At 71.8% G+C, this 57,671-nt stretch carries 50 protein-coding genes and 1 riboswitch (1 of these 51 only partly in view); of the genes, 31 read left to right on the top strand and 19 right to left on the bottom strand.

The window, feature by feature from the left end; genetic code table 11:
• Window positions 1-266, top strand: partial view of a 6-phosphofructokinase gene (locus ACIRPT_RS36195; protein ID WP_403835247.1) — the 3' portion only. 763 nt of this gene lie to the left of the window's left edge; only the last 266 of its 1,029 coding nucleotides appear in the window; its start codon lies beyond the left edge, outside the window; its stop codon occupies window positions 264-266.
• 401 nt (window positions 267-667) lie between these two features.
• Window positions 668-1,684 carry a 2-hydroxyacid dehydrogenase gene (locus ACIRPT_RS36190; RefSeq protein ID WP_403835244.1) on the top strand — a complete coding sequence of 339 codons (1,017 nt, stop codon included), beginning with the start codon at window positions 668-670 and terminating at the stop codon, window positions 1,682-1,684.
• Here ACIRPT_RS36190 and ACIRPT_RS36185 read toward each other — a convergent pair.
• Both ACIRPT_RS36185 and ACIRPT_RS36180 read right to left on the bottom strand, forming a co-directional pair.
• Window positions 1,650-3,596 (bottom strand): anthranilate synthase family protein, encoded by a 1,947-nt coding sequence (locus ACIRPT_RS36185; RefSeq protein WP_403835241.1) that lies wholly within the window; start codon window positions 3,594-3,596, stop codon window positions 1,650-1,652. The two genes, ACIRPT_RS36190 and ACIRPT_RS36185, sit on opposite strands and share 35 nt — an antisense overlap.
• A gap of 109 nt (window positions 3,597-3,705) precedes the next feature.
• Window positions 3,706-3,768 carry a trp operon leader peptide gene (locus ACIRPT_RS36180; RefSeq protein ID WP_403507462.1) on the bottom strand — a complete coding sequence of 21 codons (63 nt, stop codon included), beginning with the start codon at window positions 3,766-3,768 and terminating at the stop codon, window positions 3,706-3,708.
• Window positions 3,769-4,358: 590 nt separating this feature from the next.
• Here ACIRPT_RS36180 and ACIRPT_RS36175 point away from each other — a divergent pair.
• Window positions 4,359-5,702: a class II 3-deoxy-7-phosphoheptulonate synthase gene (locus tag ACIRPT_RS36175; protein ID WP_403507464.1), complete on the top strand. Its 1,344-nt coding sequence runs from the start codon at window positions 4,359-4,361 to the stop codon at window positions 5,700-5,702.
• 181 nt (window positions 5,703-5,883) lie between these two features.
• The gene (locus ACIRPT_RS36170; protein ID WP_403506940.1) at window positions 5,884-6,162 is read left to right on the top strand and encodes a bacterioferritin-associated ferredoxin; all 279 of its coding nucleotides are present in this window, start codon (window positions 5,884-5,886) and stop codon (window positions 6,160-6,162) included.
• A 36-nt stretch (window positions 6,163-6,198) separates the two neighbouring features.
• Here ACIRPT_RS36170 and bfr read toward each other — a convergent pair whose 3' ends face one another.
• Window positions 6,199-6,675 carry a bacterioferritin gene (gene bfr / locus ACIRPT_RS36165; RefSeq protein WP_403506942.1) on the bottom strand — a complete coding sequence of 159 codons (477 nt, stop codon included), beginning with the start codon at window positions 6,673-6,675 and terminating at the stop codon, window positions 6,199-6,201.
• A gap of 154 nt (window positions 6,676-6,829) precedes the next feature.
• Between bfr and ACIRPT_RS36160 the strand changes: the two genes are divergently transcribed.
• Entirely contained in the window at window positions 6,830-7,453 is a 624-nt protein-coding gene (locus ACIRPT_RS36160) for a sulfite oxidase-like oxidoreductase (protein ID WP_403835236.1), read from the top strand.
• A gap of 31 nt (window positions 7,454-7,484) precedes the next feature.
• On the opposite strand, the gene ACIRPT_RS36155 is transcribed toward ACIRPT_RS36160, so the two are convergent.
• From ACIRPT_RS36155 to thiO, 6 genes are all read right to left on the bottom strand, one after another.
• Window positions 7,485-8,036, bottom strand: coding sequence for a DUF4396 domain-containing protein (locus ACIRPT_RS36155; protein ID WP_403835234.1), 552 nt, complete (start codon window positions 8,034-8,036; stop codon window positions 7,485-7,487).
• Between the two features lie 66 nt (window positions 8,037-8,102).
• Window positions 8,103-9,014, bottom strand: coding sequence for a deoxyribonuclease IV (locus tag ACIRPT_RS36150; RefSeq protein ID WP_403835231.1), 912 nt, complete (start codon window positions 9,012-9,014; stop codon window positions 8,103-8,105).
• Window positions 9,015-9,077: 63 nt separating this feature from the next.
• Window positions 9,078-11,036 (bottom strand): Stk1 family PASTA domain-containing Ser/Thr kinase, encoded by a 1,959-nt coding sequence (pknB, locus tag ACIRPT_RS36145; RefSeq protein WP_403835229.1) that lies wholly within the window; start codon window positions 11,034-11,036, stop codon window positions 9,078-9,080.
• 467 nt (window positions 11,037-11,503) lie between these two features.
• Window positions 11,504-12,298 (bottom strand): thiazole synthase, encoded by a 795-nt coding sequence (locus tag ACIRPT_RS36140; RefSeq protein WP_403835226.1) that lies wholly within the window; start codon window positions 12,296-12,298, stop codon window positions 11,504-11,506.
• 9 nt (window positions 12,299-12,307) lie between these two features.
• Window positions 12,308-12,529, bottom strand: coding sequence for a sulfur carrier protein ThiS (gene thiS / locus ACIRPT_RS36135; protein WP_403506954.1), 222 nt, complete (start codon window positions 12,527-12,529; stop codon window positions 12,308-12,310).
• The gene (gene thiO, locus ACIRPT_RS36130) at window positions 12,526-13,743 is read right to left on the bottom strand and encodes a glycine oxidase ThiO (protein ID WP_403835222.1); all 1,218 of its coding nucleotides are present in this window, start codon (window positions 13,741-13,743) and stop codon (window positions 12,526-12,528) included. The genes thiS and thiO overlap by 4 nt, the downstream gene beginning before the upstream one ends.
• Window positions 13,741-13,853: riboswitch (TPP riboswitch) on the bottom strand. It overlaps the preceding gene by 3 nt.
• A gap of 144 nt (window positions 13,854-13,997) precedes the next feature.
• On the opposite strand from thiO, the gene ACIRPT_RS36125 reads away from it, so the two are divergent.
• From ACIRPT_RS36125 to ACIRPT_RS36105, 5 genes are all read left to right on the top strand, one after another.
• Window positions 13,998-15,239 carry an NAD(P)/FAD-dependent oxidoreductase gene (locus ACIRPT_RS36125; RefSeq protein ID WP_403835220.1) on the top strand — a complete coding sequence of 414 codons (1,242 nt, stop codon included), beginning with the start codon at window positions 13,998-14,000 and terminating at the stop codon, window positions 15,237-15,239.
• A 148-nt stretch (window positions 15,240-15,387) separates the two neighbouring features.
• Window positions 15,388-15,753, top strand: a complete 366-nt coding sequence (locus ACIRPT_RS36120; protein WP_403835217.1) for an Rv2175c family DNA-binding protein — start codon at window positions 15,388-15,390, stop codon at window positions 15,751-15,753.
• A gap of 90 nt (window positions 15,754-15,843) precedes the next feature.
• Window positions 15,844-16,494: a thiamine phosphate synthase gene (thiE, locus tag ACIRPT_RS36115; RefSeq protein ID WP_403835214.1), complete on the top strand. Its 651-nt coding sequence runs from the start codon at window positions 15,844-15,846 to the stop codon at window positions 16,492-16,494.
• Window positions 16,495-16,717: 223 nt separating this feature from the next.
• On the top strand, window positions 16,718-17,635 hold the full coding sequence (gene metF / locus ACIRPT_RS36110; protein ID WP_403506963.1) for a methylenetetrahydrofolate reductase [NAD(P)H]: 918 nt from the start codon (window positions 16,718-16,720) through the stop codon (window positions 17,633-17,635).
• A 37-nt stretch (window positions 17,636-17,672) separates the two neighbouring features.
• On the top strand, window positions 17,673-18,869 hold the full coding sequence (locus tag ACIRPT_RS36105; protein ID WP_403835211.1) for a hypothetical protein: 1,197 nt from the start codon (window positions 17,673-17,675) through the stop codon (window positions 18,867-18,869).
• A gap of 49 nt (window positions 18,870-18,918) precedes the next feature.
• Here ACIRPT_RS36105 and ACIRPT_RS36100 read toward each other — a convergent pair whose 3' ends face one another.
• The 5 genes from ACIRPT_RS36100 to ACIRPT_RS36080 all read right to left on the bottom strand — a co-directional run bounded on the left by ACIRPT_RS36100 (window position 18,919) and on the right by ACIRPT_RS36080 (window position 25,342).
• On the bottom strand, window positions 18,919-20,436 hold the full coding sequence (locus ACIRPT_RS36100) for a phytoene desaturase family protein (RefSeq protein ID WP_403835209.1): 1,518 nt from the start codon (window positions 20,434-20,436) through the stop codon (window positions 18,919-18,921).
• Window positions 20,437-20,550: 114 nt separating this feature from the next.
• Window positions 20,551-21,171 carry a DUF4126 domain-containing protein gene (locus tag ACIRPT_RS36095; RefSeq protein WP_403835207.1) on the bottom strand — a complete coding sequence of 207 codons (621 nt, stop codon included), beginning with the start codon at window positions 21,169-21,171 and terminating at the stop codon, window positions 20,551-20,553.
• A gap of 400 nt (window positions 21,172-21,571) precedes the next feature.
• Window positions 21,572-22,186: a TetR/AcrR family transcriptional regulator gene (locus ACIRPT_RS36090; RefSeq protein ID WP_403835204.1), complete on the bottom strand. Its 615-nt coding sequence runs from the start codon at window positions 22,184-22,186 to the stop codon at window positions 21,572-21,574.
• 110 nt (window positions 22,187-22,296) lie between these two features.
• Window positions 22,297-24,504 carry a YhgE/Pip family protein gene (locus ACIRPT_RS36085; protein ID WP_403835202.1) on the bottom strand — a complete coding sequence of 736 codons (2,208 nt, stop codon included), beginning with the start codon at window positions 24,502-24,504 and terminating at the stop codon, window positions 22,297-22,299.
• A complete protein-coding gene (locus ACIRPT_RS36080) occupies window positions 24,476-25,342 on the bottom strand; it encodes an ATP-binding cassette domain-containing protein (protein WP_403835199.1) in 867 nt (288 codons plus the stop codon). The genes ACIRPT_RS36085 and ACIRPT_RS36080 overlap by 29 nt, the downstream gene beginning before the upstream one ends.
• A gap of 250 nt (window positions 25,343-25,592) precedes the next feature.
• Here ACIRPT_RS36080 and ACIRPT_RS36075 point away from each other — a divergent pair, with 250 nt between their 5' ends.
• From ACIRPT_RS36075 to ACIRPT_RS36065, 3 genes are all read left to right on the top strand, one after another.
• Window positions 25,593-26,123: an SAV_6107 family HEPN domain-containing protein gene (locus ACIRPT_RS36075; RefSeq protein WP_403835197.1), complete on the top strand. Its 531-nt coding sequence runs from the start codon at window positions 25,593-25,595 to the stop codon at window positions 26,121-26,123.
• A gap of 175 nt (window positions 26,124-26,298) precedes the next feature.
• On the top strand, window positions 26,299-27,054 hold the full coding sequence (locus tag ACIRPT_RS36070; RefSeq protein WP_403506979.1) for a class I SAM-dependent methyltransferase: 756 nt from the start codon (window positions 26,299-26,301) through the stop codon (window positions 27,052-27,054).
• Window positions 27,055-27,320: 266 nt separating this feature from the next.
• Complete coding sequence (locus tag ACIRPT_RS36065) at window positions 27,321-27,725, top strand: DUF3040 domain-containing protein (protein ID WP_403506981.1); 405 nt, start codon at window positions 27,321-27,323, stop codon at window positions 27,723-27,725.
• Window positions 27,726-27,822: 97 nt separating this feature from the next.
• Here ACIRPT_RS36065 and ACIRPT_RS36060 read toward each other — a convergent pair whose 3' ends face one another.
• The 4 genes from ACIRPT_RS36060 to ACIRPT_RS36045 form a co-directional block, all read right to left on the bottom strand.
• Window positions 27,823-30,237, bottom strand: a complete 2,415-nt coding sequence (locus tag ACIRPT_RS36060) for a transglutaminaseTgpA domain-containing protein (protein WP_403835194.1) — start codon at window positions 30,235-30,237, stop codon at window positions 27,823-27,825.
• Window positions 30,238-30,283: 46 nt separating this feature from the next.
• A complete protein-coding gene (locus ACIRPT_RS36055; protein ID WP_403835192.1) occupies window positions 30,284-31,660 on the bottom strand; it encodes a DUF58 domain-containing protein in 1,377 nt (458 codons plus the stop codon).
• On the bottom strand, window positions 31,660-32,682 hold the full coding sequence (locus ACIRPT_RS36050; protein ID WP_403506988.1) for an AAA family ATPase: 1,023 nt from the start codon (window positions 32,680-32,682) through the stop codon (window positions 31,660-31,662). The genes ACIRPT_RS36055 and ACIRPT_RS36050 overlap by 1 nt, the downstream gene beginning before the upstream one ends.
• 116 nt (window positions 32,683-32,798) lie before the next feature.
• Window positions 32,799-33,344, bottom strand: a complete 546-nt coding sequence (locus tag ACIRPT_RS36045; protein ID WP_403835189.1) for a beta-class carbonic anhydrase — start codon at window positions 33,342-33,344, stop codon at window positions 32,799-32,801.
• 415 nt (window positions 33,345-33,759) lie between these two features.
• Between ACIRPT_RS36045 and rsmH the strand changes: the two genes are divergently transcribed.
• From rsmH to ACIRPT_RS35965, 16 genes are all read left to right on the top strand, one after another.
• The gene (rsmH, locus tag ACIRPT_RS36040) at window positions 33,760-34,725 is read left to right on the top strand and encodes a 16S rRNA (cytosine(1402)-N(4))-methyltransferase RsmH (RefSeq protein WP_403835186.1); all 966 of its coding nucleotides are present in this window, start codon (window positions 33,760-33,762) and stop codon (window positions 34,723-34,725) included.
• Window positions 34,722-35,294 carry a septum formation initiator family protein gene (locus ACIRPT_RS36035; protein WP_403835183.1) on the top strand — a complete coding sequence of 191 codons (573 nt, stop codon included), beginning with the start codon at window positions 34,722-34,724 and terminating at the stop codon, window positions 35,292-35,294. The genes rsmH and ACIRPT_RS36035 overlap by 4 nt, the downstream gene beginning before the upstream one ends.
• A 7-nt stretch (window positions 35,295-35,301) precedes the next feature.
• Window positions 35,302-37,314, top strand: a complete 2,013-nt coding sequence (locus ACIRPT_RS36030) for a peptidoglycan D,D-transpeptidase FtsI family protein (RefSeq protein WP_403835181.1) — start codon at window positions 35,302-35,304, stop codon at window positions 37,312-37,314.
• 18 nt (window positions 37,315-37,332) lie between these two features.
• Complete coding sequence (locus ACIRPT_RS36025) at window positions 37,333-39,072, top strand: UDP-N-acetylmuramoyl-L-alanyl-D-glutamate--2,6-diaminopimelate ligase (protein ID WP_403835178.1); 1,740 nt, start codon at window positions 37,333-37,335, stop codon at window positions 39,070-39,072.
• A 62-nt stretch (window positions 39,073-39,134) separates the two neighbouring features.
• Complete coding sequence (gene murF / locus ACIRPT_RS36020; RefSeq protein ID WP_403835175.1) at window positions 39,135-40,583, top strand: UDP-N-acetylmuramoyl-tripeptide--D-alanyl-D-alanine ligase; 1,449 nt, start codon at window positions 39,135-39,137, stop codon at window positions 40,581-40,583.
• 5 nt (window positions 40,584-40,588) lie between these two features.
• Window positions 40,589-41,653: a phospho-N-acetylmuramoyl-pentapeptide-transferase gene (mraY, locus tag ACIRPT_RS36015; protein WP_403507466.1), complete on the top strand. Its 1,065-nt coding sequence runs from the start codon at window positions 40,589-40,591 to the stop codon at window positions 41,651-41,653.
• Between the two features lie 29 nt (window positions 41,654-41,682).
• On the top strand, window positions 41,683-43,089 hold the full coding sequence (gene murD, locus ACIRPT_RS36010) for a UDP-N-acetylmuramoyl-L-alanine--D-glutamate ligase (RefSeq protein ID WP_403835278.1): 1,407 nt from the start codon (window positions 41,683-41,685) through the stop codon (window positions 43,087-43,089).
• A 56-nt stretch (window positions 43,090-43,145) separates the two neighbouring features.
• Window positions 43,146-44,495, top strand: coding sequence for a putative lipid II flippase FtsW (gene ftsW, locus ACIRPT_RS36005; protein WP_403507002.1), 1,350 nt, complete (start codon window positions 43,146-43,148; stop codon window positions 44,493-44,495).
• A 6-nt stretch (window positions 44,496-44,501) separates the two neighbouring features.
• Window positions 44,502-45,593 carry an undecaprenyldiphospho-muramoylpentapeptide beta-N-acetylglucosaminyltransferase gene (gene murG / locus ACIRPT_RS36000; protein WP_403507004.1) on the top strand — a complete coding sequence of 364 codons (1,092 nt, stop codon included), beginning with the start codon at window positions 44,502-44,504 and terminating at the stop codon, window positions 45,591-45,593.
• Between the two features lie 23 nt (window positions 45,594-45,616).
• Complete coding sequence (locus tag ACIRPT_RS35995) at window positions 45,617-46,426, top strand: cell division protein FtsQ/DivIB (protein ID WP_403835171.1); 810 nt, start codon at window positions 45,617-45,619, stop codon at window positions 46,424-46,426.
• A 282-nt stretch (window positions 46,427-46,708) separates the two neighbouring features.
• The gene (gene ftsZ / locus ACIRPT_RS35990; RefSeq protein WP_403507008.1) at window positions 46,709-47,941 is read left to right on the top strand and encodes a cell division protein FtsZ; all 1,233 of its coding nucleotides are present in this window, start codon (window positions 46,709-46,711) and stop codon (window positions 47,939-47,941) included.
• 13 nt (window positions 47,942-47,954) lie between these two features.
• A complete protein-coding gene (gene pgeF, locus ACIRPT_RS35985) occupies window positions 47,955-48,719 on the top strand; it encodes a peptidoglycan editing factor PgeF (RefSeq protein WP_403507010.1) in 765 nt (254 codons plus the stop codon).
• The gene (locus tag ACIRPT_RS35980) at window positions 48,716-49,438 is read left to right on the top strand and encodes a YggS family pyridoxal phosphate-dependent enzyme (RefSeq protein ID WP_403835168.1); all 723 of its coding nucleotides are present in this window, start codon (window positions 48,716-48,718) and stop codon (window positions 49,436-49,438) included. The genes pgeF and ACIRPT_RS35980 overlap by 4 nt, the downstream gene beginning before the upstream one ends.
• 130 nt (window positions 49,439-49,568) lie before the next feature.
• Entirely contained in the window at window positions 49,569-50,189 is a 621-nt protein-coding gene (locus ACIRPT_RS35975) for a cell division protein SepF (protein ID WP_400067556.1), read from the top strand.
• Between the two features lie 66 nt (window positions 50,190-50,255).
• Window positions 50,256-50,546, top strand: coding sequence for a YggT family protein (locus ACIRPT_RS35970; RefSeq protein WP_362705862.1), 291 nt, complete (start codon window positions 50,256-50,258; stop codon window positions 50,544-50,546).
• Between the two features lie 49 nt (window positions 50,547-50,595).
• Window positions 50,596-51,714 (top strand): DivIVA domain-containing protein, encoded by a 1,119-nt coding sequence (locus ACIRPT_RS35965; RefSeq protein ID WP_403835165.1) that lies wholly within the window; start codon window positions 50,596-50,598, stop codon window positions 51,712-51,714.
• Window positions 51,715-51,937: 223 nt separating this feature from the next.
• Here ACIRPT_RS35965 and ileS read toward each other — a convergent pair whose 3' ends face one another.
• Entirely contained in the window at window positions 51,938-55,075 is a 3,138-nt protein-coding gene (gene ileS / locus ACIRPT_RS35960) for an isoleucine--tRNA ligase (protein WP_403835162.1), read from the bottom strand.
• 552 nt (window positions 55,076-55,627) lie between these two features.
• On the opposite strand from ileS, the gene ACIRPT_RS35955 reads away from it, so the two are divergent.
• On the top strand, window positions 55,628-56,518 hold the full coding sequence (locus tag ACIRPT_RS35955) for a TraR/DksA C4-type zinc finger protein (protein ID WP_403835159.1): 891 nt from the start codon (window positions 55,628-55,630) through the stop codon (window positions 56,516-56,518).
• 123 nt (window positions 56,519-56,641) lie between these two features.
• Window positions 56,642-57,286: a signal peptidase II gene (gene lspA / locus ACIRPT_RS35950; protein ID WP_403835157.1), complete on the top strand. Its 645-nt coding sequence runs from the start codon at window positions 56,642-56,644 to the stop codon at window positions 57,284-57,286.
• Window positions 57,287-57,671 lie beyond the last annotated feature (385 nt).

Genomic DNA, 57,671 nt, shown 5'->3' with positions numbered 1-57,671 from the left:
AGGAGATCGAAGCGCGCACCGGCAAGGAGGCGCGCACGACGGTCCTCGGGCACACCCAGCGCGGTGGCACGCCCAGCGCCTTCGACCGCTGGCTGGCCACCCGCTTCGGGCTGCACGCCATCGACGCGGTACGGGACGGCGACTTCGGGAAGATGGTCGCGCTGCGCGGCACCGACATCGTCCGGGTGCCGATCGCGGAGGCGACCGCGAAGCTGAAGACCGTCGACCCGTCGCTCTACTCCGAGGCGGGCGTCTTCTTCGGCTGAGCTGCCGGGCCCGGTCCTTCGGTCGAGCCCCTCGGCCGAGCCACGCCGCGGCGGCGCGCCCGGGGGCCGCGGTCGTGGGGCCCGGCGCGGCGGGCGTGTCGACGTAACCCCGGGGCCGGACCCCCTGATTCCGGGATCCCCGGATCCCCGGGAATGCCCCGCCCGCCCGCCGCGTTGTGGCCCGCAGGGGGCGCGCGCGACCCTTACGGGATCTGTTCGCCCGCACCCTAAGGGGCCCCGCCCACGCCCTGAGCCCCCGTCCACGCGCGGGCCCCCGCCCCCACTCAGGTCGGCGCCCCCTCAGGTCGGCGCCGCCGGTCGATGGGCCGTATATTCGCCGTACGCGACATATCCGGCCCATTGCGTCTATGCGGGGCGAAAGCGTACCGGCGGGAGAGAACGTGGAGATCGTCGCCTTCGGCGTCCAGGCGGATGAGCGCGCGCTGCTGGAGCGGGCCTTCGAGGGCCGGCACCAGGTCCGTAGCCTCGATGTGTTCATCAACCGCGACACCGCCCCCATCGCGCGCGGCTACGAGGTCGTCAGCTCCGGCGTCAACGCCGATCTGAGCGCCGATGTGCTCCAGGTCCTCTCGGTCGGCGGCACCAAGATGATCGCCCAGCGCTCCACGGGCTTCAACAACGTCGACCTTCAGGCCGCGGCCGACCTCGGCCTGACCATCGGCCGGGTCTCCTCCTACTCCCCCTACGCGGTCGCGGAGTTCGCCTGGGGCCTGGCGCTGGCGCTGAACCGGCGGATCGTCCTCGCCGCCAACCGCACCCGTAACTTCGACTTCCGGCTGGACGGCCTGATGGGCCGCGATCTGCGCGGCCGCACGGCGGGCGTGATCGGCACGGGGAAGATCGGCGAGGCGTTCACCCGGATCGCCCATGGCTTCGGCATGAATCTCCTCGGCTGGGACATCGCCGAGAACCCCAACTGCGCCGCCCTCGGCATGAAGTACGTCGACCGCGAGCAGCTGTTCGCCCAATCGGACCTGGTCACCCTGCACGTCCCGCTGCTGGAGGCCACCCGGCACCTCGTCGACGCCGCCGCGCTGGCCGCGATGAAGGACGATGCGATCCTGATCAACTCCAGCCGGGGCGGGCTCGTCGACACCGCGGCCCTCGTGGAGGCGCTCAAGGCCGGCCGGCTGACCGGTGTCGGCCTGGACGTCTACGAGGAGGAGGCCGGGTTCTTCTTCGTCGACAAGTCCCTGGACGTCATCAACGACGACACCCTCGCCCGCCTGATGACCTTCCCCAATGTGCTGGTCACCTCGCATCAGGCGTACTTCACCAAGGAAGCCGTGGGCCAGATCATCGACGCCACCGTACGCAACGTCGAGGACTATCTGGCCCACCGCACCAACGAGAACATGCTGGTCACACGAGGACAGCTGCCAGCAGCTGAGCGGTGACCGCGGCACCGTCCAGCGTCAGCACCGACTCCGGGTGGAACTGCACGCCCGCGAAGCCGGGCCCGCGCAGCGCATGCACATCGCCGGTCTCCGCGTCCCGGCTCAACTCGACGCGGTGCATGGCCAGTTCGGCGGCCGTGGTGTCGTCGCAGCGGGCCGTGAAGGTGTTGTAGAAGCCGACGGTCTCCTGGCGCCCGAAGAAGTCGATCCGCTCCTGCGCGCCCTGGAAGGGCACCTCCTTGCGGACGATCTCCAACCCCAGCTCGGCGGCGAGAAGTTCATGGCCCAGGCAGACACCGAGGAGACCGTGCCGGTGCTCGCGGACCAGCTCGGCGGTCAGCGCGCGCAGCGTGCGCATCTTGGGGTCGGCGGCGTCGGCCGGGTTGCCGGGACCGGGGCCGAGCACCACCGGCCCTTCGTGCGCGAGCACGGCGGCCCGCAGTCCCGGCTCGTCGTAGCGGCGGACGTCCACCGTCAGGCCCGAGGTGCGCAGCAGATGCGCCAGCATCGCGGTGAAGGTGTCCTCGGCATCGACGACCAGCGCATGACCGCCTAGCGCGGCGGTCGGCGCGGTGGTCTGCATCCGCAGCCAGAAGGGGGCCAGGCCGGCGCGGCGGGTGGCCAGCGCCGCCTGCACCCGCGGGTCGTCGGCCAGCCGGGCCGGCGCGGCGTCCGCGGTGTCCTTCCGGCCGCGGGGGAGAGCGGTCGTGGGGCGGACCCCGAGCGCGGTGAGCACACCCGCCGCCTTGGCGTGGGTCTCGGCCACCTCGCCCGCCGGGTCCGAGCCCCGCACCAGCGTCGCCCCGACCGGCACCCGCAGGCGGCCTCCCCCATTCTCGATGTCCGCCGTACGGATCAGGATCGGCGAATCCAGCGTCTGCGCGCCGCCCGCATCGCGGCCGATCAGGGCCAGCGCGCCGGCGTAGTAGCCGCGGCCGCCGGCCTCGTGCCGTTCGATGACCCGGCACGCGTTCTGAACGGGCGATCCCGTGACGGTCGCCGCGAACATCGTCTCCTTCAGCACCTCCCGCACATCCAGCGACGACCGTCCGCGCAGCTCGTACTCGGTGTGCGCGAGGTGCGCCATCTCCTTCAGCCGCGGCCCGATCACCACGCCGCCCATGTCGCCGACGGTGCACATCATCTTGAGCTCCTCGTCGACGACCATCGACAGCTCCTCGATCTCCTTGCCGTCCGCGAGGAACTCCAGGAGCCCCTCGGCGGTGGGACCGCCGGCCGGGTAGCGGTAGGTCCCGCTGATGGGGTTCATCACGACGGTGCCGCCCACCCGCCGCCCGCCGTCGCCCTCGGCCGGTGGCGCCTCGCCCCCGCCCCGCCCGCCCGTCATCCGCACATGCACCTCGGGGCTGGCGCCGACCAGGGTGCGCCCGTCCGCCCCGTCACCGGTGTGCACCACGAACGTCCAGTACGCGCCCCGCTCGGCCGCCAGCAGCCGCCGGAACAGCGCGAGCGCATCGGCCCTGCCGAACCCCGGGATCTCGCCCTGGTACGTACGCCGGATGACGAAGTTCGCGCCCTCGCCCCGCCCGATCTCCTCGTCCAGCACCCGGCCGACGATCGCCGCGTACTCCTCGTCGGACACATCGAAGCCGCCGTCCCTCACCTGCACCTCATGCGCGGGAAGCTGCGCCAGCGCCTCGGCGAGCGGCAGCTCGTACGTCTCCTCCGGGACCAGCGCCATGAGCGGCGTGCCGTCGTCGCGGACGTCGAAGCCGCGCTCCCTGATCTGCCGGAACGGCACCATCGCCAGCCCCTCGGGCAGGTCGGCGAGACGGTCGTACACCGCGACGGTGCCGATGAGGACCTCCACCGTGTCCAGGTCGCGGCCGGGGGTACGGCGGTGCAGCAGGGCAAAGGGCCGGTCGTCGGCGAGCAGCTCGGGCAGATGCATGATTTCGTCCTTCTCTCTCACGTACTGGGGGGAGAGGGACGACCCGGATCCGGAAACACCGAAGGCCGCCCCTGGGGCGGCCTTCGCGGAGTCTGTGGGTGCGCGCGAATCAGTGGGCCGCCGGATGAGCGGTCCACCACCAGTTCCTGTTCAGGGTCGGCTGCGCGTGCATGGGCGGCACCTTACCGGCTGCGCCTGGCTTTGGCCGCATGTTTCTGGCTGCCCCGCCGTGGGGGGTGTTCGCCGTTGCCCCTCCGCTGCGCTTTGCCTGGGCCGCGTTTTTGGCTTTCCCGCCGTGGGTGGTTGTTCGTCGTTGCGCCTGCGGCGGGCGTGGGTTTGTCGGGTGCGGTGACGGCCCTACACGGCTTCGCCGCTACGGGCCGTCCCCTCCCGTGGGTGGGGGGAAAGGCCTGTGGGGCGAGCGTTCGTTTCCGGCTTGCTGTGACGGGATCCACAAGGCGCGCGTGACCGCCTACGCACGCCCCCACCGGTTTCTCCCACCCCAACGGGGAGGGACCGGGCCGCAGGACGGAGTCCGGAGGCCCGGTCCCGCAGCCGAACAGCCCCGCGCAAGCGGCACCAGCCCGCCGCTGGGGGCCCCTCCCACGCCCTTAAGAGCAGTGGGGGAGCCACGGCGAGACACCCCCACGGCGGGGCAGCCGACAACGTGGGGCCCAGGCAAAGCGCAGCGGACGGCCGTCTCATACTCCGGTCGCCGTGCTGGACCCCCCGTCGGGACCCCGTAATGTGGTGTTCGTGACCGTGAACGCTGAAACCCACGCCGGTGGCAACACCTGGCGAGACCTGCCCGCGGCGCAGCAGCCTGACTGGCCGGACCAAGAGGCTCTGCGCGATGTGATCGCGGAGCTCGAGTCCTATCCCCCGCTCGTCTTCGCGGGCGAGTGTGACCAGTTGCGTGAGCGCCTGGGAGCGGTCGCCCGTGGCGAGGCGTTCCTGCTTCAGGGCGGCGACTGCGCGGAGGCCTTCGACGCCGTCTCCGCCGAGCACATCCGCAACAAGCTCAAGACGCTCCTCCAGATGGGCGCCGTCCTGACCTACGCCGGGTCCGTCCCGGTGGTGAAGGTCGGACGGATCGCCGGCCAGTACAGCAAGCCGCGCTCCAAGCCGACCGAGACCCGCGACGGCGTGACGCTGCCGACCTACCGCGGCGACTCCGTCAACGGCTTCGAGTTCACCGAGGCGGCCCGTATCCCGGACCCGCAGCGGCTCAAGCGGATGTACAACGCGTCCGCCGCGACGCTCAACCTGGTGCGTGCCTTCACCACCGGTGGCTACGCCGACCTGCGCCAGGTGCACGCCTGGAACCAGGACTTCGTGAAGTCCTCGCCCTCCGGGCAGCGCTACGAGGCGCTCGCCCGCGAGATCGACCGCGCGATGAACTTCATGAACGCCTGCGGGGTGGACCCGGAGGAGTTCCGTACCGTCGAGTTCTACGCCTCCCACGAGGCGCTGGTCCTGGACTACGAGTCGGCGCTGACCCGCGTGGACTCGCGCACCGGCAACCTCTACGACGTCTCGGGCCACATGGTCTGGATCGGCGAGCGGACCCGGCAGCTGGACGGCGCGCACATCGAGTTCGCCTCCCGCATCCGTAACCCGATCGGCGTCAAGCTCGGCCCGACCAGCACGGTGGAGGACGCGCTCACCCTCATCGAGCGCCTCGACCCGGAGCGCGAGCCCGGCCGGCTGACCTTCATCACCCGCATGGGGGCGGACAAGGTCCGCGACAAGCTCCCCGAGCTGGTCGAGAAGGTCACCGCCACCGGCGCCCAGGTGGCGTGGATCTGCGACCCGATGCACGGCAACACCTTCGAGGCGGCCTCGGGTCACAAGACCCGTCGCTTCGACGATGTGCTGGACGAGGTCAAGGGCTTCTTCGAGGTCCACAAGGGCCTCGGCACGCACCCGGGCGGCATCCATGTCGAGCTGACCGGCGACGACGTCACGGAGTGCGTGGGCGGCGGTGACGAGATCTTCGTCGACGATCTGCACCAGCGCTACGAGACCGCCTGTGACCCGCGGCTCAACCGCAGCCAGTCGCTCGACCTGGCGTTCCTGGTGGCGGAGATGTACCGCGACCAGTAAGGGCAACCGGTAACGACACGAGTGGGGCGCGGATCCTGTGATCCGCGCCCCATCGCGTTGTCCCTGCATTGTCGCCACCCCGCGGGCCAGGTAAGGTAAGGGTTACCTCACTCAAGATCGGCGGGGTCGACGAGTGCCGCCGGTCGTCCGCGGGTGAGGTTCCCTACGGAGGTGAAACCGCGTGTACGTCTGCTCATGCTTCGGGATCACCGAACAGCAGGTCCGCGAGCACGCGGGCACGGGCGCCTGTACGCCCCGCCAGATCGCCTCCGCCTGTAAGGCCGGCACCGACTGCGGCGGCTGTGTACGCCGTATCCAGCAGCTGCTCGGCCGGGGCGCATGCCCGCGCCGGGAGCTCATCGACAGCGGCGCTCCCGAGCCGCTGGGCACCGCGGCCGAGCCCCCGCCGGTCGCGGAGGTGGCCGCAGTGGCGCCCGTGGCGCTCCAGGAGGCCGCGTAGCCCTGCGGGGCGGTACGGCCCGTGCGGTGAGCGCGCTCAGCTCGGCTGCTCGATCAGCTGGGCGATGTACAGCGCCTCGCCGAGTTTCTCGACCAGCTCCAGCTGGGTGTCGAGATAGTCGATGTGGTGTTCCTCGTCCGCGAGGATGTCCTCGAAGATATTCGCCGAGGTGATGTCGCCCTTGGCGCGCATGATGTCGATACCGCGCCGGAGCCGGTCGATCGCCTCGACCTCGACCTGCCGGTCCGCCTGGAACATCTCGGTGACGGTCTGGCCGACGCGTACGTGGAACAGCCGCTGGTAGTTCGGCAGCCCTTCGAGGAAGAGAATGCGGTCGGTCAGGAGCTCCGCGTGCTTCATTTCGTCGAACGACTCGCTGCGCGTGTACTTGGCGAGCTTCGTCCAGCCGAAGTTCTCCTGCATCTTGGCGTGCAGGAAGTACTGATTGATCGCGGTCAGCTCGGCAGTCAGCTGCTCGTTGAGGAATTCAATGACCTCGGGGTCGCCCTGCATGGCTGCGGGCTCCTTCCGCGCGAGAACTGGGCAGGTGCCGCGCATCCTTGCACCGCCCGGAGCAGACATCCAGTAAGTGCACGCTTAGTACGAGTTGCCCGATTCCCTCCCTCCCTGGTCATCGGCACCCCTTCCGGTCTGACAACATGGAGGCATGGGTCAGCCGCACAGCCGCGACGAGGAGCATCCTCAGCTGCCTCCGGGGCAGCGACTGCAGCGGGGCTGGCCGGTGACGCATTACGGTCCGGTGCCGAAGTTCCGCCCCGAACGCTGGGAGTTCCGTGCCTTCGGCGCCACCGCGGACGGCGGAAAGCACTGCTGGACGCATGAGGAATTCACCGCACTGCCGTATGCGACCGTCGTCTCCGATATGCACTGCGTGACGAAATTCAGCATGCTGAGCGCCGAATGGGGCGGGGTCCGGACGCAGACGATCTTGGAACTCGCGCCGCCCGCGCCGGATGTCACCCATGTGATGGTGTGGGCCGAGTACGGGTTCAGTTCGAATGTGCGGCTGGCGGATTTCGCCGATGAGAACTGCATCTTCGCCACTCACCGGTCCGGTGAACTGCTCACCGCCGAACACGGCTTTCCGGTCCGGCTGATCGTGCCGCATCTGTATGCCTGGAAGGGCCCCAAGTGGGTCCGCGGCATCGAATACATGACGGCCGACCGCCGCGGCTTCTGGGAAGAGCGCGGCTACCACAACCTCGGCGACCCATGGCGCGAGCAGCGCTACTCCTACCAGGAGGAGCCGGGCGAGGGCCCGGAGCTCTGAGCCCCGCGCCCCCGCCCTGGGCCGCTTGCCCTCAGTGGTGGAACCGGTGCACCACCGCATGGCCCTTGCCGCGGCCGATCATCCACTTGTTGACCGGTGTGGTCGCTATGAAGGCGAGCGCCAGTGAGGCCGCCAGGGCGCCCCAGAACAGCAGGTCCGACAGCTGTGCGTCCATGGCGCTGGGCCACAGCGCGATGACGCCGTTGTCGATCAGCTCCATCACGGCGATGGAGAGGGTGTCGGCGGCGAGCGCGATCCGGAACGCCGTACGGAAGTCCACGCCCGACTTCAGGACGCCGCGCAGGGTGAGCGAGTAGCCGAAGACGAAGGCCAGCGCGATCGCCAGGATCATCGTCGGGACGTTGTGCCAGCCCAGCGCGGTGCCGATGATCATGCCGAGGATCTCGCCGATGGCGCAGCCGGTGAGGCAGTGCAGGGTGGCCTTGGCGGCCATCGCCCAGCTGACGGGGCCGTGGCCGTGGTGTCCGGCGTGGTGGTGTCCGGCTGCCTCGTGCCCGGTCGCCTCGTGCTCAACGGCCTGATGCTCGACGGCCTGGTGCTCATGGTGCGCGTGGTGCTGCATGGGAAGCCCCCAACGAGACGTAGCGGTTCCTGCCCGACAGCAGGAACCGTATACCCCCTGGGGGTATCAAGCAAGGGGAGTGAGAGCGATCGGCGACCGCAGCTCCTTCAGCCGTGCCACGTCCGCCGCATGCCCCTCCTTGCCGCCCGGCGTCTCGATGACCAGGGGCACCCCCTCCGTCGCCGGATGCCGGAACAGCTCCCCGAACGGCTCCGCGCCGATGTGCCCGGCGCCGATGTTCGCGTGCCGGTCCTTGTGGGCGCCCACCACGTCCTTGGAGTCATTGGCATGGATCAGCTTCAGCCGGCCCTCGCCGGTCACCTCCACCAGCTCGTCCAGCAGCGCCTTCATCCCGCCCGGCGCCGCCATGTCGTGCCCGGCCGCGAACGCATGACAGGTGTCCAGGCAGACGCCGAGCCTGGGGTGCCGCTCCAGCACGTCGAAATACGGGCCCAGATCCTCGGCCAGCGCACACAGCGAAGAGCCCTGCCCGGCCGTCGGCTCCAGCAGCAGCCAGGGGTCGTCGTCCCGCGTCAGCTCGTCCAGCAGCGGCCGCATCCGCTCCCGCACCTGCGCCAGCGCCTCGGTCCGCGGCCGCCCGCCCGTCGCCGACCCGGTGTGCACGACGACCCCGAGGGCGCCGATCTCGCGGCCGCGCCGCAACGAGTGGCGCAGCGACTCCACCGACTTCTCGACGGTCGCCTCGTTGTGCGACCCGAAATTGATCAGATACGGCGCGTGGACGTACGCCGGAATGTCCTCCTGCGCACAGGCCGCCCGGAACGCCTCGTCCTGTGCGGGGCTGCCGGGCGGCGTCGCCCAGCCGCGCGGATTGGCCACGAAGACCTGTACGGTCTCGCCGCCCATCTCGCGGGCGTACGGAAGGCCGGTCTTCGCCAGGCCGCCGGCCACCGGCACATGGCCGCCGACCGGATTACGTGCGCGGGCGCGCTGCCCGTCGTGCTCTGCGGTACTCACCCTCCCAGGGTGCCAGGTGCCCCACGGCGGCCGTCCGCCGGACGGCCGCCGACCTGCGGGGTCCTACAGGGCGCCCTTGAGCTTGATGGTGATGGTGCTGCCCTTCGGGGCCTGCTCGTCACCTTCGACCGACTGGCTGTCGACCTCGTCCTGCGGGAAGAGCCACGGCTTCTTCACCTCGACCCGGAAGCCGGCGTCCGTCAGCGCCTTCCTGGCGTCCGCCTCGCTGTCGCCCGTGACATCCGGAACGGTGACCATCTGCGGGCCCTTGGAGAGCGTGAGGGTGACCGTGTCGCCCTTGCCCAGCGGCTTCTCCGGGTCGTTCGACTGCCGGGCGACGGTGCCCTTGTCCTCCTCCGAGAAGACCGGCTGGTCCGCGACCTTCACCTTGAAGCCCGCCTCGCGCAGCGTGTCCGTGGCATCGGTGGGGTCGTCCCCGATCACCTCTGGCACATCGATCTCGAGACCCCGGCTGACCGTCAGCGCCACCGCGGTGTCCGGCCGCCGCTTGGTGCCCGCGACCGGATCCGTACGGATCACCGAGCCCTGGGCGACCTCGGTGCTGAAGTCCCGCTTCACGGTGCCCGGAATCAGTCCCCGGTCGCGCAGCTTGCGCTTGGCGTCGGCCAGCGGGGTGCCCGACAGGTCCGGTACGGAGACGATCTCCGGGCCCCGGGAGATGGTGAGGGTGACCGTGCCCGTACCGCGGATCTGCTTGCCGGTCCCCGGGTCGGTCTTCATGACGTGGCCACGCTCCACGTTCGAGCTGAAGCCGCGCTCCACCCTCACGTCCAGCCCCTCGCCGCGCAGCGTCTTGACCGCCTTGGCCTGCGGCATGTCCAGCACGGCGGGGACGGTCGTGAACTGGCCGGCAGTGATGTACCAGACGCCCGTGCCCACGCCGAGGACCAGCAGGACGGCCGCGACGATGGTGAGGATCTTGTGCCGCTGTATCAGGCCCACGCGCGGCGCCGCGGCGGGCACCGGGCGCAGTCGGGTGGTCTGCTCCGCGGGCGGCACCGCGGCCGCCGGCGGGACCTCGAGGCGGCTGGTGCGGTTCAGCTCCGCCTCGCCGGGCATCGGCGCACCGCCGAGCCGCGGCAGCACATCCGTCCGCTCGGCGTCGCTCCCGGGCACCTCGTTCGCCTGCGGCGGCACCACGTCCAGCTGCGTCTCGCTCAGCTCGGCGCGGGACGACCGCGTCCGGGACAGCAGGGCCGCCGCGTCCTGCGGGCGCAGCTGCGGGTCGCGGGCGGTGGCCAGCGCGACCAGATCGTCCAGCTGCGGCGCCAGACCCGGCACGAAAGTGGACGGCGGCGCCACGTCCTCGTGCAGATGCTGGTAGAGGATCTGCGCCGCGGAGCCGCCGGTGTGCGGCTTGCCGCCGGTCAGCATTTCGAAGAGCACCACACCGCAGGCGTAGACATCGACCCGGGCGTCCGCGGTGCCGTGCTCCATCTGCTCGGGCGCGAGATAGGAGACGGTGCCCAGAACGGAGCCGGTGGAGGCGGTGGTGTTGGTGTCCACCGCGCGCACCAGCCCGAAGTCGGCGACCTTGACCCGGCCGTCGTCGCCGATCAGGACGTTCTCCGGCTTCATGTCCCGGTGGACCAGACCCGCGCGGTGCGCGGCGCCCAGGGCGGCGAGGATCGGCTCGAGGATGTCCAGCGCGGCCCGCGGCTGCAGGGCGCCCCGCTCCCGCAGTACGTCGCGCAGCGTGCACCCGGCGACGTACTCCATCGCCAGATAGACGTAGGTGCCGTCCGTGCCCTGGTCGAAGACGCCCACCACGTTGGGGTGGGACAGCCGCGCGACCGACTTCGCCTCGCGGATGAAGCGGTCCACGAACGCCGCGTCCGTGGCCAGGCTCGGGTGCATCACCTTCAGCGCGAGCACACGGTCGAGGCGGGTGTCCAAGGCCCGGTAGACCGTGGCCATCCCGCCTGCGGCGATGCGTGCCTGGACGTGGTAGCGGCCGTCGAGCAGCTGGCCCTCGAGCGGGTCCTGAAGGGTCGTATCCACGGCGCCGATTCTAAAGGTCCGGCGTTGTCGTCCGTCCCACCTGTCCGCTGCGCTTTGCTTGGGCCGATGTTTTTGGCTTGCCCGCCGTGGGTGGTTTGTCGCCGTTGCGCCTGCGGCGGGCTGGTGCCGCTTGCGCGGGGCTATTCGGCTGCGGGACCGGGCCTCCGGACTCCGTCCTGCGGCCCGCCCCCTCCCCGTTAGGGTGGGAGAAAACCGGTGGGGGCGTGCGTCGGTGGTCAGGTGTACCCAGTGGTCACAACCACCGGCACCGGACACATAACGCCCGCCCCCACACGAATCCCCCCACCACGGGAGGGGACGGACCGTAGCGGCGGAGCCGTGTAGGGCCGTCACCGCACCCGACAAACCCACGCCCGCCGCAGGCGCAACGGCGAGAAACCCACCACGGCGGGACAGCCAACAACGTACGGCCCAGGCAAAGCGCAGCGGACCGGCGGAGGGGCCAACTAAAACGCCGGGCGCTCCGGATCGAAGGCCGCCACGCCCGTCTCCGGCGACGACGCCAGCGCGAAATGCCGGCGCGGGATCCGTCCCGCGCCGTACGCCAGGCGGCCCGCCTCGACCGCATGGCGCATCGCCGCGGCCATGCGTTCCGGCTCCTGGGCTCGGGTCACCGCGGAGGCCAGCATCACCGCGGCGCAGCCCAGCTCCATGGCGAGCGCGACGTCCGAGGCGGTGCCCGCGCCGGCGTCCAGGATGACGGGGACGCCCGCCCGCTCCGTGATCAGCTGGAAGTTGTGCGGGTTGCGGATGCCCAGTCCGGAGCCGATCGGCGAGCCCAGCGGCATGATCGCGGCGCAGCCCACGTCCTCCAGCTTGCGGGCCAGCACCGGGTCGTCGTTCGTGTACGGGAGCACCGTGAACCCGTCGTCCACCAGCGTCTCGGCGGCGTCCAGCAGCTCGATCGGGTCGGGCAGCAGGGTGCGCTCGTCGGCGACGACCTCGAGCTTGACCCAGTCGGTACCGAGCGCCTCCCGGGCCAGCCGGGCGGTGAGCACCGCCTCGCCCGCGGTGAAGCAGCCCGCGGTGTTCGGCAGCACCCGGATCGCGTGCCGTTCCAGTACGGACAGCACCGAGCCCTGCACGCTCGGGTCCAGCCGCCGCATGGCGACCGTGGTCAGTTCCGTACCGGAGGCGAGCAGCGCCCGCTCCATGACGTCGAGGCTGGGGGCGCCGCCGGTGCCCATGATGAGCCGGGAGGTGAAGGCGGTGTCGCCGATGGTGAGCAGATCGTCGGCCATGTCTGCGGATCAGCCTCCCTGGACCGCGGTGAGCACCTCGACGCGGTCGCCGTCGCCGAGCGGGGTGGTGGGCCACTGGGTGCGCGGCACCACGGTTTCGTTGAGCGCGGCGGCCACCCCGGAGGGCGCCGCGGTCAGGGTCGCGACCAGGCGGTCGAGGGTCAGGCCCCCGGGGATCTCGCGGGCCTCGCCGTTGACGGACACCGACACGGTGGAAGGGGGCGCGGTCATACGGGCTGCTCCTCTGGGACGCGGGCGCGCTCGGCGCCTTGGGCGGTGAAGCGCGCGGGGGAGAACGGGCGGGCCTCTTCCGGCAGGCGTCCGGTGGCCAGCGCCTCGGCCATCGCGTCGCCGGTCACCGGCGTCAGCAGGACGCCGTTGCGGAAGTGCCCGGTGGCCAGGTGGAGGCCGGGCAGCGCGGACGGGCCGAGCAGCGGGGCGTTGTCGGGGGAGGTGGGGCGCAGCCCCGCGCAGGTCTCGACGAGCGGCAGCTCGGTGATGCCGGGGACCAGCTCGTGCGCGTCCCGCAGCAGCTCGTAGACGCCGCCCGCGGTGACGGTGGTGTCCCAGCCCTGCTCCTCGCTGGTGGCGCCGAGGACCAGCTCGCCGTTTTCGCGCGGCACCAGGTAGAGGGGATTGCCCCGGACGACGGCCCGTACGGTGCGCGACAGGAAGGCGGGGCTGCCGGCCGGCATCCGCGGCAGGCGCAGCCGCAGCACCTGCCCCTTGACCGGCCGCACCGGCGGCAGCACGGCCTCGGGCACCCCGGTCAGCCGCCCGCTCCAGCTGCCCCCGGCCAGCACGACCTGACCGGCCGGCAGCCGCTCGCCGCCGGCGAGTTCGACGCCGGTGGCGCGCCCGCCGTCGACCGTCAGACGCTCCGCCCATTCCCGGTGGAAAGCCACGCCGGCGCGCTCGCAGGCGATCAGCAGGGCGCTCGCCAGGAGGCGCGGATCGACCTGGTGGTCGCCGTCGACCCGGAGGCCGCCGCGTACACCGGGGGCCAGCATCGGCTCCAGGCGGCGGCATTCGCGTCCCGACAGCCACTGGGAGTCCAGCCCGGACCGGGTCTGCAGGGCGTGCAGTTCGCGCAGATGGGCACGGTCGTCGGCGTCCAGCGCCACGGCCAGGGTGCCGCACCGCCGGTATCCGATCCGCTGCCCGCTGGCCTCCTCCAGCTCGGCGGTGAAGTCCGGATACCGCCGCGCGGAGGCCAGGTTGAGGCCGAGCAGGGTCTGTTCGCCGTAGTGGAGTTCGGTGACCGCGGCCAGCATGCCGGCCGCGACCCGGGCGGCGCCGCCACCGGGCGCGGGGTCGACGACCGCGGCCGTCAGTCCCCGGCCGGTCGCCCGCCAGGCGGTGACCAGGCCGATGATGCCGCCCCCGATGACCAGGACATCGGGGTGGCCCCTGGTGGGAACGGGTGATGTGGCAGGTGGATGCATGAGCGTCCAGCCCCTCCCTTCGCCGGCATGACCCGGATCAGGTTCGTACGGTCGGAGGCCGGCCAGCCTCCCTCTCAGCCCGGTACGTCCGGGCTCCCGCGAGTGCGTGTATCCGTCACCCTAATACGGGGCCGCGACGCGCCGTAAGGGAGCGCCCGGGGGCGGCGCCCCGGCGTCACCGTCCGTGACGCTGTGTCAGAGATCTCGTTGCGTGCTGCTGCGAGCGGCCTCCCCCGCCGTCCTACAGTGAGCGGGTGAGCGAGCAGAGCACGTCCTCCCAGGCCCCTGACCACACGCCGCGCGTCGTGATCGCCGGCGCGGGAATCGCGGGGGTGCAGACCGCGGTCGCGCTGCGCGAGGCGGGCTGGCGCGGCGCGATCACCTTGCTCGGCGACGAGCCCCACCAGCCCTACGACCGCCCGCCGCTGTCCAAGGCGCTGCTGCTCGGCAAGGCCGACGGCGCCGCCTTCGACGTCGACTTCGCCGCCCTCGGCATCGAACTGCACCTCAGCCGCCCGGTCACCGCGCTGCGCCCGGACGCCCATGAGGCCGACACGGCCGAGGGCCCGATCGCCTACGACTACGCGGTGCTCGCGACCGGCGCCGAGCCCGTCCTGCTGCCGGGCAGCGAGGGGGTGCCGGGTGTCCATCTGCTGCGCACCCTCGACGACGCCGAGCGGCTGCGGCCGGTGCTCGCCGCCCGGCACGAGATCGTGGTCGTCGGCGCGGGCTGGATCGGCGCCGAATTCGCGACCGCGGCCCGCGAGGCGGGCTGCTCGGTCACCGTCGTCGAGGCCGCCGACCGCCCGCTGGCCGGCGCGCTGCCCGCCGAGGTTGCCGCCCATATGACCGACTGGTACGCGGACGCCGGGGCCGAGCTGCGCACCGGAGCCCGGGTCGCCGCCGTCGAGCCGGGCGCGGTGACGCTAGAGGACGGCAGCACGCTCCCTGCCGACGCCGTGGTCGTCGGCATCGGCGCCCGGCCCGCGACCGGCTGGCTGGCCGGCTCCGGCGTCGCCCTGTCGCCCGAGGACGGCTCCGTACTCGCCGACGAGCAGCTGCGTGCCTCCGTCCCCGATGTGTACGCGGTCGGCGACTGCGCCTCCTTCCCCTCGGCCCGCTACGGCCGCCGCCTGCTGATCCACCACTGGGACAACGCCCTCCAGGGCCCCCGTACGGTCGCCGAGAACATCGCGCGCGGGGAGGCCGAGGGCGTGGTCTACGACCCGGTCCCGTACTTCTGGTCCGAGCAGTTCGGCCGGTTCGTGCAGTACGCCGGGCATCACGAGGCCGCCGACGAGATGATCTGGCGCGGCGACCCGGCCGGCGCCTCCTGGTCGGTGCTGTGGCTGCGCCGGGGCCAACTGGTGGCGCTGCTGGCGGTCGGGCGCCCCCGGGACCTGGCCCAGGGACGCAAGCTCATCGAGAAGGGCGCCGCCCTCGACCGGGTCCGGGCCGCGGACGCCGCGCTGCCGCTGAAGACCGCGATGCGCTGACGGGGCGCTGCCGGGGGCGCGAAAGCGGGCGTGTGGTGGCGGAGCGTAATCGCGCGGGCGCGCCGGGGCGTCACCCTCCGGGGTGCCGCACGCCCCTGATGGCGATGCCCGGCTACCGACTGTCAGTGCGAGATGGCACGCTTGTCCTGTGACCGAGATTGACGCAAACATCGATGGACTCGTCCCCGCCTGGCTCACCCTCCCCGACATCGCCGAAGAGATCGGCGTCGAGGTGACGCGCGTCCGGCAGCTGGTCAAGGAGGGCCAGCTGATCGCGGTGCGCCGCGGCGAGAACCGGGCGCTTCAGGTGCCCGCCGATTTCATCAAGGAAGGCAAGGTCGTCAAGGGCCTCGTCGGCACGCTGACGCTGCTGCGCGACGACGGCTTCGCCGACGACGAGATGCTCGAATGGCTCTTCACGCCCGACGAGACCCTGCCCGGTACCCCGGCGCAGGCGCTGCGCGAGAATCGCGGCACGGAGGTGAAGCGCCGGGCGCAGGCGCTCGCCGTCTGACGCCACCGCACCCGAATCCGTAACCGCACCGGGGCGTACGTGCCGGGGCCCCCGGCCCGTACGCCCCCGACCTGGGGGGAAAGCCGCCCGATGACCACCGCACGACAGGCCCTCGCCGACGCCCGGCTCTACCTCTGCACGGACGCCCGCAAGCGGCAGGGCGACCTGGCGCAGTTCCTGGACGCGGTGCTCGCCTCGGGCGTGGACATCGTCCAGCTGCGCGACAAGGGCATGGAGGCCGGCGAGGAGCTGCGCCATCTCGAGGTCTTCGCGGACGCCTGCCGGCGGCACGGCAAGCTGCTGGCCGTCAACGACCGCGCGGACGTCGCCCATGCCATCGGCAGCGATGTCCTGCACCTCGGCCAGGGCGACCTGCCGGTCCCCGCCGCCCGCGCCATCCTCGGCCAGGACGTCCTGATAGGCCGCTCCACGCACGCCGAGGCCGAGGTGGACGCCGCGATCGCCGAGGCGGGCACGGACTACTTCTGCACGGGCCCGTGCTGGCCCACACCCACCAAGCCCGGCCGCCACGCCCCGGGCCTCGACCTGGTCCGCTACACCGCCGGCCGCGCCCCCGAGCGGCCCTGGTTCGCCATCGGCGGGATCGACGCCGGCAATCTCGACGAGGTGCTGGAGGCCGGTGCCCGCCGGGTCGTGGTCGTCCGGGCGATCACCGAGGCCGACGACCCGGGCGCGGCCGCCGCCGGCCTGGCGAAGCGGGTGCGCACCTGGAGCGTCTAGCGGCACCGAGCGGGACGCATACGGGGGCGGACGCAGCGCATACGGAGGTCATTCGAGGGGTACTCGCGGGACCGCATCCCGGGTCCGGCGGACGTTCGCCCGAATGGCCCCCGGTACGTCCTGGCGACGAATTCCGGACGTCCGGTGGCCGGGAAAATGTCCAACCCGTGGACAAACGCCGCCGCCGGTTGGTGTGTGCCAGGGCTCTGGTTAACCTGCCCGTATGGCCCTAGGTACAGCTTCCACCAGGACTGATCGCGCACGTACCGTGCGCGAGCTGCTGGCTTCCGGCAAGCAGTCGTATTCGTTCGAGTTCGCCGCCCCGAAGACGGAGAAGGGCGAGCGGACCCTGTGGAACGCCATTCGCCGGATCGAGGCCGTCTCCCCGACCTTCGTCTCCGTGACGTACGGCGCCGGCGGCACCTCCCGTGAGGGCACGGTGCGCGCCACCGAACGCATCGCCACCGACACCACCCTGACCCCGGTCGCCCATCTGACCGCCGTCAACCACTCCCTGGCCGACCTGCGCAATGTCATCGGGCAGTACGCCGACGCCGGCATCCGCAACATGCTCGCGCTGCGCGGCGACCCGCCCGGCGACCCGATGGGCGAGTGGGTCCGCCACCCGCAGGGCGTGGACTACGCCGCCGACCTGGTCCGGCTCATCAAGGAATCCGGCGACTTCTGCGTGGGCGTCGCCGCCTTCCCCGAGATGCACCCGCGCTCCACGGACTGGGACAGCGACGTCAAGCACTTCGTCGACAAGTGCCGAGCCGGCGCGGACTTCGCCATCACCCAGATGTTCTTCTACGCCGAGGACTACCTCCGGCTGCGCGACCGGGTCGCCGCGGCGGGCTGCCCGACGCCGATCATCCCCGAGATCATGCCGGTCACGAACGTGCGCCAGATCGAGCGCTTCGCCCAGCTCAGCAACGCCGCCTTCCCGCCCGAGCTGGCCGAACGCATTCTGGCCGTCAAGGACGATCCCGCGGCGGTACGCTCCATTGGCATCGAGTACGCCACGGAATTGTGTGCGCGCTTGATGGCCGAGGAGATTCCGGGGCTGCACTTCATTACCCTGAACCACTCCACGGCGACTCTGGAGATCTACGAGAATCTGGGGTTGCATCAGCAGTCCTGATCTACGGTGGCCGGGCAGCGGCGGAAGAGGGGCGTATATGGGCTGGACGGTCCTCTACATCGCGTTCGGTCTGGTTGCGGTCTGGCTGCTGGCCGAGGTGCTCCTCCAGTACAAGGCACGGCTGCGCTGGCGGCTGCTGGCCTTCGTGGGCTTCCTCGGCGTGGTCGTCGGCGTGGTGCTTCCCCAGATCATCGTGATCGGGGTGGGCCTGATCGCCTTCGCCATCGGCCAGACACAGGTCACGCTCTCCTTCCGGCGCGGCTTCTCCACCGGCTGGGCCCTGGGTGGCAAGCCGGGGGAGAGCCGGCGCCGCCGGGGCCGCTCGGGCCCCCCGCCCGCCGCCGAGCCGACCCTCCAGGTCTCCGATGTGGAGGAGACGGTGCCGCCCGCCGACGACGGCGGCCGGGGCGAGGACGAGAACGTCTTCGCGGGCGCCCACGCCTTCCAGGGCCAGGACGCGTACGCGGGCCAGGACGGGTACGGCGGCCAGGGCGGCTACGCGGGGCAGGACGCGTACGACGGCCAGGACGCGTACGACGGCCGGAACGCGTACGGCAGCCAGGACGCGTACGGCGGCCAGGGCTCCTACGACGCCCAGGACCCGTACACCGGGCAGAGCCCCTACACGGACCAGGGTGCGTTCCCCGGCGAGGGCCCGTACTCGGCCGAGCGCCCCTATTCCGCACAGAGCACCTACGACACCGCCGCCGTCTACGCCCCCCAGCCGATGCCCGACGAGACCGGCCAGTACGGCATATACAGCCCCGACGCCCGCGCCCCCCAGGAGCCACAGCCCGATTACGCGTCCTACGACGCCTACGGCACCGCCACCGGAAACACCGGCAGCGACGGCAACGGCTATGCCTACGGCGGCGGTTACGGCCAGACCGCGACGGGCCAGGACGCCTACGCCGACCCGTACGCCGACCCCTACGCGGCGTACGGAGACGGGCAGGGCGGCCAGGCCGGGCAGGCGCCCTACTCCGACCCGTACATCGGCACCCAGCAGTACGCCGCGCCCTACGACCCGTACGAGCAGCCCGACCCCTATGGCCAGGCTCCCTACGCCACCGGGCAGTACGACGACGGCCGGCCCCAGGAGCAGGGCTACGGCGCGACGCCGCCCGGCGGGGTCTGGATGCCGCAGCAGCGCGACGGCGAACTCCCGCCCGAGCCGCAGCCGTACTCGCCGTACCAGCAGCAGGGGTACGACGAGCAGCAGTACCGCTACTGAGACGGAGCCGCCGGCCTGAGCCACGCGGCGCCCGGCCGGAGCCGTGCGCTCATTCGGAGCCGTGCCAGTCGTCGCCGTTCACGATCAGGCCCGCCACGATCGCGCCGGACATCCCCGCGTGCGCCGGCCCGCCGCCCGGATGCGACCAGCCGCCGACCGCGTAGAGCCCCGGTATCCGGGTGCGGTTGCCGGGCCGCAGAAAGCGGCCGTCCTGCCCCGCCAGCGCCGGTCCCGGCACCAACGCCTCGTCCGTGGGCGGCAGTACCTCCCGCCACAGCACCCGCTCGCGCAGCCCGGGAACGGCCGCCTCGGCGATCTCGGTCATCCGGTCCGCGTACCGCTCCAGGGCCTCTCGCCCGTGCCGGTCGGCCGGACCGGGCGGGGCGACCGTCGCGGACAGCGTCACGGCCTCATGACCGTCGTCGGGCCGGGTGGTGGGGTCGTCGGGGCGCAGCACCGTCAGCGTGGGCCGGGCGCAGGGGGCCCGGAGGCCGGGACCGTCGCCGAACACGGCCGTCAGCTCCGCCTCGCGGTCCCCGGCATGCACCACCGTCCGGTGTACGGCATCCTCCGGGCGCCCCCCGCGCAGCGCCAGACAGACCGTCAGCCGCGCCGTGGCCCGGTCGCCCGGCCGTGGGCCGGGGCGTACGTCGTCCGGCCCCCAGGGCTCCCTCCCGGACAAGAGTCCGGGCAGCCGCGCCGGGTCGATGCCCGCCACCACGAACTCCGCCTCCGCCGCCCGCCCGTCGGCCAGCTCGACGCCCGCCGCACGGCCGTCCTTCTCCAGGATCCGGGTCACCTCCGCGCCGAAGGTGAACTCCACCTTGCGCGCCAGACACCGCTCGTGGACCGCCTCGGCCAGCGCCCGCATCCCGCCGCGCGGGTACCAGCTGCCGAAGGTCTGCTCCATGTACGGCAGCACGGCGGCGCTGGCGGGCGCGCTGCGCGGGTCGAAGCCGTAGGCCGGCGCATGGCTCTCCAGCAGGGCGATCAGCCGCGGGTCGGCCAGCTCGCGGCGGGCGATCTCGGCGAGCGTGGCGGTCGTGGGGCCCTTGCCGCGCCCGAACAGCCCGCGCCTGCGGACGGCCGGATACGGATCGCGGCCCAGCACCCGCCAGTCCTGCCACAGCGGCTCCTCCAGCAGCGGCCGGCGGGTGGCGTCCCAGGCCTCGCGGGCGCGGCCCACCAGCGCGCTCCAGCGCTCGCCCGCGCCGTCGCCCAGCGCCTCGTCCAGAGCCGCGAGCACACCGGCCCGGGAGGCGTTCGGCAGCGAGACGGCGGTGCCGTCCGCGAAGACATGGCGGCTCGCGGGATCGACCTGGGACAGCTCGACGCAGCTCTCGAGCGGCTCGCGGCCGGTCTTGATGAACAAGTCGCGGTAGACCGCGGGCAGATACAGCAGGCCCGGCCCCGTGTCGAAGGCGAAGCCGTCCCGTTCGTGGCGCCGCAGCGCGCCGCCGTATGTCGCGCCGCGCTCGTACACCGCCACCCGGTGGCCCGCGACGGCCAGCCGGGCAGCGGCCGCCATCGCGCCCATCCCGGCGCCGATCACCGCAATCCGTGCCATGCCTGCGACTTTATCCGCCGCCACTGACAACGCCGCCGGGGCGGTGCCCCGGAGCGGAAGATGCGGCTCCGCTCGCGTCGAGCCGTCTCCCGCCGCGGCGCGCCGGGCCCGGCCTCAGCCCGTCGGCGGTACCGCGGCGCCCGCCGCGGCCAGGCGCTTTTCCTCGCGGCGGGCCCGCCGACGGCGCAGGAACCGGCGGATCCGCGACCACATGAAGATCACCAGCGCGATGCCGCCGATCAGCAGCACCGCCGCGATGCTCGCCGCGATCACCGGGTGGAAGACGGCGAAGGCGACGAGCGCGGCCACGCCCAGATCCTCGGCCAGGCTCAGCACGATGTTGCTCGCGGGCTCCGGCGAGGTGTTGACCGCGATCCGGGTGCCCGCCTTGACCAGATGGCTCAGCAGCGCCGTGGTGCCGCCCACCGCGCCCGCCGCGAGCTGCGGCAGCGACCCGTCGTGCCCGGCCAGCAGTGCCGCCACGACGCCGCCCGAGATCGGCCGGATCACCGTGTGGACCGCGTCCCACACCGAGTCCACGTAGGGGACCTTGTCGGCGACCGCCTCGCACACGAAGAGCACCGCGGCCACGATCAGCACATCGGGGCGCTGGAGCGCGGACGGCACATCGTCGGTGACGCCGGTGGCGCCGAGCAGGCCGAGGAGCAGGACGACGGCATAGGCGTTGATTCCGCTCGCCCAGCCACTGGTGAAGACCAACGGGAGTACGGACACGCAGGCGATCGTAGACCGGCACCGGGCGGCGTGGGGCGGCACCGGTGCCATGTGCTCAGGTTTGAGTATCCGTACTCAGTCGCCGAGATGAGTAGGTACGCGGATGGGCCGGCGGGTGTCCGGAAGGAAGAGTGGTGGCCACGGAAGGGACGCGGCGCCGCACCGCCGACACGGGGCGGCGGAACGGCGCGGCTCCCGGCCGTAACGGGGAACACGGGGGAGTACGGGGGCTCCACGGGGGAGCACGGGGGAGTACGGGGGAAGCGCTGTCCTGGTCGGATCGATGGGGGAACGATCCGTGCCAGGGCAGCGCGCTCTTTTGCGCGGAGCCGGAGACCGGCCCGTACGGTGCGCGCCGGATCCGACCGCCCGGCGCGCACCACCTCCTCCTCGGTCCCCGTCACTCCGGACGGCCGGTGACCCTCCCCTGGAGGAGCCGCGACAGCGCCGCATGGACATCGTCGATCGACCGGTCCGGCTGGTAGGACTGCCAGTCCAGGGCGGCCACCAGGACCATCCCGAACAGCGCCGAGGCGGTCAGCGGAATGTCGATCTCCTCGCTCAGCTCCCCGGTGGCCACCGCCTGCCGCAGCACGCCCTCCACGACCGTGATGGCCCGCCCGCGCACCACCATCAAGGTGGACTGCCAGGCGCGGTTGGTGCGCCACAGCTCGGCGACGTAGAGCTGGGTGAGCGCCGGGTAGGTGGAGATGAACTCCAGCCCGGCCCGGATCATCGCGTCCAGCGCGTCGATCTGGCCGCCGCCCCCGCCGGTCACCTCGTCCGCCGCCTCCTGCAAGGAGCTCGCAAGCAGCTCGATGCCGTGCCGCAGCAGCTCCTCGAAGAGAACGTTCTTGCTCGCGAAGTTGTAGTAAACGGTGCCCTTCGCGACGCCCGCCCGCTCGGCGATCTCGTCCACCGTGGTGGAGGAGAAGCCTTGTTCGGCGATGAGCGTGACCGCGGCCTCGAAGAGCTTGCGCCGGGTGGCGTCGCGGCGTGTAGTGGAGCTGTCCATGGGGGTGATTGTGCCGGTCCTCACAGATCGATGCGTAGCGCGGTGGGGGTACCCCCGGACGGAGTCCGGGGGAGCTTCCGGCAGGGCGGAGGCGGGCGACGGGTGGGCGCTCACAGGCTCAGCTCCGGGTGGAGGTCCTTCATCCGCACCACCTGGCGGCCGCGGGCCGCCAGAGAGGTCAGCGCGAGCGCCCCGAGGGTGAAGGCGACGAGGACGAGACTGCCCTGCCATACGGGCGCGAGGTCGCCCCCGGTGATGAGCCGGCGCAGCCCCTCGACGATGTAACTCATCGGCAGATAGGGGTGGATGGCGGCGAAGAAACCGGGGCTGGTCTGCACCGGGTAGGTGCCGCCCGCCGACGTCAGCTGGAGCATCAGCAGCGCCAGCACCAGGATCCGGCCGGCCGGTCCGAACTTCGCGTTCAGCCACTGCACGATCGCCGAGAAACAGGCCGTGACCAGGACGAGGAAGCCGATCGTGCCGGCCGCCCGCGCCATCTGGAGGCCCAGCGCGAAGTGCAGTACGGACATCAGGGCGGCGGTCTGCAGCACCCCGATGCCGACCACCGGCAGCCATCCGGACACCGCCACCCGCCAGGGGGAGGCGCCCATCGCCAGCGCCCTCCGGTTGAGCGGCTGGATCAGCATGTACGCCACCATGGCGCCGACCCACAGGGACAGCGGGATGAAGTACGGGGCGAAGCCGGTGCCGTAGTTCGGCGCCTTGTGGGCGGAGTCGGAGGCCAGCTGCACCGGGTCGGACATCACCCGGGTACGGGCGTCGCGGTCCTTCTTGCCGTAGTCGGGGATCTGCTTCGCCCCGTCGTGCAGCCCGCCGGCCAGCTTCTGCGAGCCGTCGGAGAGCTTGAACAGGCCGCCGTTCAGCGTCTGCGCGCCGTCCTTGAGCTTGCCCACACCGGAGTCGAGGTCGCCCATCCCGGTGGCGGCGCGGCCGGTGCCGTCGTGCAACTGGTGCGTGCCGTCGTGCAGCTGCCGTGCACCGGAGGCCAGCTGGGCGTTGCCCGTGGCCAGTTTGCGGGCGCCTGCGGACACCTTGTGCGCACCGTCGTTGAGGTCGTTGATCTTCTTGACCGCGGCGTCCATGTCCCGGCCCAGGGTGGGCCCGTGCTTGGCCAGCTCGCTCGCCAGGTAGTGCAGAGTGTCCAGGTCCCGGCCCAGCTGGTCGAGGTTCTTCTGGTCGTGGACGTAGCCGCTGACCCGCTCGGCGGCGTCCGCCGCGGTCGCCGCGTCGTTCTTGATCTTCTTCAGTTCGGCGCAGGTGGGATCGAGGCTGAGCCCCGTCTCGCAGTGCAGCCGGTAGTACGAGGCCAGGTGGTCGGAGACGCCGCGTGAGAGCTGCGCCCCGGTGGCGGCCGCGCCGGGCAGCTTGTCCAGGTTGTCGCGCAGGGCCTGCGAACCGTCGGCGACCAGCTGGGCCGCCTCGCCGATCTCCCTGCCGTGCGCCCGGACGAAGGGCCCCACCTTCCCGTGGATGTCGTTGACGGTGTCGGCGAGCTGCTGCGTGCCCCGGGCCACCTGCCCGGAACCGTCGGCCAGTTGGCGCGACCCGTCGGCGGCCGTACCGGCTCCCCGGGCGAGGTCGGAACTGCCCCGGGTGAGCCGCCCGGCGCCCGCGTCGAGGTCGCCCAGGCCCTTGACCAGCTGCCCGCTGCCGTTCTTCGCGGTGCCCAGCCCGTCGGCCAGTTTGCCGCTGCCGTCCTTGGCCCGCCCGATGCCGTTCTTCAACTTGTCGGCGCCGTCGGCGGCTTCCTCGGTCTTGCCGTGCAGCGTCGAGAAGGAGACGAAGATCTTGTCGAAGAAGGTCCGCGCGGCCTTCTTAGAGGCCGCCGCGCGCACCTCGGAGAACACCGTCCGGGAGATCTGCCCCACGATGTAGTTGTTCGCGTCGTTCGTCCGCACCTTGAGGGCGCCGGTCTCCGGACGGTCACCGGAGCTGGAGGCGATCCGCTTGCTGAAGTCCTTGGGGATGGACAGCGAGAGGTAGTACGAGCCGTCCTCGACGCCCCGGGCGGCCTCCTTGGCGTCCACCGGGCGCCAGTCGAAGGTGTGACTGTCGCCCAGCCCGTCGACGATGTTCTCGCCCGCCGAGATCCGCTTCCCGCCGACGTCGGCGCCTTTGTCCTCGTTGACCAGCGCGACCGGAATCCTGTCGAGCCGTCCGTACGGGTCCCAGAAGGACCACAGGTACAGCGCGCCGTACAGCAGCGGCAGCAGCAGCAGCGCGGCCAGCGCGGCGCGCGGCAGCTTCCCCCTCCCGAACCGCTTCAGCTCAAGCGCGGCCAGTTTCGGCGAGCGCATCGGCCGCCCCCTCCTTGTCGTCGCGAGCCTCGTCGCGCACCTCGTCGCGAACGTCGTCATGTACGCCGTCGCGGATGCCGTCATGTACGCCGTCGGCCACGCCGTCCGTGGGGTCCGCGCCGGAGCGGCCGGTGTGCACCAGCACCACGCCCTCGGCCTCCGCGTCGCCCTCCGGCGGCTCGCTGCACACCGCGAGCACCGTCGTGCCGGCCGCCGCCAGGCCGCGCAGCATTTCCCAGGCCCGGCGCCGCTCGTCGTCGGACAGCTTCAGATCGGTGTCGTCCACGGCCAGCAGCCGCGGGCCGCCGATCAGCGCCAGCGCCACCGACAGCCGCAGCGCCTCCAGCCGCTCCAGATCGCGGACCGACGTACGGATCCCCTTGGGCAGCGACTCCACGTCCAGCCCGGCCGCCTCGAGCGCGGTGTCCACCAGGGCGCGGGCCGCTGCCCGGCGCTCCTGGCGCGGCCGCAGCAGCGCCCGCACCGAACCGCCGAACCGGCCTTGCAGCAGGGCGCGTTCGCGCAGATGCTCGCCCACCGTCAGCGCGGGGTCGAGCTCGGCGACGCCGGGTACGTGGGCGAGTGCGGTGACGGACCGGACGGCGGCTATCTTCTTGGGCAGCGGCAGACCGCCGACCTCGGCGGTGCCCTCGGCGGACTTCATCCGGCCGGTGAGCGCGAGCAGCAGGCACGTACGGCCCGAACCCGACGGGCCCTGTACGGCGATCAGCGAGCCGGGTGCCGCCGTGATGTCGATGCTCCGGAAAGCCCAGCCGCGGGGGCCCTTGACCCCGAATCCCGCGGCCTTGACCGCCGCCCCGTGCGGGGTGCTGTCCACGGTCCCCTCTCCCTCCTTGAACTGACTGGTCAGTTCAAAAAGTAGGCGTCGCACCGCCTTCCCGCAAGGGGTTGCCGGGAATCGACGCCAAAATCGCTCCCCCGTCGCCCCGACCCCGCCGTGCGCCCGTCCGCTTTCCGGCAAAAGTGCAGGTCAGCGCCGATTGTCAGTGGTGTACCTCACGATGGGCTCATACGGTCCCGAATCGGCATTCGGTCCCGAACCGGCATGCGACGACAGGAGGTTCGTCATGGCAGCTCGTCCCACAGCGGGCAGCTCCGCTGCGTACGGTCCCCCGAGCGATGTCCACCCCGTCCTGCGGCGGACGACAGCGCCACCCGCCGCCCTCGACCTGCTCGCCCAGGCCCGCCGCGGCCTCGACGAAGCGGCGACCCTGGAGACCCCCAACGAGCGGTTCGCCACGGCCCATCTGGCGGCCCTGCGCACCGCCGCCGCGGTCCTCGCCGTGCGCGGCCGCCCGGAGGCCACACCGCGCCGCCGGCAGCAGATACGCAGCGCCTGGGAGGTCCTGCCCGAGATCGCGCCCGAACTCGCCGAATGGAGCGCCCTGTTCGCCTCCGGCGCCGACCGCCGGGCCAGGGCCGAGGCCGGCATAGCCGGGGCGGCGGGCTCTCGGGACGCCGACGACCTGCTGCGGGACGTGGGGATGTTCCTGCGCCTGGTGGAGCGGATGCTGCTGCTCCAGCCGCCCTTGCCGCCGCAGCGGGCGGGCGACGGAGCGGCGGGCCGGGAGAGCGGAGAGCGGCGCCGGGCGGGCTGAGCCGGGGCGGCGGGCCCGCGGGCCGGGGCCGGGGGAGCGGCGAGGCCGCGGGCCGGGGGAGCGGCTGGCCCGCGCCACGCACGCCGCGGGCGGCGCCGCAGTCCGGGCACGGTGCGGAACGCAATAGGGTGGTGGGTGACTGGATGTTCATGCCCCCGCCGAGGAGCCACCCGCCGTGTCTGACCCGCTGCGCCCCCGCGCATCCCTTCGTACCGCCGTGGTCTGGGACGTCCTGAAGGACGCCCTGGAGCGCAGGGTCAAGGCCGCCGGGCGCGATGCCCTGGACGTCCTGGACACCGGCGGCGGCACCGGCAACTTCGCCGTACCGGTGGCTCGCCTCGGCCACCGCGTCACGGTCGTCGACCCCAGCCCCAACGCCCTCTTCGCCCTGGAGCGCCGGGCCGCGGAGGCGGGGGTCGAGGACCGGGTGCGCGCCGTCCAGGGCGACGCCCACGGCCTGTTCGACGTCGTCGAGCGCGGCGGCTACGACGCCGTGCTGTGCCACGGCGTCCTGGAGTACGTCGACGACCCGGCCGAGGGCGTGCGCAACGCCGTCGACGCGCTGCGGCCGGCCGGCACCCTCAGCCTGCTCGCCGCGGGCCTGGGCGGCGCCGTGCTGGCCCGCGCCCTGGCGGGCCACTTCACCGAGGCCCGGCATGCCCTGACCGACCCCGCCGGGAGCTGGGGCGAGGGCGACCCGGTGCCCCGCCGTTTCACCGCGGACCAGCTCACCGACCTGGTCTCCGCCACCGGCCTCGCGGTCGGCGCGGTGCACGGCGTACGGGTCTTCGCCGACCTGGTCCCCGGCGTGCTGGTCGACACCGAGCCGGGCGCCATGGACGCCCTCCTCAAGCTGGAAGCGGCCGCCGCCGAGCAGCCCGCCTTCCACTCCGTGGCCACCCAGCTGCACGTCCTGGCCGAGCGCGACTGACCCACGCCCCACCCGAGCTGCACGATTACCGCGTGCAGTCGGCCACAGGCCACCCGATCGGCCCCTTCTCCCCGTATGATCGGGGTACGACGTTCCGGCATGACGGAAGGGCGGGTGGGGAATGCAGGCAGCATCACACCGGTCGCCGTGGCGGCCCGGAGCAGTGAACTGGCGTTGAGGGGCGGGTTTCACGGGGACGAATCCCTGCCTATCCTGAAAGGGTCGCACCCCGGTCGCCCCCCGCGACCGACGAGTAGGAGGACTCCGTGCCGCTCTCGGAGCACGAGCAGCGCATGCTCGAGCAAATGGAGCGAGCGCTGTACGCCGAAGATCCCAAGTTCGCGACAGCGCTTGAGGGAAGCGGGCTGCGTACGTACACCCGGCGACGGGTCTACCAAGCGGTCGCGGGCTTCCTGGTGGGTATCGGCCTGCTCATGGCCGGAATGGTCGCGCAGCAGATCTGGATCAGCGTGGTGGGCTTCCTCGTGATGCTCGGCTGCGCGGTGCTTGCGGTCACCGGATGGCGTAAGGCTCCCAAAGCGGGGGACCAGCCGGCCTCCGGAGGCGGCGCCGCGGGCAGCCCCGCACGCCGGCAGCCCAGGCAGCGCCGCTCGATGATGAACCGCATCGAGGACCGCTGGCAGCGCCGCCGGGACGAACAGGGGCACTGAGGCCCCGGACCTCTCTTCCGCATCTCACCGCACTTCGCGCGGCCGCCCGACAGGATCGGGCGGCCGCGCCGCTGTGTGTACGCAGTCCGGATACCCGCTATGCCCGCTGCCGCCCCGGCCGCAGCGCCGCCGCCGCGCGCCGGGCCGCGGTGGCCGGACCCCCGGTGGTACAGCGCAGGACGAGGTCGCTCCAGCGGGCGGCACAGGCCCGGGCGAGGCGGGCGGCCGAGCGCGGGGCGAGCCGCGCGCGCAGCCGCAGCGCGCGTCCGGCGGCGGCGCGCAGCCCGGCGTGTACGTGCCGGACGTCCGCGGCGAGCCCGGCGGCCGGGCGCGGCTGCGGGGCGTACAGGGTCTGCTCCACAGCCGCGGCCACCCGGTGGGCGGCGCCGGCGGCGTCCGGCGGCAGTTCCCCGATGCGAACGATCCGGGCGGCCGCCTTGCGCGGGGTCAGCGAGTCGTCCGGCAGGATGCCGAAGTCCCAGCCGGTGTCCAGCAGCTCCCGCCAGGCGTCGAGGGTGCCCGCCGCGTCGCCGCCCGCCAGCCGCCGGGAACGCATCCGTATGCGCCACAGGAGCGGGACCGCGAGGAGCAGCAGGACGAGCAGGCCCACGAGGCCGATGGCGAGGACGGGCCAGGGGGAGCGGCCGTCGTCCGGGGGGCCTTCGCCGGCCTGGACGGGCGACGCCGCACAGGCCGCGCCGGGGCCTCGGCGCCGTTCACCCGGGACGCAGCTCGGGGCCGTGGACGGAGCGTCCGGCGCGGTGGCGGACTGTGACGGCGCCGGCTCGCGGTCACCGGGGTCGACGGTGGTCGATCCCTGGCCGGGGAGGGTGTAGTCCGGGGTGCTGCCGCGGCTCGGGGTCGGTTCGAAGCGGGTCCAGCCGATGCCCTGGAAGTACAGCTCGGGCCAGGCGTGCGCGTCCTTGAGGCTGACGGAGGTCGTGCCGTCGGACTGCGGGGTGCCCGGAGTGAAGCCGACCGCGACCCGGGACGGGATGCCCAGGGTGCGCGCCATCGCGGCCATCGAGAAGGAGAAGTGGACGCAAAAGCCCTCTTTGTCCTCCAGGAACCGCGCGATGGCCTCACTGCCGCTGCCCGCGCTGACATGCGGGTTGTAGGTGAAGCCGCCGGAGAGCGCGAACCAGTCCTGGAGCTTGACGGCCTTGTCGTACGGGGTGCGGGCGCCGCGGGTGACCGTGCGCGCCTTCTCGTGCACCACCGGGGGCAGCGAGTCCGGCACCTTGGTGTACTCGTGCGTCAGCCGCGCGGGCGGCGGCGGGGCCGCGGCCAGCTGCTTCGCGGTCGGCCGCACCTGGAGGCTTTCGACCTGGTACTGCACGCCGCGGGTGGTCTGGCCCCGGTCTCCGACCAGGGTGCGGCCCGTGGGCTCGAAGCGCCAGCGCCCGGTGATGTCCACCTTGGAGGCCGGGTAGGGCAGCGGCAGCCAGTTCTGGGCGTACCACGCGGCGGTCGAGACGGAGGTGTTGATGCTGGTGGCGGCCACCTGGCCGGAGAGGCCGGGCGGATCCGGCAGCCGGTCGGGGACGTCCGTGACCGTGCGCTCGGACGGCTTCCAGGCCGTGCCGTCGAACTGGTCCAGGGCCACGATCCGCAGATACATGTCGCGGGTGTCGGACGCGGTCGTGCGGTAGTTGAGGACTTCCTTGTCCTCCGGCTGGTTGAGGCTGTTCTGCAGCGATACCAGCGGGTTCACCGCGGAGATCGTGCCTCCGCCGCCACCGGGGCCGCTGCCGCCGGCGGGCGCGCCGATCAGCCCGCCGCCCAGCGAGGGCAGCGCGGCGGGCACCACCAGCGCGATCCCCAGCGCCAGCGCGCCGATCCGGCGGCCCGTACGGACCGGGGCGAGTGCCGGGCCGCCCGCCGCGGCGCCGGAACCGCCCGGCCGGCCCGTGCCCGTCCCGCCGAACACCCTGCCCCACCGGGAAAGCCGGTCGCGGCCCTCGGCGAGCAGGAGCAGCAGATAGCCGGCCGCCGCCACCAGGAACAACAGCCAGCCCGCGCCGCCCTGGGACAGCCCGGCGGCCACCGAGTACAGCGCGAGCAGCGGCAGTCCGGCGGGCGCGGCGCTGCGGTAGCTGACCGCCAGCGCGTCCACCACCAGACCGATCAGCAGCACGCCCGCCACCAGCAGCAGCCGGATGCCGGGGGTGACCGGAGCCGGGGTGGCGTACCGGCCGGCGTCCCGCACGCCGTCCTGGACCAGCCGGCCGAACTCCGCGACGGCGTCCGGGCCGGGCAGCAGTCCCAAAACCGCCTGGCCGGGGGCGAAGAGCAGGGTCAGCAGCAGCACGCCGACCAGCGCCTGCGCGCCGATGGTCAGCGGTCTGGCCGGCGCCACCCGCCGGGTCAGCGCCCCCACACCGCTCACGATCGCCAGCAGGATCGTGGCTTCCACAAGCCAGTCGAAGGGCTGCACAAGCGGCAGCAGCGCACCGGCCGCGCACAAGGTCGCCACCGCCGCACACAGCGTCAGCCGTCCCGGGCCGCTCATGCGCCCGCCTCGCTTCCCTCGGGGCCCGTCGTCCGCTTCCGCGTCGTCATGCTCCGCCTCCCGCCGCGGCGCCGCTCTGCGCGGCCCGGTCCGGGCCCGCCCCGGCGTGGTCGGCTGCGCACCGCCACAGTTCGGGCAGCGTCGTGCCGTAGGTCACCGGCAGGGCCGTCCAGCCCGCCTCGTGCAGCATCAGCACCCGCTCGTCCACGGGCATCTGACCGTCAGAGAACCGGATCCCGCCGGGCCCCGGCAGCCAGGAGTCTCCGTCCAGGACGAAGGCCACCGCCGCGCCGCAGCGCTGCCGTATCCGTCCGACGACCGCCGCCTGCTCCTCGTCCAGATCGCCGAAGAAGGCGACCAGGAGCCCTTCGTTGCCGCCGCGCAGCGCGTCGTACGCGCCCGACAGCCCGGTCTCCTCGGAGTGCTCCAGCACGGCGAGGGTGTCCAGCATCAGCCCCGCGGCGTCGGCGGATTCCGTGCCGCCGGTGCCGTCCGGGCCGGGCACCGAGGCGCCGGTGTCGGTCAGCAGCCGCACCGAGAACCCCCGCTCCAGCAGATGTACGGCCACCGACGCGGCGGCCGTGATGGCCCATTCGAAGGCCGAGTCGGGCCCGGCCCCCTGGTGGGCCGCCGCACGGGTGTCGAGCAGGACCGTGCAGCGCGCCTTCTGCGGCTGCTCCTCCCGGCGCACCATCAGCTCGCCGTAGCGCGCGGTGGAGCGCCAGTGGACCCGGCGCAGATCGTCGCCGTGGCGGTAGCCGCGCGGGATGACGTCGTCCTCACCGGCCAGCGCGGGCGAACGCTGCCGCCCCTCGCCGTACCCGGGGGCCCCGCCGGCGAGGCGGACCGGCGGCAGCGGCTCGGTACGCGGCACCACCGTCAACGTGTCGGCGACGCTGAAGGAACGGGTCAGCTCGCACATTCCGAACGGATCCGAAAGGCGCAGCTGCAGCGGCCCCAGCGGATAGCGTCCGCGCAGGTCGGAGCGGACGCGGTAGGACACCTCGCGGCGGCCGCCGGCCTCCACCCGGTCCAGTACGAAACGCGGTCGCGGCCCCAGGACATAGGGCACCCGGTCCTGCAGCATCAGCACCCCGGTGGGCAGCCGGGAGACGTTCTCGATCACCAGCCGGACCCGGGACTCGGCGGCCGCCGGCACCCGGGCGGGGGAGAGCGTACGGCTGCCCGCGACGCGGTAGCGGGTGCGGTGCAGGACCAGGACGCACACCAGCGGCAGCGCCGCCAGCAGCAGCCCGACCCGCAGCAGATCCGCCTGCCCGAGGAGGAGCGAGCACACCGCGGCGGCCACCCCGGCCGCCAGGAACGATCTGCCGCGCGTCGTCAGTCCCCCGAGCGCCGCCCGCAGCCCGCCCCGCTCCGGTGTCCCCTCCTGCTCCGACCCCAGGCCGCCCCCGTCGGACATCACAACCCCCGTGCCCCGGGCGGCTGCTGGCCGCGGCCCTGCCGCCACTGTGGCGCGGACGGGTCGGGAACCGGGGTGCGGTGCAGGATCTCCAGCACGATCTGCTCGGCCGTACGGCGGTTCAACTGGGCCTGCGCGGTGGGCAGCAGCCGGTGCGCGAGCACCGCCACCGCCAGCGACTGCACATCGTCCGGCAGCGCGTACTCCCGCCCCGCCAGCGCCGCCGCGGCTTTCGCGGCCCGCACCAGATGGAGCGTGGCCCGCGGCGAGGCGCCCAGCCGCAGCTCGGCATGGCTGCGCGTGGCAGCCACCAGGTCCACCGCGTATCTGCGGACCGCTTCGGCGACATGGACCGTGCGCACCGCGTCGATCAGCTTCACGATCTCGTGGGCGTGCGCCACCGGCCGCAGGTCGTCCAGCGGGGAGGCGCCGCCGTGCACGTCCAGCATCTGCAGCTCGGCCGCGGGGCTGGGGTAGCCGATCGACACCCGCGCCATGAAACGGTCCCGCTGCGCCTCGGGGAGGGGGTAGGTGCCCTCCATCTCCACCGGGTTCTGGGTCGCGACCACCATGAAGGGGCTGGGCAGCTCATGGGTCTGCCCGTCCATCGTGACCTGCCGCTCCTCCATGGACTCCAGCAGCGCCGACTGGGTCTTGGGAGAGGCGCGGTTGATCTCGTCGCCGATCACGATCTGCGCGAAGATCGCGCCGGGCTTGAACTCGAAGTCCCGGCGCTGCTGGTCGAAGACGCTGACCCCGGTGATGTCCGAGGGCAGCAGATCGGGAGTGAACTGGATGCGCCGCACCGAACAGTCGATGGAGCGGGCCAGCGCCTTCGCGAGCATCGTCTTGCCCACGCCCGGCACATCCTCGATGAGCAGATGTCCCTCGGCCAGCAGCACCGTCAGCGCGAGCCGTACGACCTCCGGCTTGCCTTCGATCACACCTTCCACCGACCGGTGCACCCGCTCCACCGTCGCGGTCAGATTCCCAAGGCCCGCGCGTTCGTCGTACGTCGTCACTCGGCCCTCCCCGGCCCTTCCCCAAGCACTGTTCACCCACGCATTCTTGCTGTCCGCGCGGGTGCGCGTCATGGCCTGTGGATAACTCGGGGCCGATATGTCCGGACCGTCCGGGATCAGGGCTGGGGTTCGATCTCCCGCAGCAGTCCCGTTGTCACGTCGAAGACAAACCCGCGGACGTCGTCCGTGTGCGGCAGGAACGGCGAGGTGCGCACCCGCTGCATGGACTGGCGCACATCGTCGTCGAGGTCCTTGAACGCCTCGACCGCCCAGGTGGGCCGCTGTCCGACCTCGGCCTCCAGCTCATGGCGGAAGTCCTCGGTCAGGCTCAGCAGACCGCAGCCGGTGTGGTGGATGAGGACGACGGAGCGGGTCCCGAGCGCCCGCTGGCTGATGGTCAGCGAGCGGATGATGTCGTCGGTCACCACACCGCCCGCGTTGCGGATGGTGTGACAGTCGCCGAGCTGGAGGCCCAGCGCGGCGTGCAGGTCGATGCGGGCGTCCATGCAGGACACCACTGCGACCTTTCGGACGGGCCGGGCGTCCATGCCGGGATCGGTGAACGCGGTGGCATAACGCCGGTTCGCCTCGACGAGGCTGTCGGTGACGGTCCCCGAGCTCTCGGCTTCGTTCGGGCGCGGCTGCGACGCAGGTATGGGCATGCCCTCACGTTAATAGTCAGCGCCGGATCCGGCGCCGTGTGAGGCCGGGCATACGGGTCGACATCACCCGTTGTGAGGTAACCCACAGCGACCGCCGCCCCACCGCCGTTCGGGTGAGAGGCCCGCGGCAAAGCCGTCGCGGGACGCGCGGAACCGGTTGATTGACCGGGGCAGCCGGTCGACTAAAGTGGCGCGAAGTGGGAGGCGTGACGCTCTCCTTGGATCCCGAATCCCTCGCGTGCGACGCGTCGCACGTACGGCTCGGCCTCCTCCCGCTCCACCGGTCTTCCGACGCCACTTCCCCGTCGCCGGAGGGCCACTTCCCCTTCAGAGCGGGCGGGGACCAAGCGGTGCGTACGGCGTCCCCCAGCCAACGGCCGGGGACCCACCTGCCGCCCACCCCATCGGAAGGCGCATGAGTAACACTCGGCACGTACCCGTCATGCTCCAGCGTTGTCTGGACATGCTCGCCCCTGCGCTCACCGAGCCCGGAGCGGTCGTGGTCGACTGCACGCTCGGCCTCGGTGGGCACAGCGAGGCTCTGCTCGCCGCCTTCCCCGAAGCCCGGCTCATCGCCCTCGACCGCGACCCGGCGGCCCTGAAGCTCGCGGGCGAGCGGCTGGCCCCGTACGGCGAGCGCGCCACCATGGTGCACGCCGTCTACGACGAGCTCCCCGAGGTCCTCGACCGGCTCGGGGTGCCGAAGGTCCAGGGCGTGCTGTTCGACCTCGGCGTCTCCTCGATGCAACTGGACGAGGCCGACCGCGGCTTCGCCTACGCTCAGGACGCCCCGCTGGACATGCGGATGAACCAGACGACGGGCATCAGCGCCGCGGACGTCCTCAACACCTACGCGCCGGGTGAACTCGTGCGCATCCTGCGTGCCTACGGGGAGGAGAAGCAGGCCAAGCGGATCGTCGGCGCGATCGTGCGCGAGCGGGCCAAGGAACCGTTCACCAACAGTGCGCGGCTGGTCGAACTGATCCGGGACGCGCTGCCGCAGGCCGCCAAGCGCACCGGAGGCAACCCCGCCAAGCGCACGTTCCAGGCGCTGCGCATCGAGGTCAACGGCGAACTCGCCAGCGTGGAGCGGGCCATTCCGGCCGCCGTCAGGGCACTCGCGGTCGGCGGCCGGATCGCCGTGCTCTCGTACCACTCGCTGGAGGACCGCCTGGTCAAGCAGGTCTTCGCGGCCGGCGCGGCCAACACCGCGCCGCCCGGGCTGCCGGTCGTCCCCGAGCGCTACCAGCCCCGTCTGAAGCTGCTGACCCGCGGCGCCGAACTCCCCACCGACGAGGAGATCGCCGAGAACCGCCGCGCGGCCCCCGCCCGGCTGCGCGGCGCCGAGCGCATCCGCGAGAACGTCGAGGACTCGCCGTGAAGGGCCGGGGGCGGCCGCGCGGGGGAGCGGGGCGTCTGGCCGCGCTCTTGCCCGCCGCCTCCGGTACGGCCGCGCGCACGCCCTTCGTCCTCCTGATCGTCCTGCTCCTCGGCTCCGGTCTGATCGCCCTGCTGCTGCTCAACTCCGCCCTGAACCAAGGGTCGTTCGAACTCAGCAAGCTGGAGAAAAAGACCGGCGACCTGACGGACGAGCAGCAGGCGCTCCAGCAGGAAGTGGACGGCTACTCCGCGCCGGGCGCCCTGGAGAAGCGGGCCCGCCGGCTGGGGATGGTGCCCGGCGGCAACCCGGCGTTCCTGATGCCGGACGGTACGGTCCGGGGCAAGCCGAGCGTGGCGACGGGCGAGGACGACGCGGCGGCGCTCAGCGCGACCGCCGAGCCGCCGCCGTTGGGCCCGTCCGCCCCTGAGGGCCCATCCGCCGGGCCGTCGCTCCCGGCGGCCTCCGGGACGGCGGGCAGGCCGGGCGCCCCCGCCGCGCCGAGCACCCCGCACGCCCCCGGCCCCCGCGCCGCCGCGGCCACCCCCGCCCCGACGGCTCCCGGCAGGTGACGACGGCATGACCGAGCCCAGGGACCCCCGCCGCGTACCGCGCCCCGCCCGGCCCGGCCGCGGCGCCCCGCAGCGCCCGGCCGCCCGCACGCCCGCGGCCGCCAAGCGAACCGGCCCCAAGCCGTCCCCCAGGCCGTCCGCCGCCAAGCCCGCGGCCCGCCGCCCGGCGGCCCGCCCCGCCCCCGCCCCGCTCCGCCTCGGCAGCCCCCGCCCCCGGCTCCGCCTGATCTCCCTCGCGCTGACGCTGATCCTGCTGGTCTTCGTCGTACGGCTCTTCCAGGTGCAGGCCGTCGACTCCGGGGCGTTCGCCGCCAAGGCCAACGAGAACCGCTATGTTCCGGTCAAGCTGGCCGCCGAGCGCGGCGCGATCACCGACCGGGACGGTGTGGCGCTGGCGACCACCGTGGACGCGTACGACATCACCGCCGACCCGAGCCTGCTGGCGCGCGACCGGACCGGGATCGACGACGCCCCGCAGCGGGCCGCGAAGCTGCTCGCGCCGGTCCTCCACGAGGACCGCGGCACCCTCGCCGACAAGCTGGCCAAGCGCGGGACGCGCTACGTCCTGCTCTCCCGGCAGCAGACCCCGCAGGTCTGGAAGCGGATCAAGGACCTCCGCAAGACCCTCGACGCCGAGGCGGCCGCCGCCCCCAAGAGCGCCCCCCGTCCCAACGTCCTGGTCGGGATCTTCGCCGACAAGCACAGCAAGCGGATCTACCCCAACAAGGACCTGGCCTCCGGCGTCCTCGGCTTCGTCAACAGCGACGGCAAGGGCCGCGGCGGCATAGAGGCACAGCTCGAGGCGGCCCTCGCGGGCAAGGAGGGCAAGCTCGTCTACGCCCAGTCCGGCGGCCGCCGGGTGCCCACCGGCGACACCCAGGAGCACCCCGCCGTGCCCGGCAGCGACGTCCGGCTCACCCTGGACCGCGACATCCAGTGGGCGGCGCAGCAGGCCATCACCAAGCAGGTCAGGAAGTCCCGGGCCGACCGCGGCTACGTCGTCGTCCAGGACACCCGCACCGGCCAGATCCTGGCGCTGGCCAATTCCCCCGGCTTCGACCCCAACGACGTCTCGAAGGCCGACCCCGAGGCCCTGGGCAACGCCGCGCTCACCGATGCGTACGAGCCCGGCTCCACCAGCAAGCTGATGTCGATGGCCGCGATCCTGGAGGAGGGCGTCGCCACGCCGTCCACCAGGGTCACCGTGCCCAACCGGCTGCACCGCGGCGACCGGCTGTTCGCGGACGACGTCGACCACGCCACCTGGCATCTGACCCTCAACGGCGTCCTCGCCAAGTCCAGCAACATCGGGACGATCCTGGCGGCCGGCGAACTCGGCGAGACACAGCCCCAGGCCAACCGGGTGCTCTACTCCTACCTGCGCAAATTCGGCATCGGGAAGCCGACCGGGCTCGGCTTCCCCGGGGAGACCGACGGCATCCTGGCCAAGCCGCAGGCCTGGAACACCTCGCAGCAGTACACGATCCCGTTCGGCCAGGGTCTGTCCCTCAACGCCCTCCAGGCCGCCTCCGTCTACTCCACGATCGCCAACGGCGGCGAGCGCATCGCCCCCACCCTGGTCCGCGGCACCACCGGGCCCGACGGCCGCTACACCCCCGCCCCCAAGCCTGAGCGCCACCGCGTCGTGAGCAAGGAGACCGCCGCCACGCTGGCCGCCATGCTCGAATCGGTGGTCGACGACAAGGAGGGCACCGGCCCCAAGGCGAAGATCGACGGATACCGGGTCGGCGGCAAGACCGGCACGTCCAACCGGGTGGACCCCAAAACCGGCCGCTACCGCGGCTACACCGCGTCCTTCGCCGGCTTCGCGCCCGCCGACAAGCCCCGGATCACGGTCTACTGCGCCATCCAGAACCCGACCACGGGCAGCTACTTCGGCGGCCAGATCTGCGGCCCGATCTACCGGCAGGTCATGGAGTTCGCGCTGAAAACCCTGCAGGTTCCGCCGACCGGCACCAAGCCCCCGCACCTGCCGGTCACCTTCAAGCCAGGCGACTGAAATCGAGGCAACACCGCCGTGACGACCATCACTACCGACGGCACCCCCGACCCCGCAAACAGCCCCTGCGCGCGGCCCTCACTTCGCCCCGGGCCCGACCGGCCCGGTACGCTCACCGCCGTGTCACAAGCTGATCAGTCCCCGAAACCCCCGCACGCGGAGGAGGGCGGCCCCGGCAGATATCCGGGCGCGCCCCGCCCCGAGCAGGTCCGCCCCACCCCTCTGGCGGAACTCGCCGCACAGCTGGGCACCCCAGCTCCGGCCGGTGCAGCAGATGTCCAGGTCACCGGCATCACGCACGACTCCCGGGCGGTCCGCCCCGGCGATGTCTATGCGGCGCTGCCCGGTGCCCGCCTGCACGGCGCCGACTTCGTCGCCCAGGCCGCCGACCTCGGCGCCGCCGCGATCCTGACCGACCCCTCGGGCGCAGCACGCGCCGCCGAGACCGGCCTGCCGGTCCTGGCCGTCGAGAACCCGCGCTCCCGGATGGGTGCACTGGCCGTCTCGATCTACGGAGCCCCGGGCAAGGACCTCCTCCAGATCGGTATCACCGGCACCTCCGGCAAGACCACCACCGCCTACCTCATCGAGGGCGGGCTGCGGGCCGCGGCCGCGAAGAAGGCCGACGGCGGGCGCACGGGCCTGATCGGTACGGTCGAGACCCGCATCGGCGACGAGCGCCTCAAGTCCGAGCGCACCACCCCCGAGGCCACCGACCTCCAGGCGCTGTTCGCGGTGATGCGCGAGCGCGGCGTGAAGGCGGTCGCCATGGAGGTCTCCAGCCACGCGCTGGTCCTGGGCCGGGTCGACGGCTGCGTCTTCGACGTCGCGATCTTCAACAACCTCAGCCCGGAGCACATGGAGTTCCACTCCGGCATGGAGGACTACTTCCAGGCCAAGGCCGAGCTGTTCACCAAGGCCCGCAGCCGCGCCGGCGTCGTCAACCTCGACGACGAGTACGGCAAGCGGCTGGCCGAGGGCGAGTCCGAGGTCCCGGTCACCACCTTCTCCGCGGAGGGCCACCCGGACGCCGACTGGCGCGCCGCCGACGTCGAGGTCGGCACGCTCGGGTCGACCTTCACCGTGCACGGCCCCCAGGGGCAGACGCTGCGCGCCGCCTCGCCGATCCCCGGCCCGTTCAACGTCGCCAACGCGCTGGCCGCGATCACCTCGCTGATCGTCGCCGGGATCGACCCGCAGACCGCCGCCGACGGCGTCGCCGCGGTGCCCGGCGTCCCCGGCCGCCTGGAGCGCGTCGACGCCGGCCAGCCGTATCTGGCGGTCGTCGACTACGCCCACAAGACGGACGCCGTCGAATCGGTTCTGCGCGCCCTCCGCAAGGTCACCGACGGCAAGCTGCACGCCGTCCTCGGCTGCGGCGGCGACCGCGACCCGCACAAGCGCGTCCCGATGGGCGCCGCGGTGGCGCGCCTCGCCGACACCGCCGTACTGACCTCCGACAACCCCCGTACCGAGGACCCGCTCGCGATCCTCGCCACCATGCTCCAGGGCGCCGCGGAGGTGCCGATCCACGAGCGCGGCACGGTCCTGGTCGAGGAGGAGCGGGCCGCCGCCATCGCCGCGGCCGTCGCCCGCGCCGAACCCGGCGACACCGTCATCGTCGCGGGCAAGGGCCATGAGCAGGGCCAGGACATCGCCGGGGTGGTACGCCCCTTCGACGACCGTCAGGTGCTCCGCCAGGCCATCGAGGAATCGCTGAAGACACAGCAGTCACAGCAGCCGAACCACCAGGGATGACACACCGCCATGCGCGCACAACCCTTTGACTGGCACCCTCTGCCTCCGGCCGGGGGTGACCTGTGATCTCCCTGTCCCTCGCCGAGATCGCGAGCATCGTCGGCGGGCAGCTGCACGACATACCGGACGCCGACCGTACGGTCACCGGGCCCGTCGTGATGGATTCCCGCCAGGTACGCCCCGGCGGCCTGTTCGTCGCGTTCGCCGGTGAACGCGTCGACGGCCACGACTTCGCCGCGGGCGCCGTGGAGGCGGGCGCGGTGGCCGTACTGGCCGCCCGGCCCGTCGGTGCCGCGGACCGTCCCGTTCCGGCGATCGTCGTCGACGACGTGATCGCGGCCCTCGGCGCGCTCGCCCGCGCCGTCGTCGAGCGGCTGGGCACCAAGGTCGTCGCCCTCACCGGCTCGGCCGGCAAGACCAGCACCAAGGACCTGATCGCCCAGCTGCTGCAGCGGCACGGGCCGACCGTATGGCCGGAAGGCAACCTCAACAACGAGATCGGGCTGCCGCTGACCGCGCTGCGCGCCGATGCCACGACCCGCCATCTCGTCCTGGAGATGGGTGCCCGCGGCGTCGGCCACATCCGCTATCTGGCGGAGCTGACCCCGCCGGAGATCGGTGTGGTGCTCAACGTCGGCACCGCCCACATCGGCGAGTTCGGCGGCCGCGAGCGGATCGCCCTGGCCAAGGGCGAGCTCGTCGAGGCGCTTCCCGAGCACGGCGTCGCGGTGCTCAACGCCGACGATCCGTACGTACGTGCCATGGCATCGCGTACAAAAGCCCGCACGGTGCTGTTCGGCGAGGCCGAAAATGCCGACATCCGTGCCGAGAATGTCCGGCTCAGCGATCTCGGGCAGCCCGCTTTCACGCTTCACACACCCTCCGGGTGCAGTGATGTGACCATGCGGCTGTACGGTGAGCACCACGTGTCGAACGCGCTCGCCGCGGCCGCCGTCGCCCATGAGTTGGGCATGCCCGTGGACGAGATCGCCACCGCGCTCTCCGAAGCCGGCACGCTCTCCCGTTGGCGGATGGAGGTCACCGAGCGCGCGGATGGCGTGACGGTCGTCAACGACGCCTACAACGCGAACCCCGAGTCCATGCGAGCGGCGCTGCGAGCGCTGGTCGCGATGGGCGCAGCCGCCAAGGCGAAGGGCGGTCGTACGTGGGCGGTGCTCGGTGAGATGGCCGAGCTCGGCGAGGACTCGCTCGCCGAACACGACGCGGTCGGACGCCTGGTCGTCCGGCTCAACGTCAGCAAGCTCGTGGCGGTCGGCGGCAGGGAAGCGGCCTGGCTCGACATGGGCGCCAAGAACGAGGGTTCGTGGGGTGAGGAGTCGGTGCACGTGTCCGACGCGCGGGCGGCGATCGACCTGTTGCGCAGCGAGCTGCAACCGGGAGACGTGGTGCTGGTGAAGGCATCCAGGTCGGTGGGACTGGAGCGGGTCGCCGCGGCATTGCTGGACGGCGAGAGCGTCATCGGCGCTGAGGGCGGAGCGGCGTCCCGATGAACTCGATGAAGCAGATCCTCTTCTCCGGAATGATCGGGCTCTTCCTGACCCTGATCGGCACTCCGCTGCTGATCAAGCTGCTGGCCAAGAAGGGGTACGGGCAGTTCATCCGCGATGACGGCCCGCGCACCCACGGCAGCAAGAAGGGGACGCCCACCATGGGTGGCATCTCCTTCATCCTGGCCACGATCATCGCCTACGCGCTGACCAAGGTCATCACGAGCAGCGACCCCACCTTCTCCGGTGTGCTGGTGCTGTTCCTGATGGCGGGCATGGGCCTGGTCGGCTTCCTCGACGACTACATCAAGATCGTCAAGCAGCGTTCGCTGGGCCTGCGGGCCAAGGCGAAGATGGCCGGCCAGCTGATCGTCGGCATTGCCTTCGCGGTGCTCTCGCTCCAGTTCGCGGACCTGCGGGGACAGACCCCGGCCTCCGACCGGCTGTCCTTCACCCAGGACTTCGGCTGGCAGGTCGGCCCGGTGATCTTCGTGATCTGGGCGCTGTTCATGATCCTGGCGATGTCCAACGGCGTGAACCTCACCGACGGCCTCGACGGCCTGGCCACCGGCGCCTCGGTGATGGTCTTCGGCGCGTACACCTTCATCGGCATCTGGCAGCACCAGGAGTCCTGCGCCAACCAGATCACCGCCGGACCGGGCTGTTACGAGGTACGCGATCCGCTCGACCTCGCGGTCGTCGCCTCCGCGCTGATGGGCGCCTGCTTCGGCTTCCTGTGGTGGAACACCTCGCCCGCCAAGATCTTCATGGGCGACACCGGCTCGCTGGCCCTGGGCGGTGCGCTCGCGGGACTTGCGATCTGCTCCCGCACCGAGCTGCTGCTCGCCCTCCTCGGCGGGCTCTTCGTCCTGATCACCATGTCCGTGGTCATCCAGGTCGGATCCTTCAAGCTGACCGGCAAGCGGGTCTTCCGTATGGCGCCACTTCAGCACCACTTCGAGCTAAAGGGGTGGTCGGAAGTCCTTGTGGTGGTCAGGTTCTGGATCATTCAGGGCATGTGCGTGATCGTCGGACTCGGCATCTTCTACGGCGGCTGGCAGGCAGCGAAGTGACCACGCAGGGGCCGGCGGACTTCTCCGGTATGCACATCACCGTGGCCGGTCTCGGCGTGAGCGGCGTTCCCGCCGCCCGCGCCCTGGCCGGCCTCGGCGCCCGCGTCACCGTCGTCAACGGCAGCGACGGCGAGCGGGAGCGCGGGCAGGCGGCCGAACTGGAGGCGCTCGGCGTCACCGTCCGGCTGGGCGACGGGGAGACGCTCCCCGACGACGCGGAACTGGTCGTCACCAGCCCGGGCTGGAAGCCGTCCAGCCCGCTCTTCCTCGCGGCGGAGAAGGCCGGCATCGAGGTCTGGGGCGACGTCGAACTGGCCTGGCGCCTGCGCGGCCCGGACGCGGCACCGTGGCTCGCGGTCACCGGCACCAACGGCAAGACGACCACGGTCCGGATGCTGGCCTCGATCCTTGAGGCCGAAGGGCTGCGCACCGCCGCCGTCGGCAACATCGGCGTTCCGCTCGTCGATGTCGTGCTCGGCGAAGGACAGGAGGCCGGCGAGGCGTACGACGTCCTCGCCGTCGAGCTCTCCAGCTACCAGCTGCACTGGGCGCCCTCCGTACGCGCCCACTCCGCGGCCGTCCTCAACCTCGCCCCGGACCACCTCGACTGGCACGGCTCGATGGCGGCGTACGCGGCCGACAAGGGCCGCATCTACGAGGGCAACACCATCGCCTGCGTCTACAACGTCGCCGACCCCGCGACCGAGGAACTGGTACGCGCGGCCGACGTCGAGGAGGGCTGCCGGGCGATCGGCTTCACCCTCGGCACCCCCGGGCCCTCCCAGCTGGGCGTGGTCGAGGACCTCCTCGTCGACCGCGCCTTCGTGGAGAACCGGCAGACCGCCCAGGAGCTCGCGGAGATCTCCGACCTCGCCTCCCCCGCGCCGCACAACATCGCCAACGCACTCGCCGCGGCGGCCCTGGCGCGGGCCTTCGGGGTGCGGCCGGCCGCCGTACGCGACGGACTGCGGGCCTTCCACCCGGATCCGCACCGCATCCAGCACATCGCGGACGTCGGCGGCCTGAGCTACATCGACGACTCCAAGGCCACCAACACCCACGCCGCCGAGGCGTCGTTGGCGGCGTACGAGCACATCGTCTGGATCGCCGGCGGACTCGCCAAGGGCGCGACCTTCGACGAGCTGGTGCAGAAGTCGGCGGGGCGGCTGCGCGGTGTGGTGCTGATCGGCGCCGACCGGGCGCTGATTCGCGAGGCCCTGGCGCGACACGCCCCGGATGTCCCGGTCGTCGACCTCGACCGGACCGACACTGGGGCGATGTCCGAGGCCGTACGGGAAGCCACCCGGCTGGGCAGGCCCGGCGACACCGTTCTGCTGGCCCCGGCCTGTGCCTCGATGGACATGTTCGTCAATTACACCAAGCGGGGCGAGGCCTTCGCCGACGCGGTCCGTCAGCTGGCCGCCGAGGAAAACTAGCCGGTCCCCGCCGCCGTCGGCGACCCGCGGCGAGCGTACCTGTGGAGGGGGCGAGGATGACGGCCCGATCGGCCAAGGCGGCGCCGGCTCGCCCGGCCCGCCGGACTTCCACGGTGCGACCGCCGCGCGGCAGCCGTCGCCCCGGCGGTCCCCGGCGTCTTGCCGCCCGGCTCAGGCGGGCCTGGGACCGGCCGCTGACCGCGTACTACCTCATCCTCGGCGGCAGCCTGCTGATCATCGTCCTCGGTCTGGTGATGGTCTACTCGGCCTCCCAGATCAAGGCCCTGCAGTCCGGCCTCGCGCCGTCCTACTTCTTCCGCAAGCAGCTGCTGGCCGCGGCCATCGGCGGCGTACTGCTGCTGGCCGCGTCCCGGATGACCGTGAAGCTGCACCGGGCGATGGCCTATCCGCTGCTCGCCGGGTCGGTCTTCCTGATGTGCCTGGTGCAGATTCCGGGCATAGGGGTCTCGGTCAACGGCAACCAGAACTGGCTCAACCTCGGCGGCCCTTTCCAGATGCAACCGAGCGAGTTCGGCAAACTCGCCCTCGTCCTGTGGGGCGCCGACCTGCTGGCCCGTAAGCAGGAGAAGAAGCTGCTGGTGCAGTGGAAGCATCTGCTGGTGCCGCTGACCCCGGTCGCCTTTCTGCTGCTCGGGCTGATCATGCTCGGCGGCGACATGGGCACCGCGATCATTCTCACGGCGATCCTCTTCGGGCTGCTGTGGCTGGCCGGCGCCCCCACCAGGCTGTTCGCGGGGGTGCTGGGCGGCGCCGCGGCGATCGGGGCACTGCTGATCGCCACCAGCGCCAACCGGATGTCCCGGCTGGGCTGTACCCTCGCCACCGACCCCGGCCCCGGCGACAAGTGCTGGCAGGCGGTGCACGGTATCTATGCCCTCGCGTCCGGCGGATTCTTCGGATCCGGCCTCGGCGCGAGTATGGAAAAATGGGGTGAACTCCCTGAACCGCACACCGACTTCATCTTCGCCATCACCGGGGAGGAACTGGGACTGGCGGGGACGCTGTCGGTGCTCGCCCTCTTCGCGGCTCTAGGCTATGCGGGTATCCGCGTGGCCGGACGCACGGAGGACTCCTTCGTCAGGTACGCAGCGGGAGGTGTGACCACCTGGATCATGGCCCAGGCCATGATCAACATCGGTGCGGTGCTCGGCCTGTTGCCGATCGCCGGTGTCCCGCTCCCGCTGTTCTCCTACGGAGGCTCCGCCCTGCTGCCGACGATGTTCGCCATCGGGCTGCTGATCGCCTTCGCGCGTGAGGAGCCCGCTGCGCGGGCGGCGCTGGCCGCCTTGGCCACGCGGAGGCCGGTTTTCGGCAGAAGGCCGGCCGGGGTGAGATGGAAGACGATGAGACGGCGCGTGAAGAAGCGGCCGTCCGGAGAGCGGTGAATTTCGGTGCATGTCGTACTCGCCGGTGGGGGGACCGCCGGCCACATCGAGCCCGCGCTCGCCCTCGCGGACGCCCTGCGCAGGCAGGACCCGACCGTGGGGATCACGGCACTCGGCACGGAGAAGGGCCTGGAGACCAGGCTCGTCCCGGAGCGCGGCTATGAGCTCGGCCTCATTCCGGCCGTACCGCTGCCGCGCAAGCCCACCCCCGAACTGATCACCGTCCCCGGGCGGCTGCGCGGCACGATCAAGGCCGCCGAGCAGATCCTGGAGCGCACCAAGGCGGACTGCGTCGTCGGTTTCGGCGGCTATGTCGCGCTGCCCGGCTATCTGGCCGCCAAGCGCCTCGGGGTGCCGATCATCGTTCACGAGGCCAACGCCCGGCCCGGCCTCGCCAACAAGATCGGCTCGCGGTACGCCAAGTTCGTCGCCGTCAGCACCCCGGACAGCAAGCTGCGCGGTGCCCGCTATGTCGGGATCCCGCTGCGGCGGACCATCGCCACGCTGGACCGCGCCGCGGTCCGCCCCGAGGCGCGGGCCGCCTTCGGGCTCGACCCGAACCTGCCGACGCTCCTGGTGTCCGGCGGTTCGCAGGGCGCCCGCAGGCTGAACGAGGTCATCCAGGCCGCCGTGCCGACGCTGCAGCGCGCCGGGATCCAGGTCCTGCACGCGGTCGGTCCGAAGAACGAACTGCCGCACGTCGACAACATGCCGGGGATGCCGCCGTATGTCCCGGTACCGTACGTGGACCGGATGGATCTTGCGTACGCCGCGGCCGACATGATGCTCTGCCGCGCCGGCGCGATGACCGTCGCCGAACTGTCCGCCGTCGGGCTCCCGGCCGCCTTCGTCCCGCTGCCCATCGGCAACGGCGAACAGCGGCTGAACGCCCAGCCGCTGGTCAACGCCGGCGGGGGCCTGCTGGTCGACGACGCCCAGCTGACCTCGGAGTGGGTGCAGTCCACGGTGCTGCCGGTCCTGTCCGATCCGCACCGGCTGTACGAGATGTCCCGCGCCGCCTCCGAGTTCGGCCGCCGGGACGCCGACGAGCTGCTGGTCGGCATGGTGTACGAGGCGATCGCGCAGCAGCAGAAATAGCGAACGAGCAAAGGCAGGAGAGCGTGGCCGGACTCAGAACCGCCCAGCGCGGCGCCAAGAAGCGGCCGTCCGGCCCGCCCTCCGCCTCTTCCGCGCGGCGCTTCGCGCGGCTGCGCATTCTCCTTCGCACCCCGCGCCGCCGCCGGCTGGCCCTTGTGCTGGTCCTCGCGGCGGCGCTCGGCGGCTTCGGCGCCTGGGCGCTGTACGGCTCGGACTGGTTCCGCATCCGGCAGGTAAAGGCCGTCGGCGCCAAGGTTCTGACATCGGATGAGGTGGTGGCCGCGGCCGCCGCCCCGATGAACGCACCGCTGATTTCGGTCGATCCCGACGCGATGGCCCGCCGGATCCGGGCGCGGCTGCCGCGCATCAAAACCGTTGAGGTGGTGCGGTCCTGGCCGCACACCATCGGTCTGAAAGTGTCGGAAAGGACGCCGGAACTTGTGATGCGGTCGGGCGGAAAGTACCGCGAAGTGGACCGCGAGGGCGTCCGTTTCGCCACTGTCCGTACCGCTCCTCGGGGCATTCCGCTTCTGGAAATGACCGTTTCCGACTCTCCAAGCCTTCGTCGATTCGGAATCGACCGCTTGCGACGCGCGGCTGTTGAAGTCACCCGGCAGCTTCCCGAGGCGGTCCGAAAAGACCTCAAAAAGGTTCGCGTCGCCTCGTACGACTCCCTCACCCTGGAACTGGCGGATGGTCGTACTGTCGTATGGGGGAGTCCCGAACGGGGCGCGGAGAAGGCCAGGGTGCTCACCGCCCTGCTGAAAGCGGCGGGTGACGCGCACCACTTCGACCTTTCGGTGCCCAGCGCCCCTGCCGTATCGGGGAGTTGACGTACGTAGCCGCAGGCCAGCACCCTGGATGGCTACGACTATGGGTGATCACATAGGGTGAAAAGAAAAACGGGAGGTTCGGCGTGTTCGTTGAACGCGCGCGCCTTGTCGACTTAGTGTCTCGTTCCAAAGGGACTATGGAACCAAGGAACACAGGCACAGGTAACCCTAAACTTCAGGCTTAGGGTTCGGGTCGGCATACGGACCGTCCCATCGGCATCAGTCGGCGTCCACACGGCATGTGAGGCGGCGACACGTAACTCGAGGCGAGAGGCCTTCGACGTGGCAGCACCGCAGAACTACCTCGCAGTCATCAAGGTCGTCGGCATCGGCGGCGGTGGCGTGAACGCCATCAACCGGATGATCGAGGTCGGGCTCAAGGGCGTCGAGTTCATCGCGATCAACACCGATGCACAGGCGCTGCTGATGAGCGACGCCGACGTCAAGCTCGACGTCGGCCGCGAAATGACGCGCGGACTCGGCGCCGGCGCCAACCCGGATGTGGGTCGCAAGGCGGCCGAGGACCACCGCGAGGAGATCGAGGAGGTCCTCAAGGGGGCCGACATGGTCTTCGTGACCGCGGGTGAGGGCGGCGGCACCGGCACCGGCGGCGCGCCCGTCGTCGCCAACATCGCCCGCTCGCTGGGCGCCCTGACGATCGGTGTGGTCACCCGGCCGTTCACCTTCGAGGGCCGCCGACGCGCCAACCAGGCCGAGGACGGCATCGCCCAGCTCCGCGAAGAGGTCGACACCCTCATCGTGATCCCCAACGACCGGCTGCTGTCCATCTCGGACCGCCAGGTGAGCGTGCTCGACGCGTTCAAGTCCGCGGACCAGGTGCTGCTGTCGGGTGTCCAGGGCATCACCGACCTGATCACCACCCCGGGCCTGATCAACCTCGACTTCGCGGACGTCAAGTCCGTGATGTCCGAGGCCGGCTCGGCCCTGATGGGCATCGGCTCGGCGCGCGGCGACGACCGCGCGGTGGCCGCCGCGGAGATGGCGATCTCCTCGCCGCTCCTCGAGGCGTCCATCGACGGCGCCCGCGGCGTGCTGCTCTCCATCTCCGGCGGCTCCGACCTCGGTCTCTTCGAGATCAACGAGGCCGCGCAGCTGGTCAGCGAGGCGGCGCACCCGGAAGCCAACATCATCTTCGGCGCGGTCATCGACGACGCCCTGGGCGACGAGGTCCGGGTGACGGTCATTGCCGCGGGTTTTGACGGGGGGCAGCCGCCGGCCCGCCGCGACTCGGCGGCGAGCGGGCTGACGTCCGCCAAGCGCGAGGAGCCCGCGCCGGCCCCGAGCCGCCCGGCCAACCCGCCGGAGCCGCGGGCGTCGTCCTTCGGCGGCCTGGGCTCGGTGCCCGTACGGGACGAAGAGCCGGCCCCGGCCGAACCCTCCGCGCTGGGCGAGGCCTCGACGCCCTCGACCGGCGCACCGCAGGTTCCCCCGGCCCGGCCGTCCTACACGGACAGCTCGGCCGAGGAGCTGGACGTCCCCGATTTCCTGAAGTGACCAAAGCACCGAAGTGATAGGGAAACAGCACTACGAGAGCGGCGCGCACTTCGCCTTCACCGACAGGTGGGGCGGGGTGAGCGCCGCTCCGTATGATCAGCTCAATCTGGGCGGCGCGGTCGGCGACGACCCGCTGGCGGTTCGTACGAACCGGGAGCTCGCCGCCAAGGAACTCGGCCTCGATCCGGGCGCGGTGGTCTGGATGAACCAGGTCCACGGCCGGGACGTGGCGGTGGTCGACGGACCCTGGCGCGCCGCCGATGTCCCCTGTGTGGACGCGGTGGTGACCGCCCGTAGGGGCCTCGCGCTCGCCGTACTGACCGCCGACTGCACCCCCGTCCTGCTCGCCGATCCGGTCGCCGGGGTGGCCGGGGCCGCGCACGCCGGCCGGCCGGGCCTGGTCGCCGGGGTCGTGCCGGCCGCCGTCGAGGCGATGGTGGAACTGGGCGCCGAACCGGCGCGGATCGTGGCCTTCACCGGGCCCGCGGTCTGCGGACGCTGCTACGAAGTGCCCGAGGCGATGCGCGCCGAGGTGGCGGACGCGGTGCCCGAGGCCTGGTCGACGACCAGCTGGGACACCCCAGCGGTGGATGTCACCGCGGGTGTACGGGCCCAACTCGCCGCGGCGGGCGTGGCGGTCCGTGAAGATCTTCACATCTGCACGCTCGAGTCCGGTGACCATTTCTCCTATCGGCGGGACCGCACAACGGGGCGGCTCGCGAGCTATGTATGGCTTGGAGATCCCTCCGGCCGAAGGTTGGGGGAGGCTGACCAGTGACGGACGTTCGTAGGACCCAACTGGCCGACAACCTGGCGCGGGTGGAGGAACGTATCGCCGCCGCCTGTGCCACGGCCGGTCGGCCGCGTGACGACGTGCACCTGATCGTGGTCACCAAGACCTACCCGGCGAGCGATGTCCGGCTGCTCGCGGAGCTGGGGGTGCGGCAGGTCGCGGAAAACCGCGATCAGGATGCGGCGCCGAAAGCAGCCGAATGCGCCGATTTGCCTCTTACTTGGCACTTCGTCGGTCAATTGCAGACGAACAAGGTGCGGTCCGTCGCCCGGTATGCCGGAATTGTTCAATCGATCGACCGGGCCAGGCTCGTCACCGCGCTCTCCAAGGAGGCGGTCCGCGCCGAGCGCGAACTGGGCTGCCTGATTCAGGTGGCGCTCGACGCCGAGTCGGGGGAGCAGGGGAGCCGGGGCGGGGTCGCGCCGGACGGTGTCGCGGCTCTCGCCGACGCGATCGCCGGGGCCCAAGGTCTGCGGCTGGACGGTGTGATGACCGTCGCGCCGTTGAGCGGACCGTATGCCGGGCGGCAACTCGCGGCATTCGAACGACTCATGGAAATCTCAACCGACCTGCGCGTCAACCATCCTGCTGCCAACATGGTGTCAGCAGGCATGAGCGCGGACCTCGAAGACGCCGTGCAGGCAGGGGCGACACATGTGCGCGTCGGCACTGCGGTACTCGGAGTCCGACCACGGCTCGGGTAACGTCGCGAAGCAAGTCGGACCACAGCACAAAATATGGTCATTCCCGCCAAAAGGCGGCGGGTAGGCCGAAATGTGGATCCAAGGCGCCCGGTGACGGAGCCGATCCACCACAGAGCGGAGGACGCAGAGAATGGCCGGCGCGATGCGCAAGATGGCGGTCTACCTCGGCCTCGTGGAGGACGATGGGTACGACGGCCGGGGTTTCGACCCCGACGACGAGTTCGAGCCCGAGCTTGACCCGGAGCCGGAGCGAGGACGGCGTCAGCAGCACCAAGTCCAGGCGGAGACACGCCCGGAACGGGAGGAACCGGTCCGTGTTGTGACACCTCCGGCGCAGCGCGAGCCCGCCCCGCTCGCCACGGAAAGCGGACGACCCGCCCGAATCGCCCCCGTGGCATCCATCACACCCGACCGCCCGAATCTGGAGAAGAACGCACCGGTGATCATGCCCAAGGTTGTGTCCGAGCGGGAGCCGTACCGCATCACGACGCTTCACCCCCGGACCTACAACGAAGCCCGTACCATCGGGGAACACTTCCGTGAGGGCACTCCGGTGATCATGAATCTCACGGAGATGGACGACACCGATGCGAAGCGACTTGTCGACTTTGCGGCCGGGCTGGTCTTCGGTCTGCACGGCAGCATTGAGCGGGTGACGCAGAAGGTGTTCCTGTTGTCGCCTGCTAACGTCGATGTCACGGCGGAGGACAAGGCTCGTATCGCAGAGGGCGGGTTCTTCAACCAGAGCTGAGACGCAACACCGGGCACACCAGGGCCAACAGGCCAAATCGGGACCAAGGGGAGAGGGACGCGCGAGATGAGTGTCGCTGGTCAGGTGATCTATATCGCGCTGTACTGCTTCCTGATCGTGTTGATCTTCCGGCTGGTGATGGACTACGTGTTCCAGTTCGCCCGTTCATGGCAACCCGGCAAGGCGATGGTGGTCATTCTGGAGGCCACCTACACTGTCACCGATCCGCCACTCAAGCTTCTGCGGCGGGTCATTCCGCCGCTGCGTCTCGGGGGCGTGGCGCTCGACCTGTCCTTCTTCGTATTGATGATCATCGTCTACATCCTGATCACCGTCGTGAGGTCGGTGTTGTTGTGAACGATACGGTCTTGCCGATTGCCGACGACTACGTTGAGGTGAAGTAGAGATGCCGTTGACCCCCGAGGACGTGCGGAACAAGCAGTTCACGACCGTCCGCCTCCGAGAAGGCTATGACGAGGACGAGGTCGATGCCTTCCTCGATGAGGTCGAAGCCGAACTGACCCGGCTCCTGCGGGAGAACGAGGACCTTCGCGCCAAGCTGGCCGCTGCCACGCGCGCGGCCGCGCAGAACCAGCAGCAGCAGGGCCTGCGCAAGGGACCCGACCAGCAGCAGGAGCAGCAGCAGCGAGGCGGGGCCCCCGTGCCCGCCGCCATATCCGGTCCGCAGCCGGTTCCGCCGCAGCAGCAGGGGATGGGTGGCCCGCCCCAACTGCCCGGTGGTGCACCGCAGCTGCCCCCAGGTCCCGGTGGCCACGGTCCCGGTCCGCAGGGCCCGCACGGCCCCGGTCCGATGGGCCCCAACGGTCCGATGGGCGGCCCGCTCGGCGGCCCCGGCGGACCGCAGCAGCTTCAGCAGGGCGGCCAGCAGGGCGGCCCCGGCGGTGACAGCGCGGCGCGCGTGCTGTCGCTGGCGCAGCAGACCGCCGACCAGGCGATCGCGGAGGCCCGTTCCGAGGCCAACAAGATCGTCGGCGAGGCGCGCAGCCGCGCCGAGGGCCTGGAGCGGGACGCCCGCGCCAAGGCCGACGCGCTGGAGCGGGACGCGCAGGAGAAGCACCGCGTGGCGATGGGCTCGCTGGAGTCGGCCCGCGCGACGCTGGAGCGCAAGGTCGAGGACCTGCGCGGCTTCGAGCGCGAGTACCGCACCCGCCTGAAGTCGTACCTGGAGAGCCAGCTGCGCCAGCTGGAGAACCAGGCCGACGACTCGCTGGCCCCGCCGCGTACCCCGGCCCCCGCCGCTGCCTCGCTGCCGCCGTCCCCGTCGATGGCGTCGGCCGGTGCGGGCACCATGGGCGGTAACCACACCATGGGTGGCAACCACACCATGGGTGGCGGCCAGTCGATGGGCAACGGCTCGAGCGGTGGTCCGTCCTACGGCGGACAGCAGCAGATGTCGCCGGCGATGACCCAGCCGATGGCACCGGTGCGGCCGCAGGGCCCGTCCCCGATGGGGCAGGCGCCGTCGCCGATGCGCGGCTTCCTCATCGACGAGGACGACAACTGACGGCCGCCTAGCGCGCAACGTCGGCAATCAAGGGCCGGGCCCCGAGGGATTCCCTCGGGGCCCGGCCCTTTTGCGTGCGCCCCGTCGGGCGGGACGTGCCGCGTCGAGGTGCCGGTGGGTGCGGTGCCACGGAGGCGGCCCTCCCGGCGGACGGCCGCCCGCCTATGACGAAGCCCCCGGCACCGCTGCCGGGGGCTTCGTCGTATCGGCTGTGCCGTGCCGCTTACGCCTTGCGCAGGTGGAACGTCAGCGCCAGGCTCTCGTCCGTGAAGGCGGCGCCGTAGGTGCCGTCCGGCTCGCCCTGGGCGTAGTCCGTGGCGAGGACCTCGTCGGAGATCAGGGCGGCGTGGTCGGTCAGGGCCGTACGGACGTCCTCGTCGCCGGCGCTCCAGCGCAGGGCGATCCGGTCGGCGACGTCCAACCCGCTGTTCTTACGGGCCTCCTGGATCAGCCGGATGGCATCGCGGGCCAGGCCCGCCCGGCGCAGCTCCGGGGTGATCTCCAGGTCGAGGGCGACGGTCGCGCCCGAGTCGGAGGCCACCGACCAGCCCTCGCGCGGGGTCTCGGTGATGATCACCTCGTCGGGGGCGAGGGTGACGGTCTCGCCGTCGACCTCGACCGACGCCGTACCCTCGCGCAGCGCGAGCGAGAGGGCCGCGGCGTCCGCGGCGGCGACGGCCTTGGCGACCGCCTGGACGCCCTTGCCGAACCGCTTGCCCAGGGCGCGGAAGTTGGCCTTGGCGGTCGTGTCGACGAGGGAGCCGCCGACCTCCGAGAGGGAGGCCAGCGACGAGACATTGAGCTCCTCGGCGATCTGGGCGCGCAGGTCCTCGGAGAGGTCGGCGAAACCGGCCGCGCCGACCAGCGCGCGGGACAGCGGCTGGCGGGTCTTGACACCGGACTCGGCGCGGGTCGCCCGGCCCAGCTCGACCAGCCGGCGGACCAGCTGCATCTGGCCGGAGAGGGTGGGGTCGATGGCCGCCTTGTCGGCGTCCGGCCAGGTGGTGAGGTGGACGGAGTCCGGGGCGTCCGGCGTGACCGGGACGACCAGGTCCTGCCAGACCCGCTCGGTGATGAACGGGGTGAGCGGGGCCATGAGGCGGGTGACGGTCTCGATGACCTCGTGGAGCGTGCGCAGCGCGGCCGCGTCGCCCTGCCAGAAGCGGCGGCGGGAGCGGCGCACGTACCAGTTGGACAGATCGTCGACGAAGGACGAGAGGAGCTTGCCGGCGCGCTGGGTGTCGTACGTCTCCAGGGCCTGGGTGACGCCGTCGACCAGGGCGTTCAGCTCGCCGAGCAGCCAGCGGTCCAGCAGCGGGCGGTCGGCCGGGGCCGGGTCGGCCGCGGACGGCGCCCAGCCGCAGGTGCGGGCGTACAGCGCCTGGAAGGCGACGGTGTTCCAGTAGGTGAGGAGGGTCTTGCGGACCACTTCCTGGATGGTGTTGTGACCCACCCGGCGGGCGGACCACGGCGAGCCGCCGGCCGCCATGAACCAGCGGACCGCGTCCGCGCCGTGCTGGTCCATCAGCGGGATCGGCTGGAGGGTGTTGCCCAGGTGCTTGGACATCTTCCGGCCGTCCTCGGCGAGGATGTGGCCCAGGCAGACGACGTTCTCGTAACTCGACTTGTCGAAGACGAGGGTGCCGACGGCCATCAGGGTGTAGAACCAGCCGCGGGTCTGGTCGATGGCCTCCGAGATGAACTGCGCCGGGTAGCGCTTCTCGAAGAGCTCCTTGTTGCGGTACGGGTAGCCCCACTGCGCGAACGGCATCGAGCCCGAGTCGTACCAGGCGTCGATGACCTCCGGGACGCGGGTCGCGGTGCCCTGGCACGTCGGGCAGGCGAAGGTGATCTCGTCGATGAACGGGCGGTGCGGGTCCAGGCCGGACTGGTCGGTGCCGGTCAGCTCGGTCAGCTCGGCGAGCGAGCCGACGCAGGTGAGGTGGTCCTCCTCGCAGCGCCAGATGGGCAGCGGGGTGCCCCAGTAGCGGTTGCGGGACAGCGCCCAGTCGATGTTGTTGTTCAGCCAGTCGCCGAACCGGCCGTGCTTGACCGACTCCGGGTACCAGTTGGTGTTCTCGTTCTCCCGCAGCAGCGCGTCCTTGACCGCGGTGGTGCGGATGTACCACGACGGCTGGGCGTAGTAGAGCAGCGCGGTGTGGCAGCGCCAGCAGTGCGGGTAGCTGTGCTCGTAGGCGACGTGCTTGAACAGCAGGCCGCGGGCGTCGAGGTCGGCGACCAGGGTCTGGTCGGCCTTCTTGAAGAAGGCGCCGCCGACCAGCGCCAGCTCCTCCGCGAAGGTGCCGTCGGGGCGGACCGGGTTGACCACCGGCAGGCCGTACGCCTTGCAGGTCTTGAGGTCGTCCTCACCGAAGGCCGGGGCCTGGTGGACGAGGCCGGTGCCGTCGTCGGTGGTGACGTACTCGGCGTTGACGACGAAGTTGGCGCCCTCGAGCTCGACGAGCTGGAAGGGGCGCTCATAGGCCCAGCGCTCCATCTCGCGGCCGGTGAAGGACTCGCCGGTGGCGCTCCAGCCCTCGCCGAGGGCCTTCTCCAGCAGCGGCTGGGCGACGACCAGCTTTTCGTTGCCGTCCGTCGCGACGACGTAGGTGACGTCGGGGTGGGCGGCGACGGCGGTGTTGGAGACCAGGGTCCAGGGGGTGGTCGTCCAGATCAGCAGCGCCGCCTCGCCCGCGAGCGGGCCGGAGGTCAGCGGGAGCCGGACGAAGACGGAGGGGTCGACGACGGTCTCGTAGCCCTGGGCCAGCTCGTGGTCGGAGAGGCCCGTGCCGCAGCGGGGGCACCAGGGGGCGACGCGGTGGTCCTGGACCAGCAGGCCCTTGTTGAAGATCTCCTTCAGCGACCACCACACCGACTGGATGTAGTCGGGGTCCATCGTGCGGTACGGGGACTCCAGGTCGGTCCAGTAGCCCATCCGGGTCGTGAGCTCGGCGAACGCGTCGGTGTGCCGGGTCACCGACTCGCGGCACTTGGCGTTGAACTCGGCGATGCCGTACGCCTCGATGTCCTTCTTGCCGTTGAAGCCCAGCTCCTTCTCCACGGTCAGCTCGACCGGGAGGCCGTGGCAGTCCCAGCCGGCCTTGCGGTTGACGTGGTAGCCGCGCATCGTGCGGAACCGGGGGAAGACGTCCTTGAAGACGCGTGCCTCGATGTGGTGGGCACCGGGCATGCCATTGGCGGTCGGCGGGCCCTCGTAGAAGACCCACTCGGGCCGTCCCTCGGACTGCTGGAGGGTACGGGCGAAGACCTTCTGCTCCTGCCAGAACTCGAGCACCGCGTGCTCGAGGGCGGGAAGGTCTACCTGGGCGGGCACCTGGCGGTACTGGGGCTGCTCACTCATCGGGGGTTTCCTCCGGCGGACACCTGCTGCGTTCTCCGTCCGGAGGGACGAGAGCCTGCGCTCCCGCGGTACCACCCTCCTTGGCGGCGCCGCTGGCACCGCCCCCTCATTGGGGTCGCGCTGCCGGTTCTACTCGTCCGGGGGCCTCTGGCGCGCCCCGCGGGCTTTCTTCCGGCGACTCCGGGGTGATCTTCACGTCGCGCACGCCCCCGGGCTCACACCGTCCCCGGGTCGCTGCTGGCTGCGTACGACGCTACTCGTCCCATCAATGCCTCTCGCTCGGCCCAGTGTACGGGGCCGCACCGACAACGGCCGACCGCTTTTCCGGACGGCGGCGGGCGGCGGGCGCGGCGCGGGTGTGACCCGAATGGCCGGATGCCGGGCCCCGGAGTGTGCGGCGCGGGGAGCGGGGCACAACCGAGGCAGATCGGGCTTCCGGGCGGGGAGGCCGGGTCCGCCGGGCGGTGCGTCCCGTTGCCGCGTGCCGTGTGGCGATTTATCGTTCCCGTCACGATTCGCGCACAAGCTCACATATGTGAAGGGGTCGCGGCCATGGTGGCGAAAAAGACCGCCGCGCAGACGAGCTCGACGCCTGCCGATGAGGCCGATGAGGCTGTCGCGAAGCAGCCCGCACCGACGAAGACAGCGCCGAAGAAGACAGCTCCGAAGAAGACCGCCGCGAAGAACAGCGCGGTCACGAAGACCGAGGCGAAGCAGACCGAGGCGAAGAAGGCAGCGGCGAAGAAGGCGAAGGGCGAGGCGCCGGCGAAGGCCGAGGCGAAGAAGACGGTCACCAAGAAAGCGACCGCCAAGAAGGCCGAGCCCAAGAAGGCGGCCGCGAAGACCACGGTCACCGAATCGACGGACACCAAAACGACGGTCACCAGGGCGGCGTCGAAGAAGACGGCGAAGAAGACCGCGGCCAGGAACGCCGCGGTGCCCGCGAAGAAGACGGGAGCTCACACGGTGGTGGCGAAGAAGACGGCGGCCGCTGCGGCGCACGCCATGGATACCGCGGTGCCCCCGGCCCGGGTGGCAGCGGCGCCCGGCGAGCTCGCCGTACGGCCCGGCGAGGACCCCTGGACCCCGGACGAGGTCGCCGAGGCGCGGGCCGAGCTGATGGGCGAGGTGGGCAGGCTGCGCGCCGAGATCGTCGCGTCCGAGGACGCCATCGCCGGGCTGATGCGGGACTCCGGTGACGGCGCGGGCGACGACGAGGCCGACACCGGCAGCAAGAACATCACCCGCGAGCACGAGCTGGCGCTGGCCTCCAACGCCCGCGAGATGCTCCAGCAGACCGAGCGGGCGCTCGGCAGGCTGGACGCGGGCACGTACGGGCTGTGCGAGAACTGCGGCAAACCCATCGGCAAGGCGCGGATGCAGGCCTTTCCGCGCGCGACGTTGTGTGTGGAGTGCAAGCAGAAGCAGGAGCGGCGCGTCTGACGCCGTCGTGGATCCGTCGCGGGCGGCGCCCGTACCGCCCGCGACCGTACGCGTGTGCCGTACGCTCGTGCTCAGCCAGGCGTGTCGCCTGGTCGCTGACTCGAACGGGCTGAGGACTCACACGTGGCAGAGGCGGAGCGCATCACCAGGACGCCGGAATCCGGGGCGGAATCCGGGGCGGGTGCCGGACCGGATACCGAGGCGGAGACCGGGACGGGTTCCGAGACCGAGCGGGGTTCCGAAGGGGGAGCGCCGGTGGAGCCGGAGCGGAAGGCGGGCCGGGGCAAGCGTCGGATCCTGGCGCTGCTGCTGGTCGCCGCGGTCGTCTACGCGCTGGACCTGAGCAGCAAGCTCTTCGTGGTCGCGAAGCTGGAGCACCATGCGCCGGTCGAGGTCATCGGGACGCTGTTGCGGTTCACCGTGATCCGTAACCGCGGCGCCGCGTTCAGCATGGGCGAGGCGCTGACGATCTTCCTCACGATCATCGCGACCGTCGTGATCGTGGTGATCGCCCGGATCGCCCGCAAGCTCTACAGCCTGCCCTGGGCCATCGCGCTCGGCCTGCTGCTCGGCGGCGCCTTCGGCAACCTCACCGACCGGGTCTTCCGCTCGCCGGGCGTCTTCAAGGGCGCGGTGGTCGACTTCATCGCCCCGGCGCACTTCGCGGTCTTCAACCTCGCCGACTCCGCGATCGTCTGCGGCGGCATCCTGATCGTGATCCTGTCCTTCCGGGGCCTGGATCCGGACGGCACGCTGCACAAGGACTGACGGGCCGAGGGCCGCCCGTCCCCCAGACCCGGGACCGGGCGGCCGCGCGCACCGTCAACGGCTCCTGCCCCGGCCTGCCCCGTCGCGGGGTGCCGCGGCCGCCGGATCGTCGAGCGGCATCACCGGCCGGTACCGCGAGCGGCTCCTGCCCCGGCCCATCCCGTCGTGGGGTGCCGCGGTCGTCGGATCGTCGAGTGGCATCACCGGCCGGTACCGCGAGCGGCTCCTGCCCCGGCCCATCCCGTCGTGGGGTGCCGCGGTGGTCGGATCGTCGAGTGGCATCACCGGCCGGTACCGCGAGCGGCTCCTGCCCCGGCCCGCCCCGTCGTGGGGTGCCGCGGTCGTCGGATCGTCGAGTGGCACCGCCGGCCGGTACCGCGAGCGG

Origin of the sequence: Streptomyces sp. NPDC101227 (assembly GCF_044767545.1) — a bacterium.
GTDB lineage: Bacteria > Actinomycetota > Actinomycetes > Streptomycetales > Streptomycetaceae > Streptomyces.
This window is presented reverse-complemented; position numbering and strand designations above follow the sequence as displayed.

Bases quoted from the DNA above. Each gene is read 5' to 3' on its own strand.
- ACIRPT_RS35965 (WP_403835165.1), top strand. From the start codon at position 50,596: ATGCCGTTGACCCCCGAGGACGTGCGGAACAAGCAGTTCACGACCGTC.
- ACIRPT_RS36185 (WP_403835241.1), bottom strand. From the start codon at position 3,596: ATGCATCTGCCCGAGCTGCTCGCCGACGACCGGCCCTTTGCCCTGCTG.
- ACIRPT_RS36140 (WP_403835226.1), bottom strand. From the start codon at position 12,298: ATGGCCGACGATCTGCTCACCATCGGCGACACCGCCTTCACCTCCCGG.
- ACIRPT_RS36045 (WP_403835189.1), bottom strand. From the start codon at position 33,344: ATGCCCATACCTGCGTCGCAGCCGCGCCCGAACGAAGCCGAGAGCTCG.
- ileS (WP_403835162.1), bottom strand. From the start codon at position 55,075: ATGAGTGAGCAGCCCCAGTACCGCCAGGTGCCCGCCCAGGTAGACCTT.
- ACIRPT_RS36085 (WP_403835202.1), bottom strand. From the start codon at position 24,504: ATGCGCTCGCCGAAACTGGCCGCGCTTGAGCTGAAGCGGTTCGGGAGG.
- ACIRPT_RS36090 (WP_403835204.1), bottom strand. From the start codon at position 22,186: ATGGACAGCTCCACTACACGCCGCGACGCCACCCGGCGCAAGCTCTTC.
- ACIRPT_RS35970 (WP_362705862.1), top strand. From the start codon at position 50,256: ATGAGTGTCGCTGGTCAGGTGATCTATATCGCGCTGTACTGCTTCCTG.
- ACIRPT_RS35975 (WP_400067556.1), top strand. From the start codon at position 49,569: ATGGCCGGCGCGATGCGCAAGATGGCGGTCTACCTCGGCCTCGTGGAG.
- ftsW (WP_403507002.1), top strand. From the start codon at position 43,146: ATGACGGCCCGATCGGCCAAGGCGGCGCCGGCTCGCCCGGCCCGCCGG.
- ACIRPT_RS36105 (WP_403835211.1), top strand. From the start codon at position 17,673: ATGGGCTGGACGGTCCTCTACATCGCGTTCGGTCTGGTTGCGGTCTGG.
- ACIRPT_RS36075 (WP_403835197.1), top strand. From the start codon at position 25,593: ATGGCAGCTCGTCCCACAGCGGGCAGCTCCGCTGCGTACGGTCCCCCG.
- ACIRPT_RS36060 (WP_403835194.1), bottom strand. From the start codon at position 30,237: ATGAGCGGCCCGGGACGGCTGACGCTGTGTGCGGCGGTGGCGACCTTG.
- thiE (WP_403835214.1), top strand. From the start codon at position 15,844: ATGACCACCGCACGACAGGCCCTCGCCGACGCCCGGCTCTACCTCTGC.
- bfr (WP_403506942.1), bottom strand. From the start codon at position 6,675: ATGCAGGGCGACCCCGAGGTCATTGAATTCCTCAACGAGCAGCTGACT.
- ACIRPT_RS36160 (WP_403835236.1), top strand. From the start codon at position 6,830: ATGGGTCAGCCGCACAGCCGCGACGAGGAGCATCCTCAGCTGCCTCCG.
- murD (WP_403835278.1), top strand. From the start codon at position 41,683: ATGCACATCACCGTGGCCGGTCTCGGCGTGAGCGGCGTTCCCGCCGCC.
- rsmH (WP_403835186.1), top strand. From the start codon at position 33,760: ATGAGTAACACTCGGCACGTACCCGTCATGCTCCAGCGTTGTCTGGAC.
- ACIRPT_RS36030 (WP_403835181.1), top strand. From the start codon at position 35,302: ATGACCGAGCCCAGGGACCCCCGCCGCGTACCGCGCCCCGCCCGGCCC.
- metF (WP_403506963.1), top strand. From the start codon at position 16,718: ATGGCCCTAGGTACAGCTTCCACCAGGACTGATCGCGCACGTACCGTG.
- thiS (WP_403506954.1), bottom strand. From the start codon at position 12,529: ATGACCGCGCCCCCTTCCACCGTGTCGGTGTCCGTCAACGGCGAGGCC.
- ACIRPT_RS36155 (WP_403835234.1), bottom strand. From the start codon at position 8,036: ATGCAGCACCACGCGCACCATGAGCACCAGGCCGTCGAGCATCAGGCC.
- ACIRPT_RS36100 (WP_403835209.1), bottom strand. From the start codon at position 20,436: ATGGCACGGATTGCGGTGATCGGCGCCGGGATGGGCGCGATGGCGGCC.
- ACIRPT_RS35955 (WP_403835159.1), top strand. From the start codon at position 55,628: ATGGTGGCGAAAAAGACCGCCGCGCAGACGAGCTCGACGCCTGCCGAT.
- ACIRPT_RS36055 (WP_403835192.1), bottom strand. From the start codon at position 31,660: ATGTCCGACGGGGGCGGCCTGGGGTCGGAGCAGGAGGGGACACCGGAG.
- mraY (WP_403507466.1), top strand. From the start codon at position 40,589: ATGAAGCAGATCCTCTTCTCCGGAATGATCGGGCTCTTCCTGACCCTG.
- thiO (WP_403835222.1), bottom strand. From the start codon at position 13,743: ATGCATCCACCTGCCACATCACCCGTTCCCACCAGGGGCCACCCCGAT.